Below are 57,671 nucleotides of genomic sequence, written 5' to 3'. Positions count from 1 at the left end.
CAAACATTGAGAAAACGTCCAACGATTACGGCCCCGCCGTAGACGGACGACACGTATTGCAAAATTTAGGGAAGCCGCGATGGCCAGTGTAGAAAAAAAGCACACCGTTGTCATAGGAGCGGGGATTGTTGGTGTTTGCACTGCGCTGGAACTCGTTCGCGCAGGACAAAGGGTCACAATCGTTGATCCGGGTGAACCGGGCGGTCGCCAATCCGCGAGCTATGGTCATGGCTGCTGGATCAGCCCCGGCTCGGTCGTTCCGATGTCGATGCCTGGCCTCTGGAAGAGAATTCCCGGCTATTTACTAAACCCGCATGGTCCTCTGGTTATAAGGTGGCGTCACCTTCCCAAGCTTGCGCCATGGCTGCTGCGTTTTCTATGGGCGGGGTCATCGGTTCGGCGCGTGGAGAAAACAGCGCATGCGTTGAGCCATATGTTACACGACAGCCCGCAACGCCATCGGGTTTTGAGTGAAGAGGTTGGCTTACCCGACCTCATCCATCAGGACGGCCTGCTCTACGCCTATCCAGACCGGCAGGCCTTCGAAAAGGAGGCTTTGTCCTGGCATCTGCGTCGCTTGGTCGGCGTCCGATGGCGTGAACTCGACAGAACGGCATTGGCGGAGCGCGAGCCGAACCTAGACCCACATTACTCCTTTGCGATCCTTGCAGAAGACGGCGCTCACTGTCTCGATCCAGGTGCATATGTTGCGAAGATCGCTCAGGTGGCTTGTGAAGGCGGGGCTGAGCATATCCGGGCCAAGGCGCTGGCATTTGCCTTCGATGGCACGCGCTTGACCGGCGTCCAAACGGATCAGGGACTTATCGAGTGCGACCATGCCGTCGTCGCGGCCGGCACTTGGTCCAAAGCGCTGGCACGATCGGCGGGAGACCGAATACCGCTTGAAAGCGAACGGGGCTATCACGGCGTCGTACGGCTGGAAAATGGTGGTCCTCGGCACCCCATTATGCCCAGTGATGGAAAGATGGCCAACACCCCCACGGCGCACGGTCTTCGCCTGTCCGGCCAGGTCGAGCTTGCCTCCATCAACACTGCGCCGAATTGGCACCGGCTCGATATCCTTCTCGATCACGCCCGAAAAACCTATCCGGCGCTTGCCGCCATGCAGGATATCAAGATCGACCGCTGGATGGGCCATCGCCCTTCCACTCCGGACGGCCTTCCTGTCATCGGCAGATCCAGTCGCTCATTAAATGTATTTTACGCATTCGGGCATGGTCATGTCGGCTTCGCCTCCGGCCCGGTAACCGGCGCGATTGTCTCCCGAGAGATCATGGGTGAACGCCAAACCCACGATATCCGGCCCTATTCGCCAAGACGGTTCAAGTTTGGCAGAGACAGATAATTAGACAGGCGGGGATTGGTCATGACTAAGGTTTCTCTTGGGTGAGGTCGGAGAAGTGGTGCAGCGAAAAAGCTTACGCAGAAGGCCAAAGAACAGCGCATCATGCGTGTAAATCTGCGCCAGCGCCTTTATATTCCAGGTATCGGACGCCGCGTCCAACGGTTCTAAATATGATCCAGTGCAGCCTTGTGCATCGCTCTATACTTTCAGGCAACCGCATGCGTTCCACGCCTTCGGTGTCTCCGAGACGAGTCGCTACGCGTTTGATCATGCGGACGCTAGGTTCCGCAGTCCGCATGATAGACGGGCTCTAGTCGTAATATTCGACAGGGCCCTTCTTGAACCAGCAGGAATTCGCGCTAGGCCAGCATTTCGGTCCATTGTCCGTCGGTCTGGGCGGCTATGCCTACCAGCAGATCAGCGACGATAAGGGCACGGGCGTCATCGACGGCAACCGCGCACGGCTGTTCGCGCTCGGACCAGCCGTTACATTCGCGGCACCGGGCAAGCCTTTCGTCTCGCTTCATGCCTACAAGGAATTTGGAGCCGAAAACCACAGTGAAGGATATAACGTCGCCTTGAGGATGAGCGTCAGCTTCTGACATTGCATGTTCGTCAGCGATTGATTTGAGACAGATGGGCTTGAAAGATTGGAGTTTCAGGCCCGTCTGCGCTCGATATCCACCAAACAAAATCCGATTATTTTGCTGATTTGTGGCGCGAAACAAGCGGCATCATCCGCTTGAGCGTGACATCCTTACGGATGACGTGATGCCACAAGGCCGCAGCGACATGAAGAAGGACAATGGCCGCTGCCAAATATGCCAGAGTCTCGTGGACATTCGTCCACAAAGCTTCCGATGCGTCCGATACCTCCAACGGAAAACCCGGAATGACGACGAGATCGAAGACATAGCTGGGGATCTGCAACGGGGACGTCGAGGCAACAGCCCAACCGGCCAGAGGGACAGCGACGGTGAGAAACAGAAGTGCTGCGTGAGCGAAGCGGGCACCGATATGCGCAACCCTGCCCGTACCAGCGGGCGGATATGGCTTCCTGCTCAACACGGACCATATGACGCGCGGTATCGCCAGTGCCAGCACGACGAACCCGATAGACTTGTGATACTGGAACAGGTTGAACTGAAGCGCAGGATCGACATCATCACCGCTCATCAGATATCCCAATGCCAACTGCGCGATGAACAGAAGCGCAATTGTCCAATGAAACAGAACCGCTATCAGGCCATAGGTCGCCGTCGAATTTCGCCAGCGCTTTTCGTCGGCAGATGTGGTGCGAGAAGACAAATCAAGGTTGTTCATTGGCTAGCTCAACTGCTGATACATGTCTTTGGCAATGGCATCCATGCGCTTGGGCTCAAGATTGCCCACCAACGCGCATCGGATCGTCTCGTCATCCCAGGATACCGCTTCCAGTGAACCAACGTTCGAGCGTCGCATCGCCGTATCTTCGGAATCGCTCGCAGGCACGATGTAGAGGGTGACGCGCTGTCCCGTGGAATCCTCATACATAAGCTGGCCCGCGGCACCGGAGGCGCTTGGCAAGACCCGACCGCCCACCAGTTGCAGGCCCTGGCGACGAAGGTCTGGTATGTTCAGTTTGCGGTCCAGCCGTTTCGACAGCCACCTTTGCAAGTGAGACGTATCCTCAGCATCCGCACGAACTTCGACCGGGTGCAGAACTTCGCTCGCGAACACACTATGGGCCTGCGTGGCGGCTGCCACGATAAACTGGGTGTCTTCGCTACCGCGCTGGACCAGCGCATGACCGAACCAGCCCGCAGTCAGCCCGAAAGCGAGCACGAGGATGGAGGCTGCCGCCAGATTGCGCCAGTGAGCACGCTCCGATCGCACCCGACGCTCCATCCTGATGACATCGAGATTGGCGGGCAACGCGCCCTCATCGAGACGGCCATAGAGGGCAGCGAGCGCCGCATTTTGCTTCCGCCACGCATCGACCTTGCGCGCATCTGCCGGGTTGGAAGCCAGATGTGCCGCTACGGCATCGCGTCGCTGGTCATCAAGTCGCCCATCGACATAGGAAATGAGATCCGCTTCGGTTATCTGCGGCTGGCTGCCGGTCATTTTATCACCTTGAGATTGGGCTGGTCTTCCTGGGTCATTCGGGCAAGGGAAGAGCGGGCTCTTCCCAATCGTGACATCAGTGTCCCCAATGGAATTTCGAGTACCTGCGCCGCCTCTGTATAACTGAGGCCTTCGACCACGATGAGGAGAAGTGCCTCGCGATGTTCAGCGGACAGCTTTTCGATGGCGCGCGCCATTTCTGCCAGCGCCACGCGGCCGGGCTGTGCCGCCGGTACGAACAGTTGGTCTGCAAAATCGTCAATGGGTACCTGCGCAGGCCGGCGGCTGCGGCTGCGCAGGTTGTTGCGCCAGACATTGATCAACACGCGGTAGAGCCACGGCCGCAATGGACCATCAGGCCGCCAGAGCGCCTGTTTGCGGATAGCTCTTTCCAGGCAATCCTGGACGAGATCGTCGGCGGTATCGCGATTGTGCGTCAGCGCATTCGCGTAACGTCGAAGGGCCGGAACGCTCTTTGTCATCTCATCCAGAAAGTCTGGCATGAATGCTATTCCTTAGCTGTGTGCCACACGCCGCCGACGCCGTTGCCGGTCATATCACCAGGCTTTTTATCCATCTGCCAGAGATAGAGTGGCTTTCCTTCGTGGGACCACTGCATGGTACCATCCTTGCGCGCGATTGGCTTGTAATCGCCATCGGCCTTGTCGGTCTTTGTGGCGACGAGCGGCGGCCACTTGGTCGCGCAGGCGTCGTAGCAAGCAGATACGCCATCGGTATCCTTGTCGAACGTGTAGAGGGTCATGCCGTGAGCGTCGGTCAGGATGGTGCCCTGCGCCGTTTTTGTTTCGACAACCGCGCCGCCCGCATAGGGTTCGGCAAGGGCGGCAGTGCTGGTGGCAAATGTTACGAGGCCTGCGATAAGAAGATGATGTGCACGCATGACATAGTCCTTTTAAGAGAAAGACGGCTCGAACAGGATGTCCGATACTGAATAGAACACCAGCCATTGGCGTTTAATCCCGCCGCGCTGACTTTTTTGCGCATTTAATATCGCGACTTATCTGACGCCTTTCAGGTCCATGTCGAACGCGACGGTGTTGGAGTACAGCGGCACACCGATGCCCATGCCATAGGGCGAGCGCGGAATGTTTCCGGTGACATGGAAGGTGACCGATCCCTTTTGCTGTTCCACGAACGTGGCGTGAAACGTTTCCGGTCTCGAAACACCGCGTGCCGTCAGAATGCCCTCTACAAGAGCGCTGCGCGGACCGTCCTGAACGACGCGCTTGGAGCGAAACGTGATCTGAGGATAGGCGGCAATATTGAACACCGCGCTGGACGTCAAAAAATTCTCGACCCTCGCCTGCCCCGTCTTAACACTGGCGGGGTTGAGGCTGATCTCCACATAGGATTTTGCCGGCTGGTCTGAATCGATGTCAAAACGACCGGAGATATCGGGGATGGTGCCTTTTATTCCTGGACCTGCCACCTGCTCGATGGAGAACCCGATGTGAGATGCCGGGTCGATTTTATAACGCCCGGCTGCGGAAGAAAGTTGATCGGCAAACACAGGCGTGCAGATCAGCGTCACGCCGAGAAAAGCAGCATGGTAAGTGTATTTCACGGCGATAGCTCCTTTGTTGATACGTCATCGCATCAACAAAACACCGCTGTGCTGATTTTAATCCTCTGGGTGAAGAATAACATTCTTAGTATCGTCATCTGACGTGGCCGCCAAACTCATTAAATGGTTCAAACTCTCCACGGAGCGAGCCTGCTCCAGACGAGATAAAGCGGCATACCTTCCTTCGTCCGGCAACCGAACCCAAGCTAAGCAGTCGGCGAATTTCGACTGCCGTTCCGCTTCGGTGATAGGGTTAGCGGAAGATCCTTTGGCGTGAAGTCTCTCTTTCCAAAGCGTCCGCCCGTCACCTAATGTGATCGTCACCTGATGCGCAATCCGTTCAACTCCGCGCTCTTCTTCCGCGCTATAAGCGCTCATCGTAATTTTTGGCATATGACGCCGGATATCAGGTCTGAATATCGCGTCGGTCCTAAAATCTGCCAATGAAAGCCTGCCCTGAGCCAGAGCGGCAGCAAGGCAATATTGCATCGAGAACCGTGCCTGCATCTCGTCGGCCGGGTCTGGATACGCCAAATTGTCAACGGCGGACCGCCCCACTTTTGTTTCTATGCGATGCAGGTCATCAAGCGAGAACCCATGCTCTTTCTGCAAATCAAGCGCGGCATCAATGGCCCGATGTGTAGAAGCACAACATGGGTGAAGCTTCGTCACCAGCCCGCGGGTTTCAATGATGTGGGTTTCGTCCAGGGAAAGCCCATCCCATCCGGTTGCATCCGCGCCTCCGAACAAATCCAGAAAGCCTTGTGGTCGTTCCAGAATATCCAGTCGTCCAGTCATGCCCGCCTGCGCAAGACACGCGGCCTCCACCGCATTACGGGCCGCGATACCCGCATGGAGTGGCTTTACCGATGTTCCGAACTGACCTTTCGGGCCTGATGCAAGACTGACGGCAATACTCATCGCCTGCGCCACACGCGCGTCATCAAGACCAAGAAGGACGGCCACGCCAGCCGCCGTACCAATGCAGCCCACAGTGGAGGTGCCGTGCCACCCCCTGTTGTAATGGGAGGGGTTGACGCCGAAACCAACGGCGGCCTGCGCTTCGAGACCAGCGAGATAGGCGCGAAGAAACTGTTGACCAGAGACCGAACTGTCCGCCGATGCGGTTGCCAACAAGGCAGGCACAAGAACGGCAGAGGCGTGCGCGCGGGCGGGGTGAAAGTTATCGTCGAAATCCAGACAATGGGCAGCTGTCCCATTGACCAAAGCCGCAATAGACGGCGATGCCCTTCCAACGGTGATCAACGCAGAGGCTCCGTTTGAACCAATGTCTTTGGAAAATGCTGCCGCGACAGAGCGGGGCGCATGATCGGTGGCTCCAGCAATCATGCACCCGATCGTATCGACTACAGCCTGTTGTGCACGCGTGGTGGAGCCTTCAGAGAACTGCTTTCTTGAAACCACATGCGTTGCGATTTTTTCCAAAACTGTTGCCATTGCCTTGTGCCCCTGCCAAGTCTCTGCTCTTGGCTGTATTATTGGAAGGCTTAGTTCAATCGTGCAATCTTATGCAGTTTACGGGTGATCCTATTCGTTTTTGGGGGAGAAAGATTGATGGCGGACAACGAGATAGCCATCAGCGTCAAGCATATTCATGCCTATGACGCGATTGCTGCGACGGGTTCCACGATAGCTGCCGCTGCCGAACTTGGGATTTCCCAGTCAAATGCCAGCCGACTTCTCCACCAGCTTGAGCTCTATCTCGGCGTGCGGTTGTTTGAGCGGGATAAGAACCGGCTTTCCATGACACGTGAAGGCTTGGCGCTGGGGCCGGAAATCAGAGCGATTTCGGATCGGCTGACGGCATTGAAGGTGACGGCGCGCGAACTTGAAAACGGTCGTTCGCTGGAAATTCCGTTACGTCTAGCGTTTCCGGCCAGCCTTTCGGTGACGCTTATCCCGCGTTTGATCAAACGTTTCCTGGCGGAGAACGGACCGGTCAGGATCGAGGTGGCATCAGGTAATTATGTCGCCATCGAGCGGATGATCGCTGATGGCCAGGCTGACATTGGCTTCACCCGCCTGCCCTCACCGACACCCGGGTTGCGCGAGGAAGAAGTGCTGCCCTCCCGCAATATCTGCGTCATGCATCCCGACCACGGGCTTGCGAAGAGCAAAACATTGACCGTGGCTGACCTAAAATCACGTGATCTGATCCTGTTGAATCGCGAGAGGCCGGTACGCCATGAACTGGAGGCGCTTTTCTACAAACAGGGATTACGACAGCGCCCGGCCATAGAGGCGCATTCCGTTGGTTGTGCCTGCGCGCTCGCGGCCGAGGGGCTGGGCATTGCCATTGTCAGCGAGTTGCTCGCGCTTGAATATGGGGCCATGCCCCTTGTTTTCGTGCCGCTTGAACCAGCACTCATCGTTGACTACGCAATCGTCAGTTCCGATCAAACGCCGCTACCGAAATCGGCTGCACCATTCTTGCGGTATCTTCGGGAATGGTATGAGAAGCAGAATATTACTGCACAACCGAGCGGACGATAGGGCCATCACAGATGATCAATTTCAGGCAATTGGAAGTGCTGAAAACGCTGCTCGCGACGGGATCGACGATCGCAACTGCCAAAAGCATGGGGCTTAGTCAGTCCGGTGTCAGCCGTCTTTTGCAACAACTCGAGTCAGATCTTTCATTGAGGCTGTTCGACCGCGACAAAGGTCGGCTCATTCCAACGCCGGAGGCCAGCATTCTGGCGCGTGATGCAGAAACTGTCCTGCTCGGGTTAAACCGCTTCTCGAGCCTTGCGGAGGATCTGCGCAGTGGTGCCACCGGGCCGGAGCTGGTGCGCATCGGCCTGCCCAGCAGCATGTGGGAAAACTTTGCACCGGCGATGTTGCTCGAATATGCCAGCGAATATCCCTCCGTACGGATCGAAACGTTTTTTGAAACTACGTCCAGCATCGCAAGGCTGGTCGAGCAGAAGGTGATCGATTTCGGCTTCCTTCGTTACGAGGATCAGGTCGGTCCGGGAATTGATATGGAAAAGGTGGCGACTGGATCGAGCGTCTGCGTCATCCCGAAAGATCATCCGCTGGCAACGGCGACCGAAATCACGCCCAAGGACCTGCGCGGCGAGCCGCTGATACTGATTGGTCGTCAGAGACCGAACCGCATGTTGCTCGACCAAGCCTTCAAACGTGCGGGTGTGAAGCAAAACGTGAAGATCGAGACACATACCAATAGTTCGGCATGCTCCTATGCTGCGCACGGCTTGGGTATCGCTATCCTGAGTAGTTTTTTTGCCAATCTTTATCGGCACCTGCCCGTCGTTCAGCGACCCTTTATTCCTGCGTCGAAACAGGAGTTCGGATTGGCCACTCCGTCCGGCACCTCTTCATCGCTCGCGGCAAGGGCGCTCATGGATGCGCTGAAGCGACAAATCGTCATTTCCCAAAAAGCTAAAACCTAACAAGACGTTAAAGGTTTTTAGCCCGTATGCGTCCGAAGAGACGCGGCGCACGATATGCATAAAGCTATGATGAAAATGCATAATATTGCGCAAAAATCTCTCATCGCTCATAGTCTATCCATAAACAGCCGGTGACTTTGTAGATCCGGCCCCGCCAATCGTGTTCAGGGGAACCGATGATTAGATTTATATTCAACCGCCTGCTCATGGCGTTGCCGACTATGGTTATCGTTGCCATTACGGTCTTTGCGCTAATCCGTTTCATTCCGGGTGATCCCGCCGCTCTCATGCTGGGCGACATGGCCACGCCGGATCAGATTGCCACTCTGCGAACCGAACTTGGCCTCGACCTCTCGATGCCCCAACAGTTTCTGATCTGGAGTGGCAATGTGCTGACCGGCGACTTCGGACGCTCCATCGTCAATAATGAGGCCGTACTGCCACTCGTCGTGTCGCGCTTCATGGTATCCGCTGAAATCGTCATCATCGCTGTCATTCTGGCGAGCCTGATTGCCGTTCCCGCCGGCGTGATCGCCGCTTGGCGGCAAAATAGCATTACCGATCTCGCGCTGGTCGGCACCGCAACGATCCTGCTGTCCATTCCAACTTTCTGGCTCGGCCTGCTGTTGCTTTTGTTCTTTGGTCTCAAGCTCGGCTGGTTGCCGGTGCTGGGATATGTGTCGATCAGCGACAATCTGGTTGGCGGCCTGCTCTATCTCGTGCTGCCGATCATGACGCTCGTCATCCATGAAGCGGGTGTCCTGATCCGCATGGCGCGTGCCTCCACGCTCGAGGTGCTACGGCTGGATTACATCACCCATGCCCGCGCCAAAGGTCTTTCGGAAAGCGCCGTACTCTGGAAGCACGCCTTCAAAAATGCCTTCGGTCCAACCTGGACGATGATCGGCCTCATTCTCGGTAATCTTCTGGGTGGCATCGCGGTCATTGAAACGGTTTTCACCATTCCCGGTCTCGGACGGCTGATGGTCGATAGCATCTTTCAGCGCGACTATCCGGTCATTCAGGGATGCCTGCTGTTCGTCGCCTTCTCCTACGTCGTGGTCAATCTGGTCGTCGATCTCCTCTACCCTCTGTTTGATCCGCGCGTGGTGGCAGAATGAAACATTTTACGCTCAATGGCCTGATCGGCGGCTTTCTCATTGCAATTCTCCTCATTGTCGCAGCCGTCAGTTTGTTCTGGACACCATTTGATCCGATGAAGCTCAGCTTCACCGCTCGTCTCGCGGCACCGGGTGCACAACATCTGCTCGGCACGGACGAGTTCGGAAGGGACGTTGTCAGCCGTCTGATGATCGGCGCGCGCGCCAGTGTCTGGATCGGTTGCCTGACGGTCGGTTTTGCCACCATCGCCGGTACGCTGATCGGGCTGATCAGCGGCTATTCCCGTGGCTGGATCGATGGCGTCATCATGGCGATCAACAACGCACTGCTCGCTTTTCCCGGAATCCTGCTGGCACTCGGCCTGCTGGCGGTGTTCGGTGCCAATCAATACGGCATCATCTTTGCGCTCGGCATTGCCTACACGCCATCCATGGCGCGCGTTGTGCGCGGTGCCGTTCTATCGCTGCGTGAGCGTGAGTTTATCGAAGCGTCCAAGATCATGGGCAACAGCGAGATTTTCACCATGGTCAGGCACATTCTGCCCAATTGCCTGGCACCGATCACCGTTCTTGCGACCTCCATGTTCGGCTGGGCCATTCTGTCTGAAAGCGCGCTCAGCTTCCTTGGCCTCGGCGTGCCACCACCGGCACCCACCTGGGGCAATATGCTTGCCGCTGGCCGCCCCTTCATCGAACAAGCCGTCTGGCTCGGGCTTTTCCCCGGTCTCTGCATCGCACTGACATTGCTCGGCATCAATTTACTCGGAGACGCGCTTCGCGATAAACTTGATCCCCGCATGAGAGGTTTGAAATGACACAGGAAAAGCTTCTCAGCGTGCGCAATCTCTCTCTCGAGATTATCCATCGCGGCGTCGAAGTCGTGAAGAATGTCAGCTTCGATCTCGAACCCGGAGAAATCTTCGGGATCGTCGGGGAAAGCGGCTCCGGCAAGTCGCTGGCGACCCGCGCACTGATTTCGTTGTTGCCGCCCGCAATTCGCAAAACAGGCGGTGATGTGACCTACAAGGGGCGCGACATCACATCGATGAGCGAAGCAGACTTGCGCCGCCTGCGCGGTGCCGAAATCGGGCTGGTGTTTCAGGAGCCGATGACGTCGCTCAACCCGTCCATGACCATTGGGCGACAATTGGAAGAGGGCCTCACCCTTCACACCAAATATACGCCAGCAGAACGTCGCGTCAAAATACTTGCCATGCTCCAGCGTGTCGGTATTCGCGACCCGGAAGGAGCCCTCACTTCCTATCCGCATGAGTTTTCCGGCGGCATGCGCCAAAGGATTATGCTCGCCTCCGTCATGCTTCTGAAGCCCGCTCTGTTGATTGCGGATGAGCCGACGACGGCACTCGATGCCGTCATCCAGCGCGATGTCATGGAACTGATGGTGGGCCTAACCAAGGCTGAAGGCACGGCTGTCCTTCTGATCAGCCACGATTTGCCGATGGTCGCTCGCTATACCAGCCGCATCGTAGTGATGGAAAAAGGATCGATCGTCGAGGCTGGAACAACAGAACAGATCCTTGAGGCACCACAGCATCCCTACACCCGCAAACTACTATCGTCGTTGCCGATCCGCGGCGAAGTTCGGATAATCGATACGGCATCGGCACCGATGGTATCCGCGAAAAACATCGTGGTCGATTATCCGGGCCGCAGATCTCTTTTAAAAAAGGGAACTGCCAAGCGTGCGTTACATGGCGTGTCCATCGATATCCACGAGGGCGAAGTCGTTGCCTTGGTGGGTGGCTCCGGGTCCGGCAAGACGACGCTGGGTCGCACCATTGCCGGTCTGGTCAGCGAGACCAACGGTGAAATCCTGTTTCAGGGTCGCAAGCGTGATGCCGACTGGCAGGATTATCGCCTAAACTGCCAGATGGTGTTCCAGGACCCCTATTCTTCGCTCGATCCCCGCATGACCATTCTGGCGCTGGTGGAAGAGGCGCTGCGACTGGTTCCCGGCATCGACCGCACTGCGAAGAAAAAGCGAGCCTATGAAACGCTGGAGGAAGTCGGTCTTGGTGCCGAATATGCCCTGCGTTATCCGCACGAGCTTTCGGGCGGACAGCGGCAACGCGTGGCGATTGCCCGTGCGATTGCGCGGCGTCCCCGTTTTCTGATTGCGGATGAACCGGTGTCGGCGCTCGACGTGACCGTTCGTGCACAGGTGCTATCGCTCTTTTCCGATCTGCAAAAGCGCTACGGCTTCTCCTGCCTGTTCATCAGCCATGATCTCGGTGTCGTGGAACAGGTGGCCGACCGCGTGGTCGTTATGCAGGACGGCCGCATCATCGAAGAGGGCGATCGCAATACAATCTTCGACACGCCGAAAGAGGCCTACACGCGGCGTCTGCTTTCGGCCATTCCCGCACTCGATCTCAACGAGACCGGCGGCGTCAAACTGAAATGGCGTCTGGAGAACTGAAAATGACAACCACCACCTTGATTAAAGAAACCTCCGGTACCGTTGCCGAGCGCCTCAACGCCGTCTGCGATGCGCAGGATTTTGTCACCCGTTTCAGCATTCGCAACCTGCTGACGGGCGAGACGTTCGAGCGCGGCGCCGATGAGGAAACGCCATCGGCCAGCACCCGCAAAACATCCATCATGATGGCAGCGTTGAAAGCCGTGCAGGAGGGCAGGCTCGATCTCGATGAGCAGATCACCTACGAGGCACGTTTTGCCGAGGAAGTGGCCAGCGGCATGTTCCGCTACATGACGCCCGGCATCGTGATTTCGCTGCGCGATGCCATAACCGGCATGATGGTGCTGAGCGACAATGTCTGCACCAAGATGGTGTTCGAGCGGCTGACATTGGAAGAGGTCGACAGCTACTGCAAGTCGATCGGCATGAGCGGCACGCATCATCGCTTCCTCATTCCGCCGCTGGCTCTGTCGCCGGACCACACGTTGAAATCCGTAACGACGACGACGGCCCGTGATCAATTGTTTCTGCTCCAGACCATTCTCGACGCGCAGAAATCACCTGACGCCGCAGACAGATTGGGCTCTTCACATGAGCTTTGCGCCTATGCTCTGCAGACGCTAAAGAACCAGATCCTGCGTTACGCCATTCCGTCACGGCTACCTTTCGGGACGGTGGTTGCCCACAAGGGCGGCACCGGAAAGCGTGGACGCATGAATGCCGGCATCGTCTATCGGGATGGCTCGCCACTCTACATCATCACAGCCTTCACCGATCAGGTGCCGCAGGAAATGCCGGATCGCACGCCGGGCTACACGTTGTCGCTCGAAACCATCGGCAAGCTGTCTCGCGTCTGCTGGGACGCATTTTAAGCCTTGAGAACAATCACAAACGTCAACAAAAGAGGGTAACATGAAAAGCATTCTTCTCGCCGGAACGATCTTGATGTCGCTGACCGGCGTTTCCGCCGCACGGGACATCGTCATCGCCCAGAGCTCCGATCTGCGCAGCAACAATCCCGGCGTCAACCGCGATGGCAACACGGACGGCGTCATTCTGCACATCGTCGAGGGCCTTGTCGGTTATGCCAACAATGGCGAGGTCAAGCCTCTGCTGGCGCAGTCCTTCGAAATGTCTGCCGATGGCCTGACCTATACATTCAAGCTGCGTCCAGACGTGAAATTCCATAATGGCAAGACGCTGACAGCCGAAGATGTGGTCTGGAACTGGAACCGCTACATGGACCCGGCAACGAAATGGACCTGCATCAAGGACTTTGACGGCAGCGGCACCGTAAAGGTCACGGGCATCAAGGCGGTCGATACACAGACCGTGACTATGACGCTTGAAAAACCGTCCGCCGTTTTTCTCGGCCTGATGTCGCGCCCTGAATGCGGCTACACCGGCATGATTTCACCTGAGTCCGTTGCCACCGATGGCACGTTCGACAAGCCCATCGGCACCGGCCCGTTCAAGTGGGACCAGTGGAAAAAGGGCGAATATATCCACCTGACGAAATTCGATGACTACGCTTCGCCCGCCAACAATGGCGAGCCGGATGGCATGGTCGGCTCCAAGCGTCCGTTGGTCGACGGCATTAAGTTTATGGTCATTCCCGATGCCTCTACGGTGAAGGCCGGCCTGCAATCCGGTGTTCTCGACACGGCGGAAATTTCTCCCGACCTGATCCCTGAATTCGAACAAAGCGAAAAAGCCAAGGTCATCGTTTCGCAGAACAACGGCAAGAACCTGTTCTACATCCAGACGCGCGATCCGATCATGGGCAAGCCAGGTGTGCGCCGCGCCATGGCGATGGCGCTTGAGCTGGACGAACTGGTTGCCGCCGCATCCAACGGCACCGGCAAGGCGAACGGCTCCATGGTCGCTTCGGACTCTGTCTACTTCAGCGAAACCCAGAAGACGCGCCTTCCTTACGATCTGGAAGCGGCCAAGAATGAACTGGCAGATTCCGGTTACAAGGGCGAGCCAATCAGCATCATCGCCAACAAACGCGGCAACGTGCCGAGCTTCCCTGCTGCCGTCATCGCCCAGGCCATGCTTCAGCAAATTGGTCTCAACGTACAGATCGAAGTTCTCGACTACGCAACCCAGGTGGACCGCCGTCGTTCCGGCAACTACCAGATCATCTCGCAATCTGTCGCACCGCGTCTCGATCCGGCGCTGATGTACAGCTTCTATGTGGGCGACAAGGACAAGAATACCTCGCTGATGTGGGATAACCCCAAGGCAATCGCGTTGATGAAATCTGCCTATGCCGAAATCGACACGGCAAAACGCCAGGCCATCTTTGACGAGTTCCACAAGCTGATGCTTGAGGAGATGCCGGGGATTTTCCTTTACGACATGATCGATGTCTGGGGTGCGACGAAGGCCCTGAAGGGTCAGCCCGTCTGGCAGTCCAATGCCCGCCTCTGGGAAGTTTCCCTCGATAAGTAAGCCATGACGAAAGCCGGGTGCCGCGATGATACGCGGCACCCCGCTAGCTTGCAGCTTGGCTTGTTTCCCTTTGCAAATTCGCTCCAAGACTGTCCATATTTCCCCTGAGGATAAAACATGCCAGATACAGCCGCCTTTCAATCGCTCATCCAGACCGTCGATGCGCTGGCACCCGATTTTACCAATCTTAGCGACAGGATATGGGAGTTTTCGGAACTGAAATTTCAGGAGGTTCGATCATCGGACCTGCTGGTTGAAACACTGAAACAAAATGGATTTTCCGTTCGACAAGACATTGCGGGCATGAAGACGGCCTTCATCGGCGAGTATGGTCGCGGCAAGCCTGTCATTGCATTTCTTGGCGAATATGATGCGCTGGCGGGCATGAGCCAGCAATCGGGCGTAGATCATCCAATGGCAGTCGAGGTGGACGGAAGCGGCCATGGTTGCGGCCACAACCTTCTGGGAAGCGGCTCGATGCTGGCCGCGATTTCGCTGGCAAAACATCTGGAAGCCAACGGCCTTCCCGGTACCGTGCGCTATTACGGCTGCCCCGGCGAGGAAGGCGGTTCCGGCAAGACATTCATGGTACGCGCCGGTGCCTTTGCCGATGTCGATGCGGCTCTGACCTGGCATCCTGCACCCTTCAACGGTGTGCGCTCTACCAATAATCTTGCCGTTCTCGAATACTATTACCGCTTCAAGGGCGTTGCTGCCCATGCGGCAAATGCCGCACATCTTGGTCGCTCTGCACTGGACGCCGTCGAACTGATGAATGTCGGCGTTAATTTCTTGCGCGAGCACATGCCGCAGGACTGCCGTGTCCACTACGCCATTACCGACGCTGGCGGTCGTGCAGCCAATGTCGTGCAGGCAAAAGCCGAAGTGCTGTACCTCGTGCGAGCACCGGAAATGTCCCAGGCGCTGGCACTAGCCGAGCGTGTGGAACAGGTCGCTCGGGGCGCGGCCATGATGACCGGAACGGAAGTCGAGATCATTTTCGACACGGCTGCTACCAATCTGCTGCCCAACCTGACACTGGAAAACGCAATCCACGACAATCTCGTCTCGATTGGCCCCGTGCCGTTCGATGAGGCCGATATAGACTTCGCCCGCAAGATACAGGCGACGTTTACCGACGAGGCGATCAAGAGCAGCATCCGCCTCTATCAGATCAAAAACGATGTCTTTTCCAACCAGAAGATCGACGGCTCGACGCCACTGCATCTCGGTCTGCGGGACTTCGAAGGTCAGTCGCATTTCCGCGCAGGGTCGACCGATGTGGGCGATGTGAGCCGAGTCACGCCGACGGCACAATGCTGGGCACCGGCCTGGGCCATCGGCACTAATCCTCATACATGGCAAGTAGTGGCACAGGGACGCAGCCCTGGTGCCCATAAGGCGATGGTTCATGCGGCAAAAACGCTGGCAGCAACTGGACTTGACCTTGCAACCTCACCCGAATTGTTAGCCCATGCCAAAGCGGAATGGCGGGAGAAAATACAAGACGAGCCATATGTCTGCCCCATCCCAGTTCACATGTCACCTGCCACCTATTAAGCGACGCCCTTAGCGTGTTGATTTCACACCTATTAATCTCGTCTTGAGCCCCACCAGCAGGTCATCCAGGAAGGTAAACACCACCGGAATAATGAGGAGGCTGAGGACCGTGGAGGTTATCAGTCCACCGATGACGACAACGCCCATGGGTTGGCGGAAACTTGGGTCGCCCGAGACGAGACTGAGGGCAGCGGGCAGCATGCCACCGGCCATGGCGATGGTGGTCATGACGATGGGTCTTGCCCGCTTGTGGCAAGCGTCGATCAATGCATCGTAGCGGGACATGCCACCTCTGCGCGCCTCAATCGCATATTCGACGAGAAGAATGGAGTTCTTCGAGACGATGCCCATCAGCAGCAGCAGGCCGATGACCGCAGGCATAGAGAAACTTGCTCCTTCCAGCACCAGTGGCAGCATGGCACCGCCGAAGGCGAGAGGCAGGGCCATCAGAATTGTCACCGGCTGAAGGAAATCGTGGAAGAGCAGGACCAGCACGGCATAGACACAGAAAATGCCGATGGCCATGGCCAGGCCGAAACTGCTGAACAGCTCGCTCTGCCGTTTCAATTCGCCCTGTTCGACAAATTTCACACCCTGCGGCAGGTTCTGGTAGCTCGGCAGCTTTTCAGCCTCCGACTGAACGTCCGACAGACTCCTGCCATTGAGTTCGACCGTGAGCGAGACATTGCGCGAGCGGTCCAGCCGGTCGATCTGGCTCGGGCTGGAACCCATGGTGATATCGGCAATCGTCCCGAGCGCGACATTGCCATCTCGCCCCTCCACAGGGATCAGCGATATGGCATCCAGAGACTGTCGATTGACCGTATCGAGCATGACACGCACAGGCACCTGCCGCTCCGGCAGGTTGAGCTTGGAGAGCGCCTCATCATAAGCACCTGACGTTGCAACACGCACGGCCTCGCCGATGGATTTAGACGTGACCCCTAGGGAGGCCGCCTCGGCCAGATCGGGTTTGATGGTGATTTCAGGTGCCTGCATTGCGGCTGACGACGTCACGTTGCCGATGCCTTGCAGGGTACGCAAATCGGCCTCAAGGCTGGAGGCCGCCGTCTCCAGAAGATCAGAGTCGTCGCCCGCAAGCGTCAGCGTCAACTGGGTGCCGTTACCACCGGAACCGATCTCGATCCGCACACCGGGCAGCTTCTCTAACGCCTTTCGCAAATCGGCCTCAATCTGGGATTGTTTGATATCTCGGTCGTCGATGGGTGTCAGGTTAACGACGATGGTGGCGCTGTCTGTGTTAGCCGTGGACGTGCTGTTCATGCCGCCGGTCGATGCCGTGCCGGTTGCCTGAAATACCGAGGTCACATGGTCCACACCTGCAATGATGCTGGAGGCCTTTTGCGCGGTTTCGTCGGTCGATTTGATGGTCGATCCTGAAGGCGTGGTTAGCGTTACCTGCGTTTGTGCATTATCGGATGCTGGGAAAAAGCCCGTCGAAAGATGGCTTAACAGAAAAACCGTAAAGCCCATGAAAGCCGCAGTGCCGAGCACGGGTAGCCAGCGACGTTTCAGTGCGCCTTTCACAAGCCTGAGATAGGCCTGCATAATACGGCCATCCTCATCATGGCCCTTGCCGGTCGCCTTCATCAGATAGGCCGCCATCATCGGCGTCACCAGACGCGCAACCAGAAGAGAGGCGAGAACGGCAACGGAGGCCGTGATGCCGAATTGCTTGAAGATGATGCCGGGGATGCCGCCCATGAATGCGGTCGGCAAAAATACGGCGACCAAAGTGAAGGTAGTGGCAATGACCGCAAGGCCGATCTCATCCGCCGCCTCCATCGCCGCATCATAGGGGCTTTTGCCCATATTGAGATGTCGCTCGATATTCTCGATTTCAACGATGGCATCGTCTACGAGAATGCCCACCACAAGTGAAAGCGCCAGAAGCGTGATCGTATTCAGGCTGTAGCCGAGCAGATACATGACGAGAAAGGTGGGAATGATGGACAGTGGCAGGGCCACCGCGGCCAGAAGCGTTGCACGCCAATCGCGAAGGAACAGCCAAACGACGATAATGGCGATGATCGCTCCCTCGTACACCATATGCAACGAGGATTCGTAATTCTGCTCCGTCGGGACGACGGTGTTATAGGCCTCCTCGATCATTACCTGCGGGTTGGCAGCGGCGAATGTTTTGATCATCTCGCGAACACGGTCTGTCACTGCGGTATCTGAATACCCTTTGGAGCGCTTGATTTGCGCGGCAATCACCGGCTTTCCATTGAGATAGGCCAGCGATGTCAGGTCGCTGTGAGTATCGGTGACCGTGGCAACCTCGTCCAGCCGAACCCAGCTACCCTTTGACAGCGGAATGGGCAGCGCGCGTATCTCATCCGCATTTTTGGCAGCCGCCAGCGTGCGAACCGACTGGCTTTCGCCGCCAATGCGCCCCTTGCCACCCGAGAGATCGGACTGCACCGCCTCTACCTGACTGTTGACGTCATTGGCCGTCAGACCGAGGCCATCCAGCAGATCAGCGTTCAACGCCACCCTGATCTCTCTATCGACACCGCCAAGCCTGCCGACCTCTCCAACGCCATCCACAGCCATCAGCGCGCGCGACATGTCGTTATCGATGAACCATGACAGTTCCGCATCGTCCAGCTTGTCGGAGTGAACCACATAGGTAATGAGCGGCGACGAATTGAGAGACTGTTTCGAAACGGTCGGCGCGTTCATATCCTGCGGCAGATCGGGTTGCGCCTGATCAACGGCGCTTTTGACCTCATCGAGCGCGACCTGCGTATCCTTGCCAACCTTGAAGGCTACGGAAATACTGACTGAACCATCGGTGATTGTCGTCGTGACGGAATCGAGCTGCGTCAAACCCGTCAGCTCATCTTCGATCTTGCGCGCAACTTCCGTCTCCAGCTGGGATGCCGCGGCTCCATCCAGCGATGCTGAAATCTCGATGGTCGGCAGATCCATATCGGGGAAATTCTGCACATCGAGGCGGTTGAACGCCCAGAGACCGCAGGCGGTCAAAAGTGCAAAAAGCAGGATTGGCGGAACCGGATTGCGGATGGACCAGGAGGAGAAATTCATTTCGCAGCCTGCCCATCGGCAACTTCAGCTGCCTCTACGACCCGCACGACCGAGCCATCCGCCAGAAAGGCGCCGCCCGATGCGACGATGCTATCCGCCTTTTCTATGCCCGAGAGAATCTCAACGCGATCCCCCTGCCGTCGGCCGGTATCGACACGTTTTCGCAAGACCGTATCCTGCTGGGATGGGTTCATGATGAAGATGTAGGAAAAGCCGTCTCTGAGTGTCACCGCCGAAGCGGGAACCGTGAGAGCATCGGTCTGGGCAAACTCGAAATGACCACTGACCAGAACGCCGGTCTTGGGTTGCGGCATGCCTGCGTCTGGATGCAGCGCGACATAGACAATGACTCGCCCGTTATCCGTGGACGAGGTGGGCGATATTAACCGCACCTCGCCATGAACATCACCCGCAGGCGTGGCGATGACGGCTTTCGTCCCTTCCTTCACGTCAGCCAGACGTTTGACCGGCAGTTCCGCGTTCCATTCCACCCGGTTCTGGCGGATCAGCTTGAACAACTCGTCGCCAGCATTGACGACCTTACCCAAGGAGGCGGAGCGGCTGGAAATCACCCCGTCATCAATCGCGTAGACCTTGGTTCGGTCCAGCGTCAGTTGCGCAGAGGCGAGTGATGCGCGCGCAGACGCAAGCTCCGCCTTGGCGGTGCGCTCGGTGATGAGATATTGCGTCGTCTGCTGGTTCGAAAGCGCGCCGGATCCGGTCAATCCGCGCGCGCGGTCTGCGTCGGCTACCGCCTGATCAAGCTCTGCCTGAGCCTTGTCGACAGAAGCCTTTTGTTGATCGAGTTCGGCCTGCGATGTCTTGGGGTCGAATTGGACCAGAAGGTCGCCCTTCTTCACAGCGGAACCGACATCTGCATTAACGCCGGTGATCCGCAGGCCGCTGACTTCGGCCGAGATGACAGCTTCCTCCCATGCTGCAAGTCGTCCACTGGCAGGAATTGTCACGGGCCAGGACGCGACCTCCGGCTTGGTCACGTTGACGCTCAGCGCCGCCGCACGGGTGGTCGTCTGTTGACTATCCTCACCGCGCGCATCGGTACTCAGGGTAAAAGCGAGTGCAACTGCAATCGCAGCAGGAATGAAGACATATTTTTGCATCAGCGTGTTCCATTAAGGGAGGCAACAGCAACATTGGCTGGCGAAGCCCAGCCGCCTCCAAGAGCCTTGTAGAGAGCAATCCAGTACTGGACCGCATCGCGCCGGATTTCGATAAGGCTGATGGCGGCGGACTGCGCAGACCGGCGTGCCTCCTCACGGTCGAGAATGCTGGCCCCGCCGGACCTCCAGTTCTGATCGATAGACCGGAAATAGCTCTGGTAATAGTCTGCGGCAGACTTGGCATCGTTGATGCGCTTCAGCGCCGTATTCACATTCACAAGCGCTGTCTCGACCTCGGAAACCGCACTCAGGACACCGTCCTTGTAACTCGCCACCGCGACATCATAATCCGCAACCGAACTTCTGACTGCTGCCCTCTTCGATCCCCCATCCAGCAGGGGAATGGACAGGGCTGGACCGAAGGACCATGGCACCGATCTGCCGGTAACGGTGGATTGGCTGATGGAGATCGATCCACTCAGGCTGAGGCTCGGATACATATCCGCCTTGGCAGCACCAACATCGGCAATCGTCGCGACAACTTCGGTCTCCAACTGGTTGATATCGGGCCGTTGCCGTAGGACCTCTGCCGGAACCGAGGCGATGCGTAGCTGGGACGGTTGCGGAATGCGGATCGGCCCGTGGTCGAGAAGCTTTCTGACAGCAGTCTCGTCACCACCCGTCAGCTGAACGATGGATTTGAGGAGGATTTCGCAATTCCCGCGCTGGGAGGTAAGGCTTGACGAAGACGATGCAGCACTGGCGCGGGCAAGCGCCAGATCGGCCGTCGAGGTGAAACCCGACTGTGCGGATTTTTCCGTCACCCGGATCGTTTCTTTCTGGGAGGCGAGTTCGTCACTGTAAAGCCGCTCCAGCTGCCGGCAGGCCCGGTACTGCACGTAATAATCACCGACTTCGGCGGCAACAGATACGCGCGCATCATGCCACGACCAGACCTTGCCCTGCGCTCTCGAAGCCGCGGCCTGCACCTGTTTCTTGGTTTTTCCGAAAAGATCGAGTTCCCACGACGCATCGAGCCCGCCGCTTTTGGTCGTTCCCGCCGAAAGCTTATTGAGATCGTCGCCCTTGTTGCCTTCGCGCGAAGCGGATGCGGAGCCACCGAGTGAGGGGAAAAGGCCTGCCTTGGTGCTGTCGAGCGTCGCCCGCGCCTTGTCGATATTGGCCACCGCTTCCTGAATGGACGGATTGTCCTGCTCTGCCATTCTCAGCAATGCATCCAGAGAGCCATCCTTGAAACTCGCCCACCAGGCCAGAAGATCGCTGGAGCGACCGCCATGGGGCAAGGTGGCGTGCCAGTGGGCCGCAACGACGGAGGCCGCAGGCTTCAGCTCACCAAGGCTTGTGCAGCCGGTGAGCACAACTGCCGTGGCGAAAACTGAAAAGGAATGAAAAACCGTAATGCGCATGGGATCCGGACTGCCTGAAAAAGCTCAAGGCCGTATTTTAGGGATCGCGATGTTAATGTCGGTCAAGAATACGTAAAGTTATGTAAAACTGCTGTATTCGCAGATGGTAAGCCTTAAAGGTCGTCCATCTACCCGATGGATTACACCATGACCCAGGTTCTTTTGATCGATGACGATACGGAACTCACCAATCTGCTTGGTGAGTATCTGACCGAGGAAGGTTTTGCCGTGGAAGCCACTGCCGACGGCAGGATCGGTGTCGCCAAAGCCCTGTCGCGATCAACCGATCTCATCGTTCTCGATATCATGATGCCGCGCATGAACGGCATCGAGGTTCTGCGCAAAATCCGGCAGGTCAGCGACGTGCCAGTCCTGATGCTGACGGCCCGTGGCGATGATGTCGATCGTATCTCCGGCCTCAACCTCGGCGCCGATGATTACGTGTCCAAGCCCTGCTCACCGGGAGAACTGGCGGCGCGCATACGCGCCATTCTGCGCCGGTCGGGCCGAAGCGAACGCGATGGTTCGGTGGAAGAAATCAGAACCGGCGATCTTGTTCTTTATCCCTCCAAGCGCACAGCCGAGTGGCACGGCACGCCGCTGGAGCTGACCGGTACGGAATTCAGCCTGCTTGAAGTTCTTGCGCGCTCCGCCGGCCAACTGGTTTCCAAGCAGGAAATTTCTCTTCGCGCCTTCGGCAAACCTTTGACCGCCTTCGACCGGCGCATCGACGTGCATATCAGCAGTATCCGTCAAAAACTGGGAACACGGGCAGACGAACAACCTTGGATACAGGCCGTAAGAGGCCGTGGCTATCAATTGTTGGAAGGCTAGAAATGCGTCGCCTGTTCTGGAAATTCTTTACCGTCGTATGGCTTGCCATGGCTGGCTCCATCGCGTTCCTATTTACCATCAGCGCATTGTTTCAATCGCCTTTCCAGGAAGAGCTCAGTCATCGCAAACAGGCGTTTGCGATGGAGACGACATCGCAGCTTTTGCAATCCAGCGGGCCGGACGCAGCAATGGCGCTGATTGCGGCGATGAAGAAAGCCGATCAGGATATCACCGTCAGCATCAATGCGGTTGGTCCAGCCACCGACTGCACAACAACGCAGGGCAGTGAATTCGCAACAAATCTCGTAAGCGACGGAAGTTGCTATCGCATCGAGATTGCAGGTCCCGATCAGGGCGTAATTTCCAAAACTTGGCCGCGCACCGTGCCATGGCTGGCTGCCCTTCTCGCAGCCGCGGCGGCTGCCTACTGGCTCGCGCGCTATTTCATCAGCCCAGTCGAGCAGCTCCGTTACGGACTTCGCGCGCTGGCAAATGGCCAGCTCGACGTTCGCATCGCCCACACAATCGGCAGCAAGCGCGACGAAATAACCTCGCTTGCCCACGATCTCGACATCACTGCCACACGTTTGCAGGAGCTTCAGAAAACGCAGCAGCAACTGTTTCACGATGTCTCGCACGAGCTTCGCTCGCCCTTATCGAGGCTACAAGCCGCAATCGGCGTCCTACAACAAAACCCGGCACGACTGACAGCTATGATCGAACGAATGGGACGCGAAGTGGAGCGCCTCGACCAACTGGTCGGCGAAATCCTGACGCTGGCCAGACTTTCCGAACGCGGTACCCCACGCTTCGAACGGCAAACGCTCGATGTCATAGACCTCGTCCGCGAAATTGTCGAAGACGCAAGCTTTGAGGGCCAGAGCCGTGAGGTGAAAGTCATCTACCAGGGCGTCGAGACATTCGTAGCATCAGTGAACGGCGAACTGATCTATCGGGCGCTGGAAAACGTCATCCGCAACGCGATAGCATATACCGAAACCGGAACATCGGTGCTCGTCACATCACAGGTGAGAGGCACCAATCTGTCACTCTCCATCCAGGACGAAGGGCTTGGCGTGCCAGAATCCCAACTCGAAACCATCTTCCAGCCCTTCTCCCAAAGCTCCACCGTCACCACCCGCTCCGGCTTCGGCCTAGGGCTTGCTATCACCCGCCGCGCCGCCGAATGGCACGGCGGCGGCGCAACCGCCAGCAATACGCCATCCGGTGGATTGCTGGTAGAAATCACCATTTCGGCAAATTCTGACCTTCGATGACGAGCAGCAGCGGACGCGCTTTCACGGCAACAAATCGAACTCTAAAGATTGTGGCACCTATGGCTGCAAGCCCGCGCACCGTGCCGTGTTACGAATATGCGCTTCCATTTCGCTTCGAGCCAGCGGACCGTCGTTTGCCCTTAGAGCGGAAATAATGCGTCGGTGTTCTGCGATGGATTGCCGCATTCTTTCCGGGTCCGTAATCGGGATTGGCTGGCGCTGGGTTTCGGTGACTTGATCCCGAACCGTCTGGTATAGGGCCTTCAGCATGGTGTTGGAGCAGGCGGACACGATGATGCCATGAAACTCCAGATCGGCATCGACATTGGCGAGCAAATCCTGATTGGCCCAGCAATCCTCCATCGTTTTGGTCGCCTTTTCCATCTTCTCCAGCTGTGTCTGGGACAGACGACCAGCGGAAAGGCGGGCGATCTCGCCCTCCAGCAGAATGCGGGTCTGGAAGACATCGAAAACGGAATAGCTTTCGGAGTAGCGCCACGGTGCCATGCCCGATTGGCCAGCCGCTCCATCACCAGCAGCCACGAATGTCCCGCGTCCGGCTTCCGTTTTCAAAAGGCCGAGGGTTTCCAGGGTTAGCAAAGCTTCGCGAAGAGATGCGCGGCTAATGCCGAATTTCTGGGAGAACTCACGCTGTGAGGGGATTTTTTCGCCTGCCTTCAATTGTCCGGCCTGAATCATGGCCTGGATTTCGCGGGCAACCGATTGTGGCACAAGCGTTTTGTTGAGCATTCGATCCCTGTTCCCTGAAAGCCGTCCCCGGCCCTTCCGATATATTTTTGAAGTAACATCTTGCAAAGCATAAAAGCGCGTGCTTGTTTGGTCGGACTGGTCTGACCAGTTAGACCAACGTAGATTGGCTCAAAACATAAAACAAGGGGTCCTCCAATGCTTCACGTTTCGCGCATCAAAAGCACATTTCTCGCCGGGCTGGTCTCAGCACTCGGCGTGCTCAACGTTCAGGCCGCCGATCTGACGGTCGGTGCCAATATCGGCAACGTTCCATGGGAATTCGAAGATGCCAGCGGCAAGGTCACCGGCTTCGAAGTCGATCTCGTCAACGAAATCGCCAAGCGCCTCGGCAAGTCGGTGGAATTCGTCAACACGCCGTTCAACGGCCTGTTCCCCGCCGTCCAGTCCGGCCGCATCAATATGGCTATTTCCTCGATCACCATCACCGAAAAGCGCCTGACATCCGTCACCTTCGCTCAGCCCTATTACGATAGCGACCAGTCTTTGACGGTCACAGCCGCTTCCGGCATCACCGGCCTCAAGGGTATGAGCGGCAAGGTCGTCGGCGTCGATACGGGATCGACGGGCGACATGTGGGCCGAAGCGCATAAGGGCGAATACAAGCTTGGCGAAATCCGCAAGTTCGAAGGCTTGCAGCCAGCCATGCTCGATCTCGTGGCCGGTCGCATCGATGGCTATATCTCTGACATTCCGGCTCTGCTCTATTACGCCAAGGACAAGCCTGAGCTGAAGGTTGTCGAGCGCATCCCGACCGGTGAAAAATACTCGATCATGTTCAACAAGGGCGATCCGCTCGCCACTGAAGTCAATAAGGTCATCACCACGCTGAAGGGCGAAGGCTTCATTGCCAAGCTGCATGAGACATGGTTCGGCGCGAAAGCGGAGGACACGACCTCGACGGTTGCCGTTCTCGACATGCCGAAGGCCAAGTAAGGCTTGAACCGCATCCGGCGGGGCCAATCGCGCCCCGCCAGATTGCCAAGGGAGCCACTCCGGCATGAACCTCATCAATACCTTCTTCAATGTTCCCGTGTTCCTCAACAGCCTGCCGCAGCTGCTTTGGGGTCTGGTCGTCACGATCCAGATCGGCGTCACCAGCATTCTTTGCGGTCTGATAGGCGGCCTGTTTCTGGCGGTGGCACGTCTTTACGCTCCGGCTTTCTTCAAACTGCTGATCCGTGGTTACATCGACATTTTCCGGTCGATCCCGCTATTGGTGCTGCTGATTGTCGTCTATTACGCGCTGCCCTTCGTCGGCATCCGACTGTCGCCCTTCCTGTCTGCGGTCACTGCGCTGTCGCTGGTATCCGCCGCCTATACCGCCGAAATCTTTCGCGCAGGCATCGAGGCTGTGCCGCATGGGCAATTCGAGGCATCTGCCGCGCTTGGTCTCTCCAACCGCAACACCATGATCGATATTATCCTGCCGCAAGCCATCCGCATCGTCATTCCACCGCTGACCAACAACTGCATCAACGTCATGAAGGACACCGCCCTTGCCTCGGTGGTAGCCATGCCGGACCTGTTGAAACAGGCCACGCAAGCGCAGGCGCTGAACGCAAACCCGACGCCGCTGATCGGTGCTGCGCTCATTTATATCGCACTGCTCTGGCCGATGGTGGCCGTCGTGGCACGCCTTGAGAAACACTTCAGCCGGGGGAAACGCTGATGGAAAAGACCGCACCACCCCTCATTTCCATCCGTGGACTGACCAAGGCCTATGGCACCTTCACCGTGCTGCACGGAATCGATCTCGATGTGGCAGAAGGCGAAGTCGTCTGCGTGATCGGTCCTTCCGGGTCGGGCAAATCGACGCTCATCCGCTGCATCAACCATCTGGAAGCCTTTTCGCCTGACAGTACCATAACCGTGGATGGCATTCGCGTTGCCCCCGGTCCGGCGCTAGCCAAGGTGCGTGCCGAAGTCGGCATGGTGTTCCAGTCGTTTAATCTGTTTCCGCATATGACGGTTCTCAGAAACGTTATGATTGCCCCCATGCGGGTGCGAAAGACGCCGGAAGCGGAGGCTGAACGCAAGGCACGAGAGCTTTTGGCCCGCGTCGGCATTTCCGAGCAGGCGGAAAAATTTCCCGGCCAACTCTCAGGCGGCCAGCAGCAGCGTGTGGCGATTGCCCGGGCGCTTGCCATGGAGCCGCGTGTTCTGCTGTTCGATGAGCCGACATCGGCGCTCGATCCTGAAATGGTCGGCGAAGTGCTGGATGTGATGCGCAAGCTGGCGGGCACCGGTGTGACCATGGTGATCGTCACCCACGAGATGGGCTTTGCCCGTCAGGTGGCGGACCGCGTCATCTTCATGGATGGCGGCAGGCTGGTGGAGTCCGGCACGCCTTCAGACATTTTCGACAATCCACAAGAGGCAAGGACACGCGGCTTCCTTCGCGCCGTCCTCAATCATTGAATAAAAGACCATTCGGGAGACACCAGGAATGACCACCCCTTCACCGCTTGACCTCGATTACGTACGCAGCCAGTTTCCGGGCCTGTCGCGCGGCTGGACTTTCTTCGACAACGCCGGCGGATCGCAAACTCTGAAAGGCGCGCTGGAGCGCATCAATACGTTTCTGATCGAAAAGAACGTGCAAATCGGCGGCTCCTACGCGGTTTCGCAAAGTGCGGCCAATGCACTTTATGAGGCACGGACTGCGGCCATGCATCTGGTCAACGCGTCGAGACCGGAAGAAATCATCTTCGGCAGTTCCACCACGGCGCTGCTGCAGAACCTTGCCCGCGCCATGCAAAGCCAATTGTCTGCGGGCGATGAAATCATCGTCACCGTCAGCGACCACGAATCCAACATCGGCCCCTGGGACCGTTTGCAGGATGCGGGCATCACGCTCAAATTCTGGCCGCTGAACAAGGAAACACTGACGCTCGATCTTGCCGATCTCGCACTGCTGATGAGCGAGCGCACCAAGATGGTCTGCGTCACCCATGTCTCCAACATTCTCGGCTCGATCAATCCTGTCAGAGAGATCGCCGACTTCGTGCATGCGCGCGGCGCGAAGATTTGCGTCGATGCCGTGGCCTATGCCCCACACCGCGCCGTCGATGTGCAGGCGTTCGACGTCGATTATTACGTCTTCAGCCTCTACAAGACCTATGGTCCGCATTATGCACTGATGTATGGCAAATACGATCTGCTGCTCGAGCTTGATACGCTCTACCATTACTTCTACGGCAAGGACAAAGTGCCGGGCAAGCTGGAGCCGGGCAACCCGAACTATGAGCTGGCCTATTCCACCTGCGGCATCGTCGATTACCTGACGACACTCGGCGAGCAGGCAGGCGTGACCGGCACGGTGCGCCAGAAAATCGAGGCGGCATTTGCAGCCATCACGGCGCAGGAGAACCTCCTGACCGAACGCCTGCTAAGCTACCTGCGCTCCCGTAACGATTGCCGGATCGTTGGGCAGACCAGCAACCATGATGAGACACGCGTGCCGACGATTGCCTTCCGCTTCGATGGCCGCGAGGCGGGTGACCTCTGCAAGGCAATGGACGGCGAACAGATTGCCATGCGCTTTGGGGATTTCCACTCCCGTCGGCTTGCCGAATATCTCGAGTTGACCGACCATGGCGGCATGCTGCGGGTTTCCATGGTGCATTACAACACGCTGGAAGAGGTGGATCGCTTCACGGCAGCGCTTGAGCGTATTCTGGCTGGCGATGCGGGATTTGCGAGGGCAAGCTGAGCTGTGAACGACAGGAAGGACAGGGAATGATGCGTTTCGATACGGTGATCAGACACGGAACCGTGGTGACGGCAAGCGACACTTTCGTCAGCGATGTCGGCATCAAGGATGGTCGTATCGTCGCACTTGCCGCTGAACTGACCGACGCAGACGAGATCATCGATGCCACCGGCCTTTTCGTTCTGCCCGGCGGCATCGACAGCCACGTCCATCTCGACCAGCCCTCCGGCGATGGCATCGTCATGGCCGATGATTTTGACAGCGGCACCCGCTCGGCTGCCATCGGCGGCAACAGCACGGTTCTGGCCTTCTGCATGCAGGAGAAGGGGCAGTCCCTGCGCGAGGCGTTGAAGGTCTATCACGCCAAGGCGCAAGGCAAATGCCATGTGGATGTGTCCTTCCATCTCGTCATCACCGACCCGACTGCCGAAGTTCTGGGGCAGGAGCTTCCGGCGCTGGTGGAGGATGGCTACACCTCACTGAAGGTCTTCATGACCTATGAAGGCTTGCGGCTTCGCGACGATGAAATCCTCGCCACGCTGGATACGGCACGCCGCACCGGCGCTCTCGTGATGGTTCATTGCGAGAACGAGGATGCCATTCGCTACCTCATCGGTCGCCATGAGGAGGACGGCAAATTCGAACCGAAATATCACGCAACGACACGACCGATTGCCGCCGAGCGCGAGGCAACGCACCGGGCGCTCTCGCTTGCGGAAATCGTCGATGTCCCCATCGTCATCGTTCACGTCTCCAACCGTGAGGCGATGGAAGAAATCCGCCGGGCACGTCAGCGCGGCCAGAAAATCGTCGGTGAAACCTGCCCGCAATATCTGATGCTGACCGCAGACGATCTTGACCAGAGCGAGATGGAAGGTGCCAAATATGTCTGCTCCCCGCCACCGCGTGACAAGGCGAGCCAGGATGCCTGCTGGGAAGGGCTGGAACAGGGCGTGTTCGACCTGTTTTCATCCGACCATTGCCCATTCCGCTTCGATGACGCAGAGGGAAAACTGAACGAGAAAGGCAAACGGCATTTCCGCTGGATTCCCAACGGCATCCCCGGCGTCGCCACCCGCCTGCCCATCCTGTTTTCGGAAGGTGTGATGAAGGGCCGGATCGACATCAACCAGTTCGTCGCCGTTACTTCCACCAATCACGCCAAGCTTTACGGCCTCTACCCGCGCAAGGGCACGATTGCCGTTGGCGCGGATGCCGACATCGCCTTGTGGGACCCGAACAAGCGCGTCACCCTCACCAACGAGATGCTGCACCATGGCGCGGATTATACGCCTTACGAGGGGCTGGATATCAGGGGCTGGCCGGTGCGCCTGTTATTACGCGGCAAGAACATCGTGCAGGACGGACATTTCGCCGCGCCGTCCCCACATGGAAGCTATCTGCCGCGCGAACGGTCATCGCTCACCAAGCAGCGTTCTGAGGCATTGAGCTGAGCATCAAACAAAACATCTGATTGCCCGGCATTCAGTCAATGCCGGGTATGGAGGCCATTTCTTCGAATATTTGCGGCCTTGATCGGACAAATGTTTTGCGTCCGGCTTTCCAGCCAGCCAGGGTTTGCGCCCCGGATCGTATGGCGCTGCGGTGGTTCGGGGCGTCAAGGACGACGATGTCTGCCACCGCGCCCACAGCCAATCCATAATCTGCTCTCATAATCTTCGCGGCATGCGCGCTGGCCATCTGAAAAACCGAGTCTATATCTTCATCACGGGAAAACTGCATAACATTGGCATAGAGATTGGCCATCCGTCCCAGTGAGGCATCTCCGAATGGGGTAAAGGGGTTCAGAACATTGTTGGTCGCGATTGCAGCCTGCACTCCCTCTTTCAGCAAAAGATGTGCCGGTGTAACACCGCGCGGGATGTTGAACTGCTGATCGCGCCCCATCAGAAACAAATCTGTCGCGGGCAAAACCGTCACGGCAATCCCGGCGGCGGCGATTTTGCGCGCGACCATCGAACGTGCTGCCGGATCAAGCGCGGAGAGGTTGGTTACATGGCCAATCGTCACTCGCCCGCCGTAGCTATTCGCACGGGTTGCGTCGATAACGGCCGGCAAATCAGTTCTTGCAGGATCGAGGCTGAAATCCAGATGGAAATCCACATCGACATCATGCCTTCTGGCCAGCGCAAAGATGCGGCTGATATGCTCCTCCGGTCGCGGGTCGGTGTAGGGACAGCCACCGATCACATCGGCACCGGTTCGTAGAGCCTCGTCCAGCATCTCTTCCGTTTCAGGCTCCTGCGTCAGCCCCTCCTGTGCGAAAGCGCAAATCTGGATGTCGATTGCGAAGGAAAATTGCTCACGAACGCGCTTTATGGCTGCAAATGAGCGCATGCCAGCGCGTGGATCGATCTCCACAAAGGTGCGCATGCGCGTGGTGCCGTGGGCAATGGCTTGCCGGACGATGGCGCAAGCCCGCTCAAAAACGTCTTCTTCGGAAAATCCGGCCTTGGCTTTTGCAGTTTCGCGCACAGCTTCTTCCAGCGTACCAGCACAGATCGTGCAGCGCTCCAGGATGCACGCTTTGTCGAGATGGATATGGCTATCGACAAAGCCGGGAAAGGCGAAGTTGCCCTCAATATCCTCTTCCGTCACGGCATCGCAGCGGATGTTTGCGCCAATCGCCACGATGCGCCCGTCCTTTGCCGCAATATCCACCGGTTCCGTCTGATCTGCCAGTTGCGCATTTCGAAAAACGAGATCAGCGAGCATGTCGGGCCTCAAATACCAATGGCGCAGCCATCGCTGCGGGGATCATGCGCACCGTCCATCCAGCCGTCACCATTCAACCGGATTACCCCCGCCTGCCCGGCCAGCGCGCTCAGGGCAGGAATAGCGATGGTTTCGTGGCCCATGGCATGCAATGTCTCGATAACCTCGTCGCCAACTGAAGCTTCAATCTTCAGATTGTCGCGCGTGTCGGAAAAGGTTCGTCCGAGAAGAAACCGTGGCGCGGAAAGCGCGGACAACGGATCGAAGCCGTGGTCTATGAGGCGGCTTAATAGCAACGTCAGCGTCTGCGGCTGCCCATCGGCACCTTGCGTGCCATAGAGAAGGTGCGGTTTACCGTCCCGCAAACCAATGCCGGGATTGAGCGTGTAAAATGGCCGCTTGCCGGGTGCCAGAACATTCGGGCTCATCGGATCTGCGCTGAAGGCCGCACCACGATTTTGCCAGACAATGCCTGTGTCGCCAAGCAAGACACCACTTCCCCAATCATAATAGGTGCTCTGTAGAACGCTGGCGCAACGGCCTTCTTTATCGACTGCGGAGAGGTAGACCGTATCACCGTGCTGGTAGGGCGAAGGCCAGGCAAGAGCGTTTTCTCGGTCTATCTCTGCGGCTTTGCTGGACAAGTTGAGAGTATCCAGCAACTCTGCGCAATGTTGGGCCACAAAATCCGGATCGGCAATTTGCCCACGGTCGAGAAAGGCCTGCTTCACCGCCTCGACGCAGAGATGATAGAACTCTGCGGATGACGGGTCCACGTTTGCCATGTCGAAATGAGACAGGACGCCCATAATCCCAAGCGTCGTTACGCCTTGCGATGGTGGTGGTGGCGCGAGAAGTTCGATGCCTCGATAGATCATGGAAATGGGCTCGACCATCTGTGCAGCGGTCTTTTGCAAGTCACCCAGGCGGATAGGACTACCCGCCGTCTCCAGAGCATTTGCGATGCGTTGAGCAAGCTCGCCCTCGTAGAATTCCCGGTGGCCGTAAAGAGCGATCCGCTCCAGAACGGAAGCCAGTTGCGGTTGCCGCTGAATACCCTCAGTCACGAAATGGTTTTCGAAACCCGGCCATTTGGAAATTTCGGCTGCGCGAAATGCGTGCCAATGCTTTTGCGATCGGCTGACCGGAAAACCCTGTGCCGCCAGCTCAATCGCGTCCGCGAGCAGCGTGGGCAGGCTCTCCGTTCCCTGCCAGTTCTCGGACGAGTATCGCAACGCCTCGCCCCAACTATCGACAAGTGCCGCTGTTGTCAGCGCCGATAGCGGGCCGCGTTGCGAGATGGCATCAAGCGCGGGCAGATGTTCGGCCGCCTGCCCGATCCCCATGATCGTCTGGCGACGACCGGAGCCATCCGCCACGATCCAGATTGCATCTCCGCCCAACCCGCAAAAATGCGGATAGAGAACGGTGAGCGCTGCACCGGCGGCAATCACCGCTTCGATCGCCGTGCCTCCACGCCGCAAGACCTTCGCACCAGCCTCGCTCGCCGTGTGATGCGGCGTTGTGACCATGCCCTTATTGGACCGGGCCGCCGTTTTTTCCGACTGACGCATGCGTGCTCCTAATCGGATACGGAAATATAGCGGCTGAGAATCTCGGTGATATCTGGCCCATCATCCTTCTCGTCCACCTTGGCCCGGTCTTCGACGGCATGCAGGTGATGATCCATAATGCGCATCGCGGTCTCGGCATCGAGGTTCTTCAAGGCCTCGATCAACTGGACATGCTCATCAATACCGCATTCGGCAGAATGCGGACGTCCGAAACGGGCGAGAATGAGCGATGAGCGCGAGACGATCTGGCTGATGAAATCAATCAGCAGTTTGGAGCCCGTCAGTTCGGCAAGAAGAATGTGGAACTCGCCTGCAAGCCGGATAGACCTTGGGGACGATGCCTGTAGAGCGCGCTCTTCCTCGCGCACATGACTGATGAGCGCATCGATACCGTCTCTTGGCATACGCTTGCACAGGCGACCTATGACCTCTCGCTCAAGGCACCGCCTCAGCGCAAAAACCTCTTCCGCTTCTTCCAGCGTCGGCATGGCAACAGCTGCACCACGGTTGGGCTTGATCTCCACCAAGCCATCGGAGGCAAGCCGCAACAAGGCGTTACGGGCGCTTGTTCGACTGACACTAAAGGTATCGCCAATGGAGTCCTCCGGCAACTTCGTGCCAGGCTTCAAGGCCTGTTCAAGGATCGCACGACGAAGAGAGGCGTAGATCGCGTCACTTCTGCTGAGATTTGTCGACATAAGCTGCTCGTTGTCTGATGCAATTTTGATCATGTCTCGCACAATTATTGTACAAAATCTATCCCTTTAAATTGCATGCAATTTCTTATTGCGTTTGTATTCATACTGAATTAGCCTCAGCCACAGTTTGCGAAAAAGAGCGAAAAAGCCGTTTGCAACAGCGGGTTTCAACAGCACTCACTCCAATTTAGCGACCAAATGTCGGATAAATTGAATGCAATCCGAGGGGATCTACAAATGCAATTATCCAGAATTTTGATGGCAGGCGCAGCACTGCTGACACTCGCTATGCCCGCGTCCGCGACAACTTTGAAATGGGGCGCTTCCCGCGACATCAGTTCGCTTGACCCATATTCCTACGGCGACAGTTTTGCGCTCGGTGTGCTCAATCACGCCTATGAAGGCTTGATGCGGTATGATCGAAACCTGAAGCTCGAGCCTGCACTTGCGGTCTCATATGAAATCGTCTCGCCTACCACATGGCGCTTCAAACTCCGCGAGGGCGTGAAATTCCACAATGGAGCTGATTTCACGGCAGACGATGTTCAGGCATCGCTTGTGCGTGCGACCAACCCGAAGTCACCGCTGCTTGGCAACATTCCTGCCTATAAGGGCTCGCGCGTCATCGATGCCCACACCATCGAAATCGATGTCTCTGCCAATTACCCGCTGCTGCTGAACGACCTGACGACAATCTATATCTTCGATGCGGGTTGGCTGAAGGACAACAATGCGGAAGCACCGACCGATGTCGGCTCCGGCACTGAGGGTTACGCCACCTACAATGAAAACGGCACCGGCCCCTTCAAAGTGGAAAGCCGCCAGCCGGATGCAAAAACCGTATTCGTGAAATATGACGGCTGGTGGGACAAGCCTCAGCACAATATCGACCGCATCGAGCTCACGCCGATTGCCTCAAGCGCAACCCGCGTCGCAGCACTTTTGTCCGGCGATATCGACTTTACGGATCAGGCACCGGTGCAGGATTTGCCGCGGCTCGAAGCTGCCTCCGGGCAGGTCAAGCTTCTCGAAGGGACCGATCTTCGCACCGTCATGATCGGTTTCAGCCAGCGTGACCAGTTGCTGTCGGGTGCACCCAACCCGATGAAGGATCTGCGCGTTCGCCAGGCCATGCAGCTCGCCATCGATCTCGATCTTATTCAGAAACGCGTGATGCGCGGCAAGTCCCGCAATGCCGGTGCCCTCGTCGCACCACAGATACCGGGATATGATGCGGCACTGGACCAGCCGATCAAGGCCGATCCGGAAAAGGCAAAAGCACTTCTCAAGGAGGCTGGCGCTGAAGGTTTCGAGTTCGAATTCAACTGTGCAGACACCTTGGTCAATGAAGAGCAGATGTGCCAGGCCGTTGCGTCCATGTGGTCACGTGTTGGCCTCAAGCCGAAACTCGACCAAGGCCCTCGGGCCGTCCAGACACCAAAGCGGTCTGCCGGAAAGGTTGATGTCTACACCCTCGGCTGGGCCACTCTGCCCATGCTGGATGCATACAGCCTGACGTCGCAGGTTCTCCACACTAAGGAAGGTTCATTCGGAATTTTCAACTGGGGTGGCTGGTCTGACAAGGAATTCGACAAGGTGACGGAAGCATCGGCGGTTGAGCTCGACACGACCAAGCGCCTTGCACTGGAAGCACAATCGCTGAAGATCGCCAAGGATCACGCGCTGATGATCCCGCTCCACCAGCAGCCGCTGGCCTGGGCCACAAGCGCCAAGATTGCCGATTTCCCGCTGTTTTCGGATAACCTCCCACGTTTGTGGCTGGTGAAGATGTAATCCGAGCCCCCGCCAAGATTTTTGGCGGGGGACCGTTCCTTCATGTGGGCCAGATCAAGGACACTTCACCATGCTCGCTTTCCTCATCAAGCGGATCGGCAACGCCGTTCTCGTGATGCTGACGGTCGCTTTCTTTGCCTTTCTTATCTTCCGTTTTCTGGGAGATCCCGTCGAGATGATGGTCAATGAAAGCGCGACCCAGGTTGATCGCGACGAATTGCGCGGACGCCTCGGCCTGAACGACGGCTTCCTCGTGCAATATGTGCGCTTTGTCGCCAATGCCGCGCAGGGGGAATTCGGCCTGTCTTGGCGCAATCAGCAGTCCGTGCTGGGTCTTATTGCCGAACGATTTCCAGCCACTTTCGAACTGGTCATCATCGCCACCATTCTCTCGCTGGCCATCGGCATACCGCTGGGTGTTTTCACGGCCATTGGCCGAGGAAAATGGTGGGCGGAAAGCCTTCAGTTCAGCTCGATCATCGGTGTATCCCTGCCGAGTTTTCTGGTGGGCATTCTCCTGATCCTGATATTTTCCGTTACGCTCGGCTGGTTGCCGGGTTATGGGCGAGGCGATGTGGTGCGGATCGGCTGGTGGTCCACAGGGCTGCTGACACCTTCAGGCCGCGCCGCTGTCATCCTACCGTCCCTGTCGCTGTCCCTTTTTCAGATCACCCTTGTCATGAGGCTGGTTCGCGCGGAAATGCTGGAAACGTTGCGGGCGGATTTCATCAAATTTGCCCGTGCACGTGGCGTAAGACGGCGCGCCCTGTGGTTTCGTCATGCACTCAAGAACTGTCTGATGCCCGTCGTTACCTTGACCGCCATGCAGGTGGGCAACCTGATTGCGTTTGCCCTCGTCACTGAAACGGTTTTCCAGTGGCCAGGCATGGGAATGCTGTTCATGCAGGCCGTCACCTTCGTGGATATCCCCGTCATGGCGGCCTATCTGTGCATCGTGTCCTTCATCTTCGTAACGCTGAATACCTTCGTCGATATCGCCTATGCGGTGATCGACCCGCGTCTGCGCGCCGCGTGACAGGAGCATCACCATGACCGCCATCGAACCGACGCAGACAACGACCAAACCAACACCATCGCGATTGGCACGGTTGCTACAATCCGATCTGGGATGGAGCTTCACCCATCATCCATCCGCCATTATCGCGGCAATCCTGCTTCTGGTGCTGATCGCATCGGCTTTTCTGGCTCCGTTGTTCACGGTGCAGAACCCTTACGATCTCGCCTCTCTGGATTTGCTGAACGCCGAGATACCACCGATCTGGATGGCCGAGGGACAATGGCCCTACATTCTCGGCACCGACGTTCAGGGGCGCGATCTGTTGTCAGCCATCCTTTATGGATCGCGGGCGTCCATTATCATCGGTGCCGCGTCCGTCGCCGTGTCGCTGGTGGTTGGGTCAACGCTCGGACTGATTGCCGGCTACCACGGCAAATGGGTAGACAGTCTGTTGATGCGCGCGGGTGATGTGCTGCTGTCCATGCCAACGATGCTCATCGCCATTCTCGTCTCAGCACTCGCCCGGCAGCTGCTGCCGCCCTATGTGCGTGAAGCAGGCGCATCCGGCGTCATCGTGTTTGCGATCTCGCTGTCTGCGTGGGTGCAATATGCGCGGACCGTGCGGGCGCAGACCATGGTCGAGCGCAACAAGGAATATGTGCAGGCGGCAAGGCTCATCCGCGTGCCGACATGGCGCATCATGTTGAAACACATCCTTCCCAACACCACGACGCCCCTGCTGGTGACTGCCACGCTGAACTTCGGCCTTGGTATCCTGATCGAGGCAACGCTGTCTTTCCTCGGTGTTGGCATGCCGCCGGAACAGCCATCGTTGGGAACGCTGATCCGCATCGGCAATCAGTATCTGTTCTCCGGTCTGTGGTGGATCGTGCTTTTTCCGGGCCTTCAGCTCTGTCTGCTCGTTGTGTCCATCAACGTGCTCGGCGACTGGCTGCGCGACGCCCTTAACCCCAAATTACGCTGAGGCATTTTGATGACCGATCTTCTGATTACCAACGCAAGACCCATGGGTGGCGTAAAGGCCGATATCCTGATCAAGGACGGACGCATTGCTGCAATCGGCGAGAAGTTGGCAGCCGACGGCGTTCCTGTCGAGGATGCCGGTGGACGCATCGCCATTCCCGGTCTGGTCGATGCCCATACCCATCTCGACAAGTCGCTGCTGGGATATCCCTGGTACGTCAACACGGTTGGCCCGCGGCTGATCGACAAGATCGACAATGAGCGCGCGGTAAAGCGTGAATACGGCCTCGACGCCCATGTGCAATCCATGCGGCAATCGTTGCAGTCTGTGGGCTATGGCACGACGCTGATCCGCACCCATGTCGACATCGACACCGACCAGGGTTTGATCGCACTGGAAGGCGTCATGGAAACGCGGCGTCAGCTTGCGGACGTTGTCGAAATTGAAATTGTCGCCTTCCCGCAATCAGGACTGATGCGCAGACCCGGCACCGCCGAGCTGCTGGACAAGGCCATGGAAATGGGTGCCGATCTGGTTGGCGGTCTCGATCCTTGCGGCATGGATCGCGATCCGAAAGGACATCTCGATACCATCTTCGCCATTGCCGAAAAACACGGTAAAGGCATCGATATCCATCTCCACGAAGGCGGAGAGCTGGGTGCATTCTCCATGGAGATGATCTTCGAGCGTATCCGTGCCATGGGTATGCAGGGCAAGGTCGCGGTCAGCCATGCCTTCTGCCTGGGCCTTCCGGATTGGAACGTCTCGCAAGCACTGATCGATACCTGTGCCGAGCTGGATATCCCTATTTTCACAACGGCACCCCCATCTCGTGAAGTCCCGTCGCTGAAACGTCTGCATGCGTCGGGTGTTCGCTTCGGTGCCGGGGTGGATGGTTTCCGCGACACATGGGGACCCTATGGCAATGGAGACATGCTGGAACGGGCCATGCTGCTGGGCATGAAGAACAATCTGCGCCGCGATGACGAGCTTGCCATGGCTCTCGACGTCTGCACCACCGGTGGCGCTCTGGCGATGGATCGTCCCGCCCATGCACTTGAGGTGGGCGGTCGTGGTGACGTCGTGCTTGTCGAAGGCGAAAGCGTCGGCGAAGCTATCGTTACACACCAGCCGCGCAAACTCGTGGTCACGGCGGGCAATATCGTTGCGCGCGACGGTGCAAGCCTGAGAGCACGACCATGACGAATGCTGACTGGTCCACGCTCCCTCTCGGCAAACGCCCGCCCGGTCGCTGGGCGCTGGCCGCGCGTTACGTGATTGCCGACATGCCGGACGGCAGACGCCTGATCAACGGCGGTGAAGTTGTCATCGAGAATGACCGCGTCATCTGGGTCGGGTCCCGCTTTGGCGGCGAGTTGGCCGCACGTTACGACATGGGTGACGCCCTTATCGGCCCTGGTTTTGTCGATCTCGATGCGCTCTCCGATCTCGATACGACCGTGCTCGCAATGGACAACCAGCCCGGCTGGAAAAAGGGGCGGGTCTGGCCTTCCGATTACGCAGCAAGAGCCTATGAAATGTATACACCAGAGGAGCTGGCCTTCCAGAAGCGTTATGCGTTCGCTCAGCTGCTTCTTAATGGCATCACCTCGGCGCTACCCATCGCGTCGCTTTTCTATCGCGCTTGGGGCGAAACGGTCGCCGAATTCGAGGCAGCCGCCGTCGCCGCAGAAGAACTCGGCATCCGCGTCTGGCTTGGCCCGGCCTATCGCACAGGCGGCGTCATCCTTGACGAAGCGGGCGCTATGCAGCCGGTGTTTGACGAGGCGCGTGGACTTAGCGAGCTTTCGGACGCTGCGGCTTTTGCCAAAAGGGTTGACGGCGCCGGAAATGGACTGATATCGGGCATGTTCGCTCCGGACCGTGTCGAAACCTGCACGGAGGAACTGCTGCGACAGACATTTGGCCTTGCCGATGATCTGGATATGCCCGTGCGTTTGCACATGGCGCAGGGCGAAATGGAATTGCAAACCGTCCAGCGCCTACATGGCACCACCGCTCCGCAATGGCTTGATGGTCTCGGCTTCCTCTCCTCTAGACTGATCGCGCCGCATGCGACAGTGGCGACCGACGACGATCTGCTGCGGTATGCGGCAAACGGCGTCACCGTCGCCCATTGTCCGCTTGTGTCTGCGCGGCACGGGTCGTCGCTCAAATCCTTTTCCCGACTGAAAGCGAAGGGCATTCGCATCGGCATGGGCACCGATACGGCCCCGCCCGACATGGTGTTGAACATGGCCGTTGGTATGATGGCAAACAGGATTGCGGAAGCGCGCGTTGATGCCGGATCGGCCACGGAGTTCTACGATGCAGCGACCCTTGCAGGAGCCGACGCCCTGAAGCGCCCTGATCTTGGACGCATTGCGCCAGGTGCAAAGGCCGATATCGCAGTATTCGACATGGCGGACCGGAGGATCGCGCCGAGCATCGATCCCATCCAGACGCTTCTCTATGGCGCTACTGGTCGCGTCACCCGCGCGACAATCGTCGATGGGCGGATTTCCATGCGCGACGGGCAAGTGGCCGGAATCGATCTCGTCGCTGCCCGAAGCCAGGCGCAGCAACAATTTGACGGTCTGATCGCGCGTTATCCTGAGCGCACCTACGACCATCCATCGGTGGAGGACATCTTTCCGCCCAGCTATCCTTCCTTTCAGAGTGAGGTGTCGTCATGAACTCTGCAAGTGCCTCTCCTGCTCTTGAAGTCAAAGGTCTTTCTGTCGAATTCCCAACCCGCGGTGGCGTTCTGACGGCGTTGTCCGATGTGTCCCTGACGATTGCTCGGGGCGAGATCCTCGGTGTCGTGGGCGAGTCGGGTGCAGGAAAGTCGATGACCGGCATGGCCGTTCTCGGACTTCTTGAACCGCCAGGTCGCGTCGCTTCCGGCGAAATTCATATTGGCGGCAAACGGACGGATAATCTGAACGATGACGAGATGGAAAATGTGCGAGGCCGCATGGTCGGGGCCATATTTCAGGACCCGCTGACCTCGCTCAATCCCCTGTTTTCCGTCGGTCAACAACTCATCGAAACCATCCGGCTGCATTCAGACCGGAACCGTGCGCAGGCGCGGCTTCATGGCGTTCACCTGCTGCAACAGGTGGGCATTCCCGGTGCGGACGAGCGCATCGATCATTATCCGCACCAGTTTTCCGGCGGCATGCGGCAACGCGTCGTGATCGCATTAGCACTTGCTGGAAATCCGCAACTGATCATCGCCGATGAACCGACAACGGCGCTTGATGTCTCGATACAGGCGCAGATTACCAGCCTGCTGCGCAAGCTGTGCCGGGAGCAAGGTGCCGGCGTCATGTTAGTCACCCACGACATGGGGGTGATCGCAGAGACGGCTGACCGCGTCGCAGTGATGTATGCGGGCCGCATCATCGAGATCGGCACTGTTGAGGATGTCATCTCCCGCCCGAAACATCCTTACACGCGCGGCCTGATGGGCTCGATTCCAGCGCTTGGCGCGCGTGTCGAACACCTCACCCAGATAGACGGTGCCATGCCACGACTGAATGCCATTCCGCCTGGCTGCGCCTTCAATCCACGCTGTCGTGCCGTCGGTCCACGCTGTCTCAAAATCCGCCCGGCGCTGATACCCCAGGCCCACGGTGCCGTCGCCTGCCTGCTACATGATGGAGGTGTTGCATGAGAAGTTCCCAAAATGCCCTTGAGGTCGATCAGCTAACGCGGGTCTTCGATGTTTCGACGCCCTGGCTGAACAGGATGATCGAGCGCAAGCCGAAACGTTATCTGCATGCCGTGCAGGATGTCACCTTCATCGTCCAAAAGGGCAAGTGCCTGGCACTTGTCGGCGAGTCCGGCTGCGGGAAATCGACGGTAGCGCGGCTCGTGACGCGGCTTTACGCCCCGACCGAAGGAGCCATCGTCTTCGCACCGGCCAGCGACGGCAAGCCGATGGAAGCGCAGATGATTTTCCAGGACCCGCATGCAAGCCTCAATCCGCGCTGGCGCGTCGGCGATATCATTGCCGAACCCATCCGCGAATTCGGCCTGCGCGACAGTGCAGAGGCCGTGACCGAGCGTGTGGCCGATCTGCTGAAGATCGTTGGCCTCTCACCCGATGACAGCAAGCGTTATTCGCATGAGTTTTCCGGTGGTCAGCGTCAGCGTATCTCGATTGCCCGTGCACTGGCCAGCGAGCCGGAATTCCTCGTCTGCGATGAACCGACATCGGCTCTCGATGTCTCGGTGCAAGCGCAAATCCTCAATCTGATGCGCAAGCTTCAGGACGAGCTTGGGCTAACATACCTGTTTATCAGCCACAACCTGGCCGTCGTGCGCCACATGGCAGACCGGATTGCGGTGATGTATCTCGGGCGGATCGTGGAGGAAGCTGATACGGAAGTCCTGTTCGCTAACCCGCAGCACCCCTACACGAAGTTGCTGCTCGAGACGATCCCGGATGTGGCCTCCCCCAATCGTGACCGGGCACTGATGGGCGGCGAACCGCCCAGCCCGCTTGATCCCCCAAAAGGTTGCGCCTTCCACCCACGCTGTCCGCTTGCAGCAGATATTTGCAGCACGGAAGCACCAGTTTCACGCGTGCGCCAAGGCGGCGATGTTGTCGCTTGCCACATGGCCCCGCTTTAGTGCGGCACCGCGCGATAACGTATATGAGGAGAATTTTCATGAGTACGGACAAGACTGTCTTCACCAACGCCAAAATGGCCGACGGCCTGTTGCGCGATGTTCATGTGGAGGCTGGACGGATCACCTCGATTGAGGCTGTGGGTTCGGATAGGATATCCGCTTCCGTAATCGACGTCGCCGGGGATTTACTCGTACCGGGTTTTGTCGAAGGACACATTCATCTGGATACGAGCTTCTACGGCGACACATGGATGCCGCATCGCCCCTGCACCAATGGTTTCGACGTGCATGAGCGGGTCGCATTCCAGGCGGAAAACATGGCTATCGCCGCGCCGATGGACAAACGCGCGCGCGACCAACTCGATCTTTGCATCGGCAATGGAACGCTGCACATGCGCAGCCACGTCATGGTGGATGGCTCCGTCGGACTGAAATCGCTGGAGACCATTCTGGCGGTTCGTGAAGACTACAAGGATCTGATCGATATTCAGTTGGTCGCTTTTCCCCAGAGCGGAATCCTCAAAAGCCCCGGCACTTCGGAACTGCTGGATGAGGCAATAAAACTGGGTGCGGACCTCGTTGGCGGCCTTGACCCCGCAAGCTTCGACCGTGATGTGAACGGCCATCTCGATGTCGTTTTCGGCGTGGCGGAAAAACACGGCGTAGACATCGATATCCATCTTCATGACGCCGGAAGCATGGGCGCTTTCACCATTGAGGAAATTTGCGCACGAACAGTCGCGCTCGGCATGCAGGGCCATGTGGCAGTCAGCCATGCCTACGGGCTTGGCGACCTTGCCCCGTACGAAGCCCGCAAGATTGCCGCGACGATCGCCAGAAGCGGCGTCTCGATCATGACAAACGCGCCCGGCAACCATAATTTTCCACCTGTGGCACTGTTACGGCAGGAAGGGGTGACGGTTTTCAGCGGCAGCGACAACATCCGCGATTCCTGGTGGCCATATGGCGACGGCGATATGCTGCATCGCGCCGAAATCATCGGCTACCGCTCCGGCTTCTACACAGATGGTGAATTGAAAGCGGCATTCGACATTGTCACAAGCGAAGGCGCGAAGGCTCTTCGTTTAAACAACTACGGTGTTCACGTTGGCGCGAAAGCTGACTTCGTCACAGTTGCAGCGACTTGCGTTCCCGAAGCAGTCGTCGCATTTCCAAAAAATCGCCGGGTCTTTAAAGGCGGCAAAATGGTGGCGAATGGGAATAGAATCATCCGTTGAAAAGCGGTACTTGATCTGCGAGACCATATCCCGGGTGAAGGAAGTTACGAATATTGGCTTGAGGAGCCGATAGAGCGTTTCCATTGAACAAGGAAACGCTCTATCGGCCATTTTGTCGTCAAGGCTTCAAAGAAAGGCGCGCATTCGCTCTGCGATCTCAGCAGCATGCGTTTCCAGCGCAAAATGTCCCGTATCGAGGAAATGGATTTCTGCGTCTGGAAGATCGCGCCGGTAAGCTTCCGCCCCGGCCGGGATGAATGCCGGATCATGGCGCCCCCATACCGCTAACAGAGGTGGGCGGTGCTCGCGGAAATAAGACTGGAAGTCAGGATAAAGCGCAACATTGTTACGATAGTCTAGGATCAAATCCAGTTGGATATCGTCTGCACCGGGCCGAGCCATATAGGCGATGTCAAGTTCATACCCATCCGGTGACAGCAGTTTCGGATCAGCCCCGGTTCCATATTGCCAGTTGCGGATCGTGTCCGGTTCCAAGGAGGGACGGCAAGCTTCCCGGTTCGCTGCATTTGGTTCACGCCAATAGGTTTCCCAGGGTCCCCACTGGTCGCTGAACCCATCCACATAGGCGTTGCCATTCTGCGAAACGATGGCCGAGACCCGCTCAGGATGGCGCATCGCCAGACGCAATCCCACCGGCGCACCATAGTCGAAGATGTACAGCGCATACAGATCAAGCGAAAGAGCTTCGGTGAAACCCTCAATAATGTCGGCAAGGTGATCAAACGTATAGTCGAACGTGCCCCGCGGCGGTGCCTTCGTCTGCCCGAAGCCGGGCAGGTCCGGCGCAATGAGCCGAAAACGGTCGGCAAGCAGCGGCATCAAATCGCGAAACATGTGACTGGCGGTCGGAAATCCATGCAGTAGCAGGATCACCGGCGCATCACTTGGGCCGGCCTCTCGGTAGAAGACGTCAACATCGCCGATTTTTTTAGTTCCATAACGGACTGTCATCATATGATCTTTCTTTGGTTCTCCAGAAAGATAGTGCATTTCAGACTGGAGAATAATAAGAAACTTCTGCAAAGCTTGATTGCAGAATTGGAAACTCCGATGGACCGTCTTGAAGCGATCTCAATCTTCGTTGCTGTGGTAGATTACGGTTCCCTTGCCGGTGCTGCCCGTAAACTCGGCCTTTCTCCGGCCTCGGTAACGCGGGCTGTCGCACAGTTGGAAAACACGACAGGTGAGCGGCTTCTTGAGCGCACGACTCGTCGCTTTGCGATGACAGAGGCCGGCGAGCGTCATTTATCGACGTATCGATCGGTTCTGGAAGAGCTTGCTCGTCTTGATTCCCGTACCCAAGACAGGGATATCAGTGGCAACGTGGTGATCACCGCACCCGAACTCTTCGGGCGCATGAAAGTGATGCCCGTAGTCGAAAGCTTTCTGACAGCGCATCCTCGCGTGCAGGTTCGCGTGCTTTTCCTGAACCGCATAGTAGACCTTGTCGGCGAAGGTGTGGACATCGCCGTTCGCCTTGCGGATTTGCCGGATTCGTCGATGAGTGCCGTTAAGATAGGTGAGGTTCGTCGACTAACCTGCGCCGCCCCGTCCTACCTCGCCGAACGCTCTATGCCGAGCCGTCCCGCCGATTTGGCCAACCATTGGTGTATCGGCTTGAACGAGGGTGGAGCTCAGGAGCTGTGGCCCTATAGGGAAAGCGCGACAGCCCGCCGTGTGCGTTCGTTACGCGTAACATGCCGAATTGCATTGAACAGTGCGGGCGCGGCAATCGAAGCCGCCGAACGCGGAATGGGTATCGTGCGCCCGCTTTCCTATCAGGTTGAGCGACAGATCGCACACGGAGCTCTTGTTCCCCTTCTTCCCGAATACGAGCCCGATCCAATGCCAGTGCATCTTGTATTCCAGCCGCTACGGTTCGAAGGGGGAGCCCTACGCACTTTCATAAACTTCGCCGTACCTATCCTGCGAAAATCGGTTGCGGCACAGTGACGTCTTCGTTGAGACGCTCTCAAGGGATGACCTCACTCGAAACCATCCCAAGTAGATCAAATCGCTCATATGACCGTCGACTGAAAACATTCCCGTCCATCAGGCCAAAAGCGTCGCCTCAACGGCTGCGTCAATGAAGGCGTTCCGAGCTCCTTCATCCGCCGACCCGCGAGCAACGGCATCGCTGCATTGGCTCTTGGCTTCAACATAGAGAGGGCCATGTTCTGCGGGCCAGCGATTGTTCAGCGCGTCGAACGCTTCGACCGGGCCCTTAATCATCTCAGCATGACCGGTCCCTATCCGAACGGACACAGAGTTCTTCCATTCTATGGACATAGGTTCTCCTTGCCAGCTGTATGCCGGTACCCATAGGTGGGCATCCCGTGTGTGATGCGCAACTGGTGTCACGCCCGTCCGCATTTGCATCGCCATTGATGGCTGGAACGGACTCCCCCGGGGGATGCCCTATCTGCGATGGGATTTCCCCCTTTTTGCCGAGAGATGTGTTATGGAACCACTGTCACCCATTTTTTGGTGACGCAGGGGACACAAGATGGCATCGAAATCGGCGGTCGCTAAGAAAATGGGGGAAAGCATTTCATATGAGCCCCAGGAATTTGCGTTAAGGCATGGCATCCATCTGGAAGATGCTCGGCGAATCCTGACGCTCCACAAAGATGATCGTGACTCCTCAAACAGGGCAGCTCACAATCTCAACGGACTAAACTGAATCCATTTTACCACGGTTTATCGAAACACCTGATAAGATCAGGTGTGTTAGGCACCTCTATGCCGCGTCACTTTGATGCTGCCGCCGCGTGCTGGCGCACAACCGTCCTCGGCCACAATTTGACGTCGCCATCCGGCACCCAGTTGATCTTACGCATATCGTCATTGTAACGATATGCCCGGCTCTCAATATCAGAGAATTTCTTCTTTAGCAGGGACTCGTCTCCGCCGATCGGATTTGCTATGTACCCGCCAGAAGCTCCCTTGGGGCAAGGTTTCTAAAAAAAGTGCAACATCAGATCGACCTGCAGCGCCGAGCACTCTATGAAGACGGTTCAGACGAATAGTGGGACGTGCTTTCTTACCGTAAGCACCGCATCACGATCAGGATTAACAAAATAAGGAATGTAAATTGAAGGTAGATGTCCGAGATAACAACGTTGAGCAGGCTCTTCGCGTGCTCAAGAAAAGAATGCAGCGAGAAGGCGTTTTCCGCGAAATGCGGTTGCGTGAGCATTTCGAAAAGCCGTCGGTCAAACGGGCCAGAGAAAAAGCAGAGGGCGTCCGGCGCGTCAGGAAGATGGCTCGCAAGAAGTTGGAACGCGAAAGCGGGATTGCTGCCCCTAAGAAGACAATCAGGCCTGCGCGTTAAGTCTACTGCGAAATAGCGGTGCCTTTTTTGCCAACCGTCGTCAACCACGGTCCCGTCCGCATCCAACGCGTTGCGGACAGCTTTGGCGACTCTGGCGAAAAGGCTGGCAACCGAGGTCGCCGAAGATGGCGGTCTCAGCCCTGCGATGCTCTGATCCGCTTATCTTGGGTCCGGCTCATCGTCACCGTTAGTATTTGAAATAGAAAGACCACGAACTTGACGCCGACGCTTCATCTCCCCAACCGTCCGTTTTCGCTGGCAGCCAATGTTGTTTCGATACCTCGCGCTTACTTCTGGTCTCCGCCCATTATCCTCGCGCTGGCTGCCTTTCTGCTTTTCTGGGAAGGACCGGGCGTTTATCGCGATTTCCTGATCAGCCAGAACCCGGTTGTGGTGGAAGACGGTGACATTCAAGATGGTCAATGCACGACTCGAAAAGCGATCCTCACCGACTGCAAAGCTAGGCTTGTCTATAATGTCAACGGCCAGAGCTATGACACGAAGGTCGAAGTCATGTTTGTCGATTTTCATGTGGGAGACTATGAGACAGCACTGGTGATCTCGGCAGACCACCCCGAATTGGCGACGATAAGCCTTGGCCTCGACAAGCTCTGGAACCGGATCATAACGCTCGCGCTCTTCACCGTTGCACTGGGCGGTATGGGCATCGCGATGATCTTTTTTACCCTGCGCATTTTACGGGTTAAGAGCCAGCTACGCCGACCTGCTTTGCTCAAGCCCATTCCGGTTGAAATCACCGCCTTCGACCGCAAAAAAAATACTCTCTCCGTTACCTACAACGACAAGGTCGCCACCGATAAAACGGGCCGGTCCGCTTACACACACATGACCCAAGGTGCTGAGCCCTTGATCGTCGGCGAAGCCAACGGCAAACTTCTGGGCTTGGCTGTCCGACATGGCAACACGGCCCTGCCCATGCTCTTGGACGATCGCCTTCAACGTGTTGCATTGACCGACAACGAGCGAACCGCGGCGCTGGTGCCCTTCGCGGATCATATCGGGATCGATCAAGCGCCGGTTATCGGTGCGCCGAAAAAGACGATGTCGGCCTGGAAAGGCCTGCAAATTTTCGTCGGAACGTCGCTTTTGCTTATCGTCGGCATATTCGGCTTTTGGCTCTGGTATGTGACGACATCCCCAACCCAGTTTCAGTCTCCCGGCATGGACATCAACAATATGATGCCCGCTCCACTGAACCGCTGGGGCTGCGACCAACTCAAAACACGCTTCGGTCAAGACCGAGCACCATACGGATGCACTGCTGGCGACTACATGAGTTGGAAGTAGTGTTAGTCAAATCCTTGAAAGGAAATGAACCGCGAACCCGGTTATTTCCGGCGTTTAACGACCATCGATCTCAATGGAATCGTGAAATTTCATGCGCAAGGACCGATAAAGTTCGAGGCTGTAATGGGTTGTCGTCGCAAACAATCCGACGATTGCTCCGCTGGCTGATCCAGCGCAATATCGTTGCTATCCCGAAGTCCGTGCGCAAGGAGCGGACGGCTGAGAACTTCCAGGTCTTCGACTTCGAGCTCGACCAGGAAGACGTCACAGCCGTTGGCTCGCTCGACCAGAAAACCAGCAGCTTCTTCGATCATCGTGATCCGGAAAAGGTGAAGTGGCTTGGCACACGCAAGCTGTAAGTCGGTCTGACCACAGCGTGCCAGCCTTGCTGTCGAGTTCGATGCAACGATGCGAACAGTGTCTACACGGCAACCGGAGAATATTGCAGCCAGCCATAGCACATCAAGGTCAAAGATGATGTCGTAACGGCTTTGATTGTGTCACCGTATTCATATGCGCCCCGTTCTCTCGAGCGTCTCTCCGCCTTTGCCCAGGCCGTATCGAGAGTCGTGGTCTGCAAGCGCACCGATCAGGTCAAGGTTGGCAAGCTACCACGGCAGGATTTTAATTTACGGCGAGACTGGGGAAAATTGGTTTACTATTCACTGATACTCCACATAACGGCTGACCAGTCTACTACGTCGGCAAGGTCCGGACGGTAAGTTTGGTGCTGTCTGCGGACAAATATTGTTGTTGTCGTTAGATTTCCTTGGCCCGCCGAAACCGCAGACCCAGCTATAGATGTGACAATAATGGCCCATGATCCTGATTTGAAGCAGCAATACCGATCGCCCCACCATTGGCTGCGGTCGCAGGTTTGCCATCAATCGGCTTCGTAATCATCAGGCGGCCACCGTGGTGTATGTAGATCAACCGGCCTCTTGCATCCGTTTCTTCAGGGCGTCCTCCAAGAGCGACAAACGTTGCGTCATAAAATGCTTTGGATCGCTCCAAATCGTTACTGCCGATCATGACGTGGGTAAACATGCTCTACTCCTGCTGGCTCAACATCCCGGATTTACAAACCTAGTTGATTGGCGTCGTTGCACCAAACATCAATTCACCCGGCGTCAGGAAAATTTCAGCCACAGAAAAAAGGCTCCGAACAATGTCCGGAGCCTTTTCTTGTTGTCGGAACCATTATGCACGATCGACGACGTTTTTCACTTTTTCTTTTGCTTCGCCCTTGGCCTGCTGTGCATGACCCTTGGCCTCTTGCGCCGCGCCTTTGGCTTCCATTTCATGGTTGTCGGTCGCGTCGCCGACAGCCTGTCGGGCTTCGCCAGCTAATTCGTTGGCTTTGCCTTTAACCTTGTCCATTGTGCTACCCATTGTCGTTCTCCTTTTTTGAGCTGCATTGTTCGATCGGTAAAACAACGGATAACTGCGCTTTCTGGTTCCTCTGAAATTGCCAATCTTCTCGACGAACGGATTAACTCTTTATCAAAATGTCTCCGCCCAGCCGTTTCCCGCGCACGCTTTTACCTGCTTGCCGTTGGCGTCGGATAACTGCTGGTTTGCACGAGAGCTTCATGGAATTGAATGGAGGCGATTCGTCCGTTGATTGCCATCATGCTTGATCCGAGCAAGATGCGGTGCCGCTTCTCGAAGATGCTTGGCGACTAAGCCGTTCCGGCAAGCGCTCGAGCTCCGCCGGTCCTCAGGCTTCCAGGTTCAGGAACCATCCGGCATCAATCTCGCTTACTGGATATAGAAGCACAAAGGAAGGCAGCACCGACGTGTCCGGAGCCAGAATTCGCGTTATCGATCTTGAAACAGGCGGCAACGGCCCGGACGACGTTTGCGAGATCGGCTGGCAAGATGTCATCATGGACGAGTCCGGAAACTGGGATGTCGTCGATGAGCGCGGTGCACTTTTCGTCAACCCTGGTCGCCCGATCTCACCCGACACGATGGCCATCCATCATATCCTGGACAGCCAAGTTGCCGACGCGCCATACTGGAAGGAAATAGCATCAACTGTTCTTCGTCCACCCGGCCGCATCGATGCCTTGGCCGCTCATCGAGCAGCCTTCGAGCAAAGGTACTGTACGCCGCGGTTTACAGGTGGAACGCCCTGGATTTGCACATGGAAGTGCGCCTTGCGTGTCTGGCCACACCTTCCCCGGTTTTCCAACCAGATGCTGCGTTATCAAAGAATGCCGGTCGGGCTGGTGCACAAAATCGGATTGCCAGCCCATCGAGCGATGCCCGATGCCTATGTTACGGCTCATCACCTGCGAGACATGCTGAACGAAACCTCGCTTGAGGATTGCTTGGCATGGAGCAATGAGCCAGGTCTTTTGCCGCGCGTTACTGCCGGACCGGATCGGGGAAAATCTTGGGATCGTATCAGCACCCAAGCGCTCAACGTGCTTATCGCGGATCGGGATGTAGACGTACGATTCAGCGCACAGACTGAACTGACCCGTCGTCATGAAGACAAACCGTCTCAGAATGCGGAACCCGCGCAAGGAACGCTTGGATTCGAATGAACGAGAAGCATCCAAACACGCTCGATGGTCGCTACTTTGTCGTCCGGGGACGGCTCTGGCGTCGAAGTAATCCCGAACTCGATGAGATCACGCGTGCGGCACTGGTGCGCGAGTTGATGGCCGCTCGGAGGGCCGTTCGGGACGCAAAGGCATCTTCGCCAGCAATGGCAGAAGCTCGCAAAAGAGTGGATGCCGCCAAAGTTGCCCTCGGCGAACGCGGGCCCGTATGGTGGTGTGATGACGCGCCGGATTTCAACCGACATCTGGCGAAGAATACCCCATACTCTGCATGGTTTGCACAGTTGGAAAAGGAATGAAGTGGTACCCCAATTCTTAGCAAGCGGAGGCATACGAATGGAATTTGATCTTGCGCGCTTCGTTACAGCGCAGCATGACCTCTACAGCATAGCCCTGCATGAATTGCGTGCCGGTCGTAAGCAGTCGCATTGGATGTGGTTCATCTTCCCACAAATTCGCGGACTTAGTCGTTCGGATACTGCGCGCTTTTACGCGATCTCTGGACGCTCGGAGGCCGAAGCCTACTTGAGACATCCTATTTTGGGACCCCGCTTGGAGGAGTGTACGCACGCCATGCTCAGCCATCCTGATCTCAGCGCACATGACATTCTCGGATTTCCCGATGACCTCAAGTTTCATTCCAGCATGACGTTGTTTGGTGCCATCGCACAGGGTGGCTCGTCGTTTAAAGCCGCGCTTCAGATGTTTTATGAAGGTGAGGGCGATCAAGCCACGCCCGCAGCGTTGTAAAACCATAGCCAGATAGTTCGTTGACTTGAAAGCGGCGAAACACCATCTGTGCAGAATGCCGAAGCGTGAAAAAGATGACATCGAACTGATCAGAACATGGACCCTGCCAGCCGCTGTAACAATGGGGTCGGCGGTTCGTGCGAAAGGTGTTTTGCAAGAGATACAGGCAAGGCTGCCTGCAAGCTCAAAAAAGTCGATCTCGCTGGAAGGCGTCGATCTCACACTGGCGATGTCGGCTAGCGAAAAGACCGTATTCAACGCCGTGGCGACCATCGCTACGAAGGTGATAACCGACGCCGGTGCACTACCGGTCATTCCGCGCGAAATCGAGGACATCCTAACCATCAAGACCAGCGAGCGACATCGTTGGCTAGCCGACGGGCGTCTGCCGAGCGCCGGTACCAGAACCGTCAGACTGAACGGACGCGCCCGTCAGATTACGTTTCATGTCTTTGACCCAAAGGTGGTGGAGGATCTTCTCGACCGTGGAGTCGTGGAAGAGTGGCGGGTTGAAGATGCCGAAGCAAAAGCTGAAAAGAGGCAGCGAGTTGCGTATCAGGCAAAGCTGACGCGGTCGCTCAAGCAGGAGGCTGCGAAGCGCTCCAAGTTGTCGAAAGATAGCTCCAAGGATACGCCCCCGAAGCTCGGCGGCTGGGAAGAGTTCGACGTCGACGGACTGCTCCGTTGAGATTGTTTCCTAAGCTGGGTTTCGCGCGGTCAATCCGCTTGGAGTTGAACATCCCGCGCCTGTCGCCCTCTTGAACTCAATGACGAACTACACACCGTAGCGCACAGGCGGAAGTCGACGCTGACGAACTTCGGGTACCGGTTGGTCGCGATAGCAGTTGGACAGACGGCTTCTTCCCTGAACAGGGAAGCGTTTTCCTATCCGAAAGACGTTGATCAAATCAGGATATCCGATATAGACATGAAAGCAGTCTATTTCGGGAGCCATGACCTTGAGCCGCAATTTTCTTGTCGTTGATCCCGAGGAGCATCAAACGGTTCTCAAGGCTCTCGCCTCACCCACCCGCATCTCCATGCTCAAGCTGCTTCAACAGAAGGGGCCGATGAATGTCAACGACATCGCCGCGGTGCTCAGCCTGCCGCAATCCAGCGTTTCGACAAGCGTCCAGTTGTTGCAGGAAGCCGGATTGATCCGCACGGAAACAATCAAGGCGCGCAAGGGAAGCCAGAAGATTTGCGAGTGTGTTTATGACGAGGTCCTGATCGTTCTGAAGGACAATATCAAAGAGACCGAACAGAACGCCATCGAAGTGTCGATGCCGTTGGGGCTCTATACCGGCTTCGAGGTATCCGCGCCATGCGGTCTGTGCTCGGTTGATGGCATCATCGGATTGCTCGACGTGCCGAGCACCTTCCTCGACCCGGACCGCATGAAAACCGCACTAATCTGGTTCACAAGAGGCTATGTCGAGTATCAATTTCCCAACAATGCAAGGCTTGCCAACGCACGGATCCGGGAGATCGAATTCGCTTTGGAACTGAGTTCGGAGGTTCCAGGCACCAGCGCGGACTGGCCGTCTGATATCACGCTGGCCGTCAACGGCATCGATGTTGCGACCTGGACTTCTCCGGGGGATTTTGGCGATCAGAGAGGCGTTTATACCCCGGACTGGTGGAAATTGAAGGGCTCGCAATACGGTAAGCTGAAGAGTTTCCGCGTCAATGAAGACGGTTCCTATGTCGATGGTTTGCGGATTTCCGACGTGCGACTTTCAGACCTGAAACTTGAGGCCCACCACTCCATTCGCCTGCGTATTGGCGTGAGGGAAGACGCAAAGCATCCGGGCGGAATCAATATTTTCGGTCGGGGTTTTGGCAATTACGATCAAGACATCCTGCTGCGACTTCGGACACGCTAGGTCCATACACGTGTGCAGCGCACAACACTTTTAACTTGACGGCCCGAACGTTCTTGGCTCTATTTATCTTAAATTGTGATATATATCATGAATACGGATATAATGGAGAACAACATGAAGGCGTCGGTTATCGCCCACCGCAAGTTCAAGATCGCGGAGATTGATCCGCGGCTCTATGGATCGTTCATCGAGCATCTCGGCCGGGCGGTCTATACCGGGATCTATGAGCCGGACCATCCGACTGCCGACGAAAATGGCATGCGCAAGGACGTCATCGACCTCGTAAGGGAATTGGAGGTTCCGATCGTACGCTATCCAGGCGGAAATTTTGTGTCAGCCTACAACTGGGAAGACGGTATCGGCCCGAAGAAAGACCGTCCTGTCAGGCTCGACCTTGCCTGGCACACCTCGGAAAGCAATCAGGTCGGTATTCATGAATTTGCCGACTGGTGCACCTCCGTTGGCACAGAGATGATGCTGGCCGTCAACCTCGGCTCGCGCGGTCTCGACGAGGCACGCAACTTTCTTGAATATGCCAATCACGAAGGCGGCAGCACCTGGAGTGACAAGCGCCGCGCCAATGGCCGCGAGGCTCCCTTCGACGTGCGTCTTTGGTGCCTTGGCAACGAGATGGATGGCCCCTGGCAGATCGGCCACAAGACGGCGGACGAATATGGCCGGCTCGCCCATGAGACGGCCAAGGCAATGCGCGCTTTCGACAGCCGCCTTGAGCTGGTCGTTTGCGGATCCTCGAACGCCCACATGCCAACCTATCCGCAGTGGGAAGCAACGGTTCTCGAACACACCTACGACGAGGTGGACTACATATCGCTGCATATGTATTTCGAGAACCGCGCCAAGGATACGGCAAACTACCTTGCCCGCAGCCTTGAGCTAGACGCCTATATCGGCACCGTTGCCGGGGTCATCGCCTATGTGAAATCGAAAAAGCGATCGGAGAAGGATGTTTACATCTCCTTCGACGAGTGGAACGTCTGGTATCACTCCAAGGAGAAGGACCGCGCAATTCTCGGCGGCAGCAATGGCTGGCCGGAAGCGCCTGCACTTCTGGAAGACGACTATAATTTCGAAGATGTGCTGCAGGTCGGCTGCATTCTCAACACGTTCATTAATCGATCTGACGTGGTGCGGATCGCCTGCCTTGCCCAACTCGTCAACGTGATTGCGCCGATTATGACGGTTCCGGGCGGTCCAGCCTGGCGCCAGACGATTTTCTATCCCTATTACTATGCATCGGTTTACGGACGCGGAACGGCGCTGAAGCTGATGGTCGATAGCCCGACTTACACAGCCGATGACGTTGGAGCCGTGCCTTATCTCGACGTTTCGGCCGTTCACGACGACGCAAAGGGCAATGTGACGTTTTTTATCGTCAATCGACACCTTACCGACGCGCTGGAGCTCGATGTTCAACTGCTGGAATTCGGTGCTCTTTCGATTGCAGACGATCAGGTGATTGGCCATCCCAATATCAACATCACGAACACGGCAGAAAAGCCCGAGAACGTCGTGCCCGTAAAAGGAGATGGAGCCACACTCGACCAGGGACGGCTCACCGTCTCGATTGCACCGCTGAGTTACCGGATGATCCGCCTTTCGGCCTGATTGAGCGGGGAGACGAATGCGCCAGATGCCACTGTGGAGGGGGCGTCCGGCGAACAGATGAGGGAATGACGGGCGGGCGGGCCGGAAAGCGCGCAGGCACGGGGGAGGACAAGATGGAAACCCGAAATACGGACACGGCATTCATCTCGGTAACGAGGGAACGCAACGACATGGCTTTGATGGCAGGGTGGAGACTGGCATGACTGCGCAGATCGAAATAGACAGCGTGACAAAGCGATACGGCGCGATGACAGTTCTGGAGAACCTGTCTCTCTCCGTCAAATCCAATGAGTTCATGGTCTTTCTCGGACCGTCGGGATGCGGAAAGTCCACCTTGCTGCGCATGATCGCTGGCCTCGAAAGTGTTGACGAGGGCACGATCTCAATCAACGGCCAGCGCATCGACACGCTACCACCCGGCAAGCGCGATATCGCCATGGTTTTCCAGTCCTACGCGCTCTATCCGCATATGACTGTCGCTGACAACATGGCCTTCGGTCTTCGCAACATCGGCGTTCCCCCAGAAACCGTGTCGACCCGTGTCGCCGAAGCGGCCCGGATGCTGGAAATCGGCCATCTGCTGGAACGCAAACCCGGCCAGCTTTCCGGAGGCCAGCGCCAGCGCGTCGCAATAGGGCGCGCTATCGTCAAGGAGCCGAAAGCGTTCCTGTTCGACGAACCCCTCTCCAATCTTGATGCCGCTCTGCGTGTCAGGACCCGCGTCGAGCTTGCCCAGCTTCGCAACCGTGTCAAGTCGACCATGATTTTCGTCACCCATGACCAGATCGAAGCCATGACGCTCGCAGACCGGGTGGTGGTCATGAACAACCGCAAAATCGAGCAGATCGGCACGCCGATGGACATCTATCTACGTCCGGCCAGCCGCTTCGTCGCAACCTTCGTCGGCTCGCCCACAATGAATTTCATGCCGGTTCAGATTTCCGAGAATGGCGGCCTTGCCGTTGCCACCCTGCCCGATGGCTCTCACCTGCAAACGGGGGTGCCCGCCAGCGGGCTGACAGCCGGACAACATACGCTTGGAATCCGCGCAGAGGCGATACGACGGGCTGGCGATGACGCGGTGTCAGCCACGAGCGGAACGGTGGAGGTGCTGGAACGGCTCGGCGACAGAACGTTGCTCTACACGCGGCTTGGTGATGGCAGCATGATCGTCGCAGAAGATATAGGCCTCAGCCGCGCTGCCATCGGCGACCGGATCGGGCTTACGCTAGATGGAAACCGCGCACATCTCTTTGATGCGGACGGTCGCGCCTATCATGCGAAGGATGGCGGCCATGGCTGAGACCCCGTCCACCGCACCGCGCAACGTTAAGTCTGTCAATGGCCCGCTCTGGCGCAATGCGCTTTTCGTTGCCCCCTATCTCTTCTTCTTCGTCACGCTACTTGTCGTCCCACTGTTCTGGGGCATCTGGATCAGTCTGCACAAGGCAGATGCCTTCGCGATAGGCCGCTTCGTCGGCATGACGAACTATATCCGCCTCTTCAACGACCGGATATTCATCCAGTCGATCTGGAATACGTTTTACTTCGTTGCGCTGACTGTCCCGGCCCTCGCCGTCATTGGTCTGCTGCTTGCGCTCGCACTCAACCGACAGACACGCACGGCGGCGATCCTGCGCACGGTTTTCTTCGCGTCTTCCGTCCTGTCTGTCACAATCGTTACGCTGGTCTGGCGCATCGTCTTCATTCCGAATTTCGGCCTGCTGTCGACGATTTACGGCTGGTTCGGTGCAACCGCCCCCGCATTTCTGTCCAACCCTGACTTGGTGATGATCGCGATTGCCATCGCCACGGTGTGGTGGTGTATCGGCCTTCCGATGATGCTCTATCTCGCCGCTCTTCAGCAGATTCCCGGCGAAATCTACGAGGCCGCAGCGCTGGACAATGCCAGCCGCTGGCGCACCTTCCGCTTCATCACCTTCCCGTCGATCAAGCGAACCTTCGTATTGGTGGTCGTGGTCCAGATCGTGCTCCAGTTCCAATTGTTCGGTCAGGCAAAGCTGATGACGAACGGCGGACCGAACAATATCTCCAAGCCGCTTGTCCTCTACATCTACGAGGCAGCCTTCACGAAATGGGACCTCGGGCTCGGCGCGGCTGCTTCGGAAGTGCTGTTCGTCCTCATCCTGATCGCAGCGATGATCCAGTTTCTCGTGTCACGTCGAAAAGGAGATGCGGCATGAGCAATGAACGCGCTTCAGGCATGGTCGGCCGCACCAGGGGCGACCGGGTGATCCTCGGGCTCACCATCGCGACGGCTGTCATCATGATGGCACCGCTCGTCTGGGTCGTTGCCCTGTCCATCAAAGACAACAAGGAACTGATGGTCAGCATGAACGCTGTGTTCCATGCGCCCTACACCATTCAGAACTACATCAACATCCTGGCAACGTCCTCAGTATTCCGTTGGATTCTCAACAGCCTGATCGTTGCTGGGGGCATGACGATCGGCACGCTGGTCCTGTCCTCGCTGGCCGGTTACGGTTTTGCTCGGTTGAACTTTCCCTTCAGCAACGTGATCTTTGTCCTCGTCCTGATGGGACTTGCCGTGCCGGAACAGGCGGTGCTGATTGCGCGCCACCAGATCTTCAGCTGGCTTAAATTCCACAACAGCTACCATGGCCTCATCCTGCCCGGCCTGTCGGCACCCTTCGGCGTGTTCCTGATGACGCAGTATTTCCGCGCCATTCCCAAAGAGCTGGATGAGGCGGCATTGCTCGACAATGCCAGTCGCTTTAAAATCTTCTGGAAAGTGCTTCTGCCTTTGACGCTACCAGCACAGGCAACGCTTGGCATTTTCACTTTTCTCAATGCCTGGAACGATTACTTCTGGCCGCTGATTTCGGGCACCAAGAAGGAAATGTACACGCTGACGGTCGGCATCGCCTCGACACAGACCAATTTCGCGCAGTCGGAAGGCCTGGGCTTCCTGATGTCGCAGGCGGTCTTTGCGGGCGCGCCGATCCTCATCCTGTATCTCTTCTTCCAGAAATACATCGTCACAGCTGTCTCGGGTGCCGCGGTGCGTTGAACCCAAACTCTTCGAACGAGCCGGCGTCATTGAACGCTGGATCAAACAACCGATCATGAACGGAGGAGACTATCATGATGCAGGTACTTAGACGATCGTTCCTGGCGGCGGCATCCGTCGTTGCGCTGATGGGGGCAAGTCCCGCCTCCGC

Annotated in this window: 55 protein-coding genes and 1 pseudogene (1 of these 56 only partly in view); 39 read left to right on the top strand and 17 right to left on the bottom strand. The window is 57.2% G+C overall.

The window, feature by feature from the left end:
• Positions 1–79: 79 nt before the first annotated feature.
• Both CPJ18_RS06265 and CPJ18_RS06260 read left to right on the top strand, forming a co-directional pair.
• A complete protein-coding gene (locus CPJ18_RS06265) occupies positions 80–1,366 on the top strand; it encodes an NAD(P)/FAD-dependent oxidoreductase (protein WP_077106390.1) in 1,287 nt (428 codons plus the stop codon).
• Positions 1,367–1,704: 338 nt separating this feature from the next.
• On the top strand, positions 1,705–1,968 hold the full coding sequence (locus CPJ18_RS06260; protein ID WP_077106391.1) for a transporter: 264 nt from the start codon (positions 1,705–1,707) through the stop codon (positions 1,966–1,968).
• Between the two features lie 97 nt (positions 1,969–2,065).
• Here the strand turns inward: CPJ18_RS06260 and CPJ18_RS06255 are convergent, their stop codons facing one another.
• The 6 genes from CPJ18_RS06255 to CPJ18_RS06230 all read right to left on the bottom strand — a co-directional run bounded on the left by CPJ18_RS06255 (position 2,066) and on the right by CPJ18_RS06230 (position 6,515).
• Positions 2,066–2,689 carry a cytochrome b gene (locus CPJ18_RS06255; protein ID WP_077106392.1) on the bottom strand — a complete coding sequence of 208 codons (624 nt, stop codon included), beginning with the start codon at positions 2,687–2,689 and terminating at the stop codon, positions 2,066–2,068.
• Positions 2,690–2,692: 3 nt separating this feature from the next.
• Positions 2,693–3,472, bottom strand: a complete 780-nt coding sequence (locus CPJ18_RS06250; protein ID WP_103587434.1) for an anti-sigma factor family protein — start codon at positions 3,470–3,472, stop codon at positions 2,693–2,695.
• Positions 3,469–3,975: a sigma-70 family RNA polymerase sigma factor gene (locus tag CPJ18_RS06245; RefSeq protein WP_077106394.1), complete on the bottom strand. Its 507-nt coding sequence runs from the start codon at positions 3,973–3,975 to the stop codon at positions 3,469–3,471. Before CPJ18_RS06245 ends, CPJ18_RS06250 begins: the two co-directional genes overlap by 4 nt.
• Positions 3,976–3,980: 5 nt before the next feature.
• The gene (locus CPJ18_RS06240) at positions 3,981–4,373 is read right to left on the bottom strand and encodes a COG4315 family predicted lipoprotein (protein WP_077106395.1); all 393 of its coding nucleotides are present in this window, start codon (positions 4,371–4,373) and stop codon (positions 3,981–3,983) included.
• Positions 4,374–4,490: 117 nt separating this feature from the next.
• Positions 4,491–5,057, bottom strand: a complete 567-nt coding sequence (locus CPJ18_RS06235) for a YceI family protein (RefSeq protein WP_077106396.1) — start codon at positions 5,055–5,057, stop codon at positions 4,491–4,493.
• Between the two features lie 57 nt (positions 5,058–5,114).
• Positions 5,115–6,515: an MmgE/PrpD family protein gene (locus CPJ18_RS06230; protein ID WP_083716583.1), complete on the bottom strand. Its 1,401-nt coding sequence runs from the start codon at positions 6,513–6,515 to the stop codon at positions 5,115–5,117.
• Between the two features lie 117 nt (positions 6,516–6,632).
• Between CPJ18_RS06230 and CPJ18_RS06225 the strand changes: the two genes are divergently transcribed.
• The 8 genes from CPJ18_RS06225 to CPJ18_RS06190 all read left to right on the top strand — a co-directional run bounded on the left by CPJ18_RS06225 (position 6,633) and on the right by CPJ18_RS06190 (position 16,072).
• A complete protein-coding gene (locus tag CPJ18_RS06225) occupies positions 6,633–7,571 on the top strand; it encodes a LysR family transcriptional regulator (RefSeq protein ID WP_077106397.1) in 939 nt (312 codons plus the stop codon).
• A gap of 14 nt (positions 7,572–7,585) precedes the next feature.
• Complete coding sequence (locus tag CPJ18_RS06220; RefSeq protein WP_077106440.1) at positions 7,586–8,494, top strand: LysR family transcriptional regulator; 909 nt, start codon at positions 7,586–7,588, stop codon at positions 8,492–8,494.
• Between the two features lie 176 nt (positions 8,495–8,670).
• Positions 8,671–9,615 (top strand): ABC transporter permease, encoded by a 945-nt coding sequence (locus tag CPJ18_RS06215; protein WP_103657434.1) that lies wholly within the window; start codon positions 8,671–8,673, stop codon positions 9,613–9,615.
• Positions 9,612–10,430, top strand: coding sequence for an ABC transporter permease (locus CPJ18_RS06210; RefSeq protein ID WP_077106399.1), 819 nt, complete (start codon positions 9,612–9,614; stop codon positions 10,428–10,430). The genes CPJ18_RS06215 and CPJ18_RS06210 overlap by 4 nt, the downstream gene beginning before the upstream one ends.
• Positions 10,427–12,055, top strand: coding sequence for an ABC transporter ATP-binding protein (locus CPJ18_RS06205; RefSeq protein ID WP_103657433.1), 1,629 nt, complete (start codon positions 10,427–10,429; stop codon positions 12,053–12,055). Before CPJ18_RS06210 ends, CPJ18_RS06205 begins: the two co-directional genes overlap by 4 nt.
• A 2-nt stretch (positions 12,056–12,057) precedes the next feature.
• Complete coding sequence (locus CPJ18_RS06200; protein ID WP_103657559.1) at positions 12,058–12,927, top strand: serine hydrolase; 870 nt, start codon at positions 12,058–12,060, stop codon at positions 12,925–12,927.
• A gap of 40 nt (positions 12,928–12,967) precedes the next feature.
• Positions 12,968–14,512 (top strand): ABC transporter substrate-binding protein, encoded by a 1,545-nt coding sequence (locus CPJ18_RS06195; RefSeq protein WP_103657432.1) that lies wholly within the window; start codon positions 12,968–12,970, stop codon positions 14,510–14,512.
• 117 nt (positions 14,513–14,629) lie between these two features.
• Positions 14,630–16,072 carry a M20 family metallopeptidase gene (locus tag CPJ18_RS06190; RefSeq protein ID WP_103657431.1) on the top strand — a complete coding sequence of 481 codons (1,443 nt, stop codon included), beginning with the start codon at positions 14,630–14,632 and terminating at the stop codon, positions 16,070–16,072.
• A gap of 9 nt (positions 16,073–16,081) precedes the next feature.
• On the opposite strand, the gene CPJ18_RS06185 is transcribed toward CPJ18_RS06190, so the two are convergent.
• Genes CPJ18_RS06185 through CPJ18_RS06175 form a run of 3 tightly spaced genes read right to left on the bottom strand, consistent with a single transcriptional unit; the run spans position 16,082 to position 21,692 of the window.
• On the bottom strand, positions 16,082–19,144 hold the full coding sequence (locus tag CPJ18_RS06185) for an efflux RND transporter permease subunit (RefSeq protein ID WP_103657430.1): 3,063 nt from the start codon (positions 19,142–19,144) through the stop codon (positions 16,082–16,084).
• A complete protein-coding gene (locus tag CPJ18_RS06180; RefSeq protein WP_077106405.1) occupies positions 19,141–20,265 on the bottom strand; it encodes an efflux RND transporter periplasmic adaptor subunit in 1,125 nt (374 codons plus the stop codon). The genes CPJ18_RS06185 and CPJ18_RS06180 overlap by 4 nt, the downstream gene beginning before the upstream one ends.
• Positions 20,265–21,692: an efflux transporter outer membrane subunit gene (locus tag CPJ18_RS06175; RefSeq protein ID WP_103657429.1), complete on the bottom strand. Its 1,428-nt coding sequence runs from the start codon at positions 21,690–21,692 to the stop codon at positions 20,265–20,267. The genes CPJ18_RS06180 and CPJ18_RS06175 overlap by 1 nt, the downstream gene beginning before the upstream one ends.
• A 147-nt stretch (positions 21,693–21,839) precedes the next feature.
• On the opposite strand from CPJ18_RS06175, the gene CPJ18_RS06170 reads away from it, so the two are divergent.
• Both CPJ18_RS06170 and CPJ18_RS06165 read left to right on the top strand, forming a co-directional pair.
• On the top strand, positions 21,840–22,526 hold the full coding sequence (locus tag CPJ18_RS06170) for a response regulator (protein ID WP_077106441.1): 687 nt from the start codon (positions 21,840–21,842) through the stop codon (positions 22,524–22,526).
• Between the two features lie 2 nt (positions 22,527–22,528).
• Positions 22,529–23,803, top strand: coding sequence for a HAMP domain-containing sensor histidine kinase (locus CPJ18_RS06165; RefSeq protein WP_103657428.1), 1,275 nt, complete (start codon positions 22,529–22,531; stop codon positions 23,801–23,803).
• A 57-nt stretch (positions 23,804–23,860) separates the two neighbouring features.
• On the opposite strand, the gene CPJ18_RS06160 is transcribed toward CPJ18_RS06165, so the two are convergent.
• A complete protein-coding gene (locus CPJ18_RS06160) occupies positions 23,861–24,553 on the bottom strand; it encodes a FadR/GntR family transcriptional regulator (protein ID WP_077106408.1) in 693 nt (230 codons plus the stop codon).
• 156 nt (positions 24,554–24,709) lie between these two features.
• Between CPJ18_RS06160 and CPJ18_RS06155 the strand changes: the two genes are divergently transcribed.
• The 5 genes from CPJ18_RS06155 (at position 24,710) to hydA (ending at position 29,740) form a co-directional block, all read left to right on the top strand.
• The gene (locus CPJ18_RS06155) at positions 24,710–25,507 is read left to right on the top strand and encodes an ABC transporter substrate-binding protein (RefSeq protein ID WP_103657427.1); all 798 of its coding nucleotides are present in this window, start codon (positions 24,710–24,712) and stop codon (positions 25,505–25,507) included.
• A 64-nt stretch (positions 25,508–25,571) separates the two neighbouring features.
• Positions 25,572–26,243 carry an amino acid ABC transporter permease gene (locus CPJ18_RS06150; RefSeq protein ID WP_077106410.1) on the top strand — a complete coding sequence of 224 codons (672 nt, stop codon included), beginning with the start codon at positions 25,572–25,574 and terminating at the stop codon, positions 26,241–26,243.
• Positions 26,243–26,992 carry an amino acid ABC transporter ATP-binding protein gene (locus CPJ18_RS06145; protein ID WP_077106411.1) on the top strand — a complete coding sequence of 250 codons (750 nt, stop codon included), beginning with the start codon at positions 26,243–26,245 and terminating at the stop codon, positions 26,990–26,992. Before CPJ18_RS06150 ends, CPJ18_RS06145 begins: the two co-directional genes overlap by 1 nt.
• 28 nt (positions 26,993–27,020) lie before the next feature.
• Positions 27,021–28,286 (top strand): cysteine desulfurase-like protein, encoded by a 1,266-nt coding sequence (locus tag CPJ18_RS06140; protein ID WP_103657426.1) that lies wholly within the window; start codon positions 27,021–27,023, stop codon positions 28,284–28,286.
• A 29-nt stretch (positions 28,287–28,315) separates the two neighbouring features.
• On the top strand, positions 28,316–29,740 hold the full coding sequence (hydA, locus tag CPJ18_RS06135) for a dihydropyrimidinase (protein ID WP_077106442.1): 1,425 nt from the start codon (positions 28,316–28,318) through the stop codon (positions 29,738–29,740).
• Between the two features lie 31 nt (positions 29,741–29,771).
• On the opposite strand, the gene CPJ18_RS06130 is transcribed toward hydA, so the two are convergent.
• Genes CPJ18_RS06130 through CPJ18_RS06120 form a run of 3 tightly spaced genes read right to left on the bottom strand, consistent with a single transcriptional unit; the run spans position 29,772 to position 33,294 of the window.
• A complete protein-coding gene (locus tag CPJ18_RS06130) occupies positions 29,772–31,022 on the bottom strand; it encodes an amidohydrolase family protein (RefSeq protein ID WP_077106413.1) in 1,251 nt (416 codons plus the stop codon).
• An 8-nt stretch (positions 31,023–31,030) separates the two neighbouring features.
• Positions 31,031–32,596 carry a gamma-glutamyltransferase family protein gene (locus CPJ18_RS06125; protein WP_245445344.1) on the bottom strand — a complete coding sequence of 522 codons (1,566 nt, stop codon included), beginning with the start codon at positions 32,594–32,596 and terminating at the stop codon, positions 31,031–31,033.
• Between the two features lie 8 nt (positions 32,597–32,604).
• Entirely contained in the window at positions 32,605–33,294 is a 690-nt protein-coding gene (locus tag CPJ18_RS06120; RefSeq protein WP_077106443.1) for a GntR family transcriptional regulator, read from the bottom strand.
• Between the two features lie 237 nt (positions 33,295–33,531).
• On the opposite strand from CPJ18_RS06120, the gene CPJ18_RS06115 reads away from it, so the two are divergent.
• The 8 genes from CPJ18_RS06115 to CPJ18_RS06080 all read left to right on the top strand — a co-directional run bounded on the left by CPJ18_RS06115 (position 33,532) and on the right by CPJ18_RS06080 (position 42,970).
• Complete coding sequence (locus tag CPJ18_RS06115) at positions 33,532–35,088, top strand: ABC transporter substrate-binding protein (RefSeq protein ID WP_103657425.1); 1,557 nt, start codon at positions 33,532–33,534, stop codon at positions 35,086–35,088.
• Positions 35,089–35,158: 70 nt separating this feature from the next.
• Entirely contained in the window at positions 35,159–36,124 is a 966-nt protein-coding gene (locus CPJ18_RS06110) for an ABC transporter permease (protein WP_067653066.1), read from the top strand.
• A 13-nt stretch (positions 36,125–36,137) separates the two neighbouring features.
• Positions 36,138–37,091, top strand: coding sequence for an ABC transporter permease (locus CPJ18_RS06105; RefSeq protein WP_077106416.1), 954 nt, complete (start codon positions 36,138–36,140; stop codon positions 37,089–37,091).
• Between the two features lie 9 nt (positions 37,092–37,100).
• Positions 37,101–38,294, top strand: coding sequence for an amidohydrolase family protein (locus CPJ18_RS06100; RefSeq protein WP_077106417.1), 1,194 nt, complete (start codon positions 37,101–37,103; stop codon positions 38,292–38,294).
• On the top strand, positions 38,291–39,787 hold the full coding sequence (locus CPJ18_RS06095; RefSeq protein ID WP_077106418.1) for an amidohydrolase family protein: 1,497 nt from the start codon (positions 38,291–38,293) through the stop codon (positions 39,785–39,787). The genes CPJ18_RS06100 and CPJ18_RS06095 overlap by 4 nt, the downstream gene beginning before the upstream one ends.
• Positions 39,784–40,770: an ABC transporter ATP-binding protein gene (locus CPJ18_RS06090; RefSeq protein ID WP_077106419.1), complete on the top strand. Its 987-nt coding sequence runs from the start codon at positions 39,784–39,786 to the stop codon at positions 40,768–40,770. The genes CPJ18_RS06095 and CPJ18_RS06090 overlap by 4 nt, the downstream gene beginning before the upstream one ends.
• On the top strand, positions 40,767–41,732 hold the full coding sequence (locus CPJ18_RS06085; protein ID WP_103657424.1) for an ABC transporter ATP-binding protein: 966 nt from the start codon (positions 40,767–40,769) through the stop codon (positions 41,730–41,732). Before CPJ18_RS06090 ends, CPJ18_RS06085 begins: the two co-directional genes overlap by 4 nt.
• A 38-nt stretch (positions 41,733–41,770) precedes the next feature.
• Complete coding sequence (locus CPJ18_RS06080; RefSeq protein WP_103657423.1) at positions 41,771–42,970, top strand: amidohydrolase family protein; 1,200 nt, start codon at positions 41,771–41,773, stop codon at positions 42,968–42,970.
• A gap of 126 nt (positions 42,971–43,096) precedes the next feature.
• On the opposite strand, the gene CPJ18_RS06075 is transcribed toward CPJ18_RS06080, so the two are convergent.
• Entirely contained in the window at positions 43,097–43,942 is an 846-nt protein-coding gene (locus CPJ18_RS06075; RefSeq protein WP_077106444.1) for an alpha/beta fold hydrolase, read from the bottom strand.
• Positions 43,943–44,041: 99 nt separating this feature from the next.
• Here CPJ18_RS06075 and CPJ18_RS06070 point away from each other — a divergent pair, with 99 nt between their 5' ends.
• Entirely contained in the window at positions 44,042–44,944 is a 903-nt protein-coding gene (locus CPJ18_RS06070; protein ID WP_077106445.1) for a LysR family transcriptional regulator, read from the top strand.
• Between the two features lie 99 nt (positions 44,945–45,043).
• On the opposite strand, the gene CPJ18_RS06065 is transcribed toward CPJ18_RS06070, so the two are convergent.
• Entirely contained in the window at positions 45,044–45,280 is a 237-nt protein-coding gene (locus CPJ18_RS06065; protein ID WP_167397847.1) for a DUF982 domain-containing protein, read from the bottom strand.
• Between the two features lie 805 nt (positions 45,281–46,085).
• On the opposite strand from CPJ18_RS06065, the gene rpsU reads away from it, so the two are divergent.
• From rpsU to CPJ18_RS06045, 3 genes are all read left to right on the top strand, one after another.
• Positions 46,086–46,325, top strand: coding sequence for a 30S ribosomal protein S21 (rpsU, locus tag CPJ18_RS06055; RefSeq protein ID WP_067653058.1), 240 nt, complete (start codon positions 46,086–46,088; stop codon positions 46,323–46,325).
• A 216-nt stretch (positions 46,326–46,541) separates the two neighbouring features.
• Positions 46,542–47,633, top strand: a complete 1,092-nt coding sequence (locus tag CPJ18_RS06050; protein ID WP_077106423.1) for a hypothetical protein — start codon at positions 46,542–46,544, stop codon at positions 47,631–47,633.
• Between the two features lie 128 nt (positions 47,634–47,761).
• The gene (locus tag CPJ18_RS06045; protein WP_244554261.1) at positions 47,762–47,992 is read left to right on the top strand and encodes an aldo/keto reductase; all 231 of its coding nucleotides are present in this window, start codon (positions 47,762–47,764) and stop codon (positions 47,990–47,992) included.
• A gap of 460 nt (positions 47,993–48,452) precedes the next feature.
• Here the strand turns inward: CPJ18_RS06045 and CPJ18_RS06040 are convergent.
• Positions 48,453–48,680 (bottom strand): annotated as a pseudogene (locus tag CPJ18_RS06040) (VOC family protein); the annotation flags it as partial.
• Between the two features lie 153 nt (positions 48,681–48,833).
• Positions 48,834–49,025, bottom strand: coding sequence for a CsbD family protein (locus CPJ18_RS06035; protein ID WP_077122061.1), 192 nt, complete (start codon positions 49,023–49,025; stop codon positions 48,834–48,836).
• Between the two features lie 407 nt (positions 49,026–49,432).
• Between CPJ18_RS06035 and CPJ18_RS06030 the strand changes: the two genes are divergently transcribed.
• The 10 genes from CPJ18_RS06030 to CPJ18_RS05985 form a co-directional block, all read left to right on the top strand.
• On the top strand, positions 49,433–50,188 hold the full coding sequence (locus CPJ18_RS06030) for an exonuclease domain-containing protein (protein ID WP_077106425.1): 756 nt from the start codon (positions 49,433–49,435) through the stop codon (positions 50,186–50,188).
• Positions 50,185–50,505, top strand: coding sequence for a hypothetical protein (locus CPJ18_RS06025; protein ID WP_077106426.1), 321 nt, complete (start codon positions 50,185–50,187; stop codon positions 50,503–50,505). The genes CPJ18_RS06030 and CPJ18_RS06025 overlap by 4 nt, the downstream gene beginning before the upstream one ends.
• Positions 50,506–50,542: 37 nt before the next feature.
• Positions 50,543–50,956, top strand: a complete 414-nt coding sequence (locus tag CPJ18_RS06020) for a DUF1810 domain-containing protein (RefSeq protein WP_077106427.1) — start codon at positions 50,543–50,545, stop codon at positions 50,954–50,956.
• 55 nt (positions 50,957–51,011) lie between these two features.
• Positions 51,012–51,644, top strand: coding sequence for a hypothetical protein (locus CPJ18_RS06015; protein ID WP_077106428.1), 633 nt, complete (start codon positions 51,012–51,014; stop codon positions 51,642–51,644).
• Positions 51,645–51,915: 271 nt separating this feature from the next.
• Entirely contained in the window at positions 51,916–52,842 is a 927-nt protein-coding gene (locus CPJ18_RS06010) for an ArsR/SmtB family transcription factor (protein WP_103657557.1), read from the top strand.
• Positions 52,843–52,956: 114 nt separating this feature from the next.
• Positions 52,957–54,468, top strand: a complete 1,512-nt coding sequence (gene arfA / locus CPJ18_RS06005) for an arabinosylfuranosidase ArfA (protein WP_103657556.1) — start codon at positions 52,957–52,959, stop codon at positions 54,466–54,468.
• A 199-nt stretch (positions 54,469–54,667) separates the two neighbouring features.
• Positions 54,668–55,771 carry an ABC transporter ATP-binding protein gene (locus tag CPJ18_RS06000; protein WP_077106430.1) on the top strand — a complete coding sequence of 368 codons (1,104 nt, stop codon included), beginning with the start codon at positions 54,668–54,670 and terminating at the stop codon, positions 55,769–55,771.
• On the top strand, positions 55,764–56,672 hold the full coding sequence (locus CPJ18_RS05995; RefSeq protein ID WP_245445343.1) for a carbohydrate ABC transporter permease: 909 nt from the start codon (positions 55,764–55,766) through the stop codon (positions 56,670–56,672). Before CPJ18_RS06000 ends, CPJ18_RS05995 begins: the two co-directional genes overlap by 8 nt.
• A complete protein-coding gene (locus tag CPJ18_RS05990) occupies positions 56,669–57,520 on the top strand; it encodes a carbohydrate ABC transporter permease (protein ID WP_077106432.1) in 852 nt (283 codons plus the stop codon). Before CPJ18_RS05995 ends, CPJ18_RS05990 begins: the two co-directional genes overlap by 4 nt.
• A gap of 77 nt (positions 57,521–57,597) precedes the next feature.
• On the top strand, positions 57,598–57,671 hold the beginning of the coding sequence (locus CPJ18_RS05985) for an extracellular solute-binding protein (protein ID WP_407026463.1). Its footprint extends 1,249 nt past the window's final position; the window shows 74 of its 1,323 coding nt (coding positions 1–74); its start codon is at positions 57,598–57,600; the stop codon falls past the right edge of the window.

Source organism: Agrobacterium rosae (assembly GCF_002915175.1).
Classification (GTDB): domain Bacteria; phylum Pseudomonadota; class Alphaproteobacteria; order Rhizobiales; family Rhizobiaceae; genus Agrobacterium; species Agrobacterium rosae.
The sequence above is the reverse complement of the archived record's forward strand: the minus strand, read 5'-3'. Positions and strand labels throughout refer to the sequence as shown.

Bases quoted from the DNA above. Each gene is read 5' to 3' on its own strand.
- CPJ18_RS06100 (WP_077106417.1), top strand. From the start codon at position 37,101: ATGACCGATCTTCTGATTACCAACGCAAGACCCATGGGTGGCGTAAAG.
- CPJ18_RS06195 (WP_103657432.1), top strand. From the start codon at position 12,968: ATGAAAAGCATTCTTCTCGCCGGAACGATCTTGATGTCGCTGACCGGC.
- CPJ18_RS06085 (WP_103657424.1), top strand. From the start codon at position 40,767: ATGAGAAGTTCCCAAAATGCCCTTGAGGTCGATCAGCTAACGCGGGTC.
- CPJ18_RS06000 (WP_077106430.1), top strand. From the start codon at position 54,668: ATGACTGCGCAGATCGAAATAGACAGCGTGACAAAGCGATACGGCGCG.
- CPJ18_RS06225 (WP_077106397.1), top strand. From the start codon at position 6,633: ATGGCGGACAACGAGATAGCCATCAGCGTCAAGCATATTCATGCCTAT.
- CPJ18_RS06120 (WP_077106443.1), bottom strand. From the start codon at position 33,294: ATGTCGACAAATCTCAGCAGAAGTGACGCGATCTACGCCTCTCTTCGT.
- CPJ18_RS06175 (WP_103657429.1), bottom strand. From the start codon at position 21,692: ATGCGCATTACGGTTTTTCATTCCTTTTCAGTTTTCGCCACGGCAGTT.
- CPJ18_RS06230 (WP_083716583.1), bottom strand. From the start codon at position 6,515: ATGGCAACAGTTTTGGAAAAAATCGCAACGCATGTGGTTTCAAGAAAG.
- CPJ18_RS06110 (WP_067653066.1), top strand. From the start codon at position 35,159: ATGCTCGCTTTCCTCATCAAGCGGATCGGCAACGCCGTTCTCGTGATG.
- CPJ18_RS06170 (WP_077106441.1), top strand. From the start codon at position 21,840: ATGACCCAGGTTCTTTTGATCGATGACGATACGGAACTCACCAATCTG.
- CPJ18_RS06265 (WP_077106390.1), top strand. From the start codon at position 80: ATGGCCAGTGTAGAAAAAAAGCACACCGTTGTCATAGGAGCGGGGATT.
- CPJ18_RS06125 (WP_245445344.1), bottom strand. From the start codon at position 32,596: ATGCGTCAGTCGGAAAAAACGGCGGCCCGGTCCAATAAGGGCATGGTC.
- CPJ18_RS06205 (WP_103657433.1), top strand. From the start codon at position 10,427: ATGACACAGGAAAAGCTTCTCAGCGTGCGCAATCTCTCTCTCGAGATT.
- CPJ18_RS06035 (WP_077122061.1), bottom strand. From the start codon at position 49,025: ATGGGTAGCACAATGGACAAGGTTAAAGGCAAAGCCAACGAATTAGCT.
- CPJ18_RS06160 (WP_077106408.1), bottom strand. From the start codon at position 24,553: ATGCTCAACAAAACGCTTGTGCCACAATCGGTTGCCCGCGAAATCCAG.
- CPJ18_RS06180 (WP_077106405.1), bottom strand. From the start codon at position 20,265: ATGCAAAAATATGTCTTCATTCCTGCTGCGATTGCAGTTGCACTCGCT.
- CPJ18_RS06020 (WP_077106427.1), top strand. From the start codon at position 50,543: ATGGAATTTGATCTTGCGCGCTTCGTTACAGCGCAGCATGACCTCTAC.
- CPJ18_RS06095 (WP_077106418.1), top strand. From the start codon at position 38,291: ATGACGAATGCTGACTGGTCCACGCTCCCTCTCGGCAAACGCCCGCCC.
- CPJ18_RS06250 (WP_103587434.1), bottom strand. From the start codon at position 3,472: ATGACCGGCAGCCAGCCGCAGATAACCGAAGCGGATCTCATTTCCTAT.
- CPJ18_RS06080 (WP_103657423.1), top strand. From the start codon at position 41,771: ATGAGTACGGACAAGACTGTCTTCACCAACGCCAAAATGGCCGACGGC.
- CPJ18_RS06145 (WP_077106411.1), top strand. From the start codon at position 26,243: ATGGAAAAGACCGCACCACCCCTCATTTCCATCCGTGGACTGACCAAG.
- CPJ18_RS06155 (WP_103657427.1), top strand. From the start codon at position 24,710: ATGCTTCACGTTTCGCGCATCAAAAGCACATTTCTCGCCGGGCTGGTC.
- CPJ18_RS06130 (WP_077106413.1), bottom strand. From the start codon at position 31,022: ATGCTCGCTGATCTCGTTTTTCGAAATGCGCAACTGGCAGATCAGACG.
- CPJ18_RS06140 (WP_103657426.1), top strand. From the start codon at position 27,021: ATGACCACCCCTTCACCGCTTGACCTCGATTACGTACGCAGCCAGTTT.
- CPJ18_RS06245 (WP_077106394.1), bottom strand. From the start codon at position 3,975: ATGCCAGACTTTCTGGATGAGATGACAAAGAGCGTTCCGGCCCTTCGA.
- CPJ18_RS06215 (WP_103657434.1), top strand. From the start codon at position 8,671: ATGATTAGATTTATATTCAACCGCCTGCTCATGGCGTTGCCGACTATG.
- CPJ18_RS06255 (WP_077106392.1), bottom strand. From the start codon at position 2,689: ATGAACAACCTTGATTTGTCTTCTCGCACCACATCTGCCGACGAAAAG.
- CPJ18_RS06240 (WP_077106395.1), bottom strand. From the start codon at position 4,373: ATGCGTGCACATCATCTTCTTATCGCAGGCCTCGTAACATTTGCCACC.
- CPJ18_RS05995 (WP_245445343.1), top strand. From the start codon at position 55,764: ATGGCTGAGACCCCGTCCACCGCACCGCGCAACGTTAAGTCTGTCAAT.
- CPJ18_RS06150 (WP_077106410.1), top strand. From the start codon at position 25,572: ATGAACCTCATCAATACCTTCTTCAATGTTCCCGTGTTCCTCAACAGC.
- CPJ18_RS06115 (WP_103657425.1), top strand. From the start codon at position 33,532: ATGCAATTATCCAGAATTTTGATGGCAGGCGCAGCACTGCTGACACTC.
- CPJ18_RS06070 (WP_077106445.1), top strand. From the start codon at position 44,042: ATGGACCGTCTTGAAGCGATCTCAATCTTCGTTGCTGTGGTAGATTAC.
- CPJ18_RS05990 (WP_077106432.1), top strand. From the start codon at position 56,669: ATGAGCAATGAACGCGCTTCAGGCATGGTCGGCCGCACCAGGGGCGAC.
- CPJ18_RS06025 (WP_077106426.1), top strand. From the start codon at position 50,185: ATGAACGAGAAGCATCCAAACACGCTCGATGGTCGCTACTTTGTCGTC.
- CPJ18_RS06200 (WP_103657559.1), top strand. From the start codon at position 12,058: ATGACAACCACCACCTTGATTAAAGAAACCTCCGGTACCGTTGCCGAG.
- CPJ18_RS06190 (WP_103657431.1), top strand. From the start codon at position 14,630: ATGCCAGATACAGCCGCCTTTCAATCGCTCATCCAGACCGTCGATGCG.
- hydA (WP_077106442.1), top strand. From the start codon at position 28,316: ATGCGTTTCGATACGGTGATCAGACACGGAACCGTGGTGACGGCAAGC.
- arfA (WP_103657556.1), top strand. From the start codon at position 52,957: ATGAAGGCGTCGGTTATCGCCCACCGCAAGTTCAAGATCGCGGAGATT.
- CPJ18_RS06015 (WP_077106428.1), top strand. From the start codon at position 51,012: ATGCCGAAGCGTGAAAAAGATGACATCGAACTGATCAGAACATGGACC.
- CPJ18_RS06185 (WP_103657430.1), bottom strand. From the start codon at position 19,144: ATGAATTTCTCCTCCTGGTCCATCCGCAATCCGGTTCCGCCAATCCTG.
- CPJ18_RS06065 (WP_167397847.1), bottom strand. From the start codon at position 45,280: ATGTCCATAGAATGGAAGAACTCTGTGTCCGTTCGGATAGGGACCGGT.
- CPJ18_RS06075 (WP_077106444.1), bottom strand. From the start codon at position 43,942: ATGACAGTCCGTTATGGAACTAAAAAAATCGGCGATGTTGACGTCTTC.
- CPJ18_RS06165 (WP_103657428.1), top strand. From the start codon at position 22,529: ATGCGTCGCCTGTTCTGGAAATTCTTTACCGTCGTATGGCTTGCCATG.
- CPJ18_RS06090 (WP_077106419.1), top strand. From the start codon at position 39,784: ATGAACTCTGCAAGTGCCTCTCCTGCTCTTGAAGTCAAAGGTCTTTCT.
- CPJ18_RS06105 (WP_077106416.1), top strand. From the start codon at position 36,138: ATGACCGCCATCGAACCGACGCAGACAACGACCAAACCAACACCATCG.
- CPJ18_RS06210 (WP_077106399.1), top strand. From the start codon at position 9,612: ATGAAACATTTTACGCTCAATGGCCTGATCGGCGGCTTTCTCATTGCA.